Raw genomic sequence first — 56,984 nt, 5'->3', positions numbered from 1 at the left:
GTGGCCATGGGCTTCAATCAGCAGGCCCAGGGCTTCGCTGGCAGGGGACGTCGCCGCGAGCACCAGTGGCGCCTCGCTCTCAAGGGCTTCATTCACCATCAGAGATGCCAGTCCCTGGCGCCGCTGCTCCTCGGCTGGATCCGGGCCCAGCAGGCCGGGATCCGCCAGTCCGTGCCAGCGCTCCACCAGCACGGCGCTCAGGCCAGCGGCCGCCATCAGCGGCAGAACGATGCGGATGTCGTGGGTGAGCTCGAACAGCAGCAGCAGTGCCGTGAGCGGCGCCCTGGCGCTGCCTGCGAGCACTGCTGCCATCCCCACCATGGCGTAGGCCGGTGGTTCGGCCACAGGCAGGCCCAAGCCGCTGTCCCCCAGCAGCTGTCCATAGCCGTTCCCCAGCACCGCCCCCAGAAACAGGGCCGGTGCGAAGCCACCCCCCACAAAGCCGGTGGCGTTGCTGACCGCCGTGGCCAGCAGCTTCACCGCCAGCAGGGCCGCCAGGGTGGTGAGTGCCACCCCGCCTTCGCTGCCCAGCAGCGCCTCGATCGTGTCGTAGCCCACGCCCAGCACCTGGGGGAACCCCAGCGCCAGGACCCCCACAGCCAGGCCACCGAGTCCGTTCAGCAGCCAGAGGGGTAGACGGGCGCACTGCCGCTGCACGGGCCCACTGCGGCCGGCGGCCAGCAGGCTCACCAACGCCCACGACATCAGGCTGGCCACCAGGCCCAGACCCAGGTAAAGGGGAAGCTCAAGGGGTGAGCGCACCTCATAGGCCGGCAGGCGAAAGATTGGCTCATCCCCCAGGCTGAGCTGCGTGACCAGGGAGGACGCCACCGCCGCCACCAGCACCGCCCGCAGGCTGGGCCTCCCCGGAATGGCGCTGTAGGCCCCTTCAAAGGCGAAGAACACACCGGCGATCGGAGCTTTGAAACCAGCCGCCAGACCAGCCGCCACACCTGCGGCCACCAGCGCTTTCTGGGATTCGGGCGGCAGTCCTCCGCGCAGCCCCACCCAGAGACCCAGGTTGCCGCCGCTCTCCACGCTCGGGCCTTCAGGTCCCAGCGAAGCGCCACTGCCCAGGCTCAGGGATGCCGCCACCAGCCGCAGCACGGGCAGGCGTGGCAACGCTTTCACGGCCCCGTCTGCCATCGCCATCAGGCTGGGCAGCCCGGGCCCCAGGTCGCGGCCCAGCTGTCTCAGCAGCCCCACGGCCACCCCCCCCAGCAAGGGGGCCATCACCACAGGCCAGGAGGCCAGCCAGCCGGTGGGCCCGATCGGGGGCAGGGATGTGGGCTCAGGCAGGGGCGCCGGCGGTGGAGGCAGAAAGACGATGCCCCCCAGGCCGATCTGCACAAGGGCCTTCAGGGGTGTGCCGGAATCTGGATCCGGGGCGCTGAACACCTCCACCGTGGTCGGATCCAGCTCGTGAGGACTCACCAGGTCGAGCACCCACTCCACCAGGGTGCCGAACATGAAGTTGTTGATGAAGCCCAGCAGGTAATGGAAGCCCACCACCGCCATGCCTGTGAGGATCCCCACCAGCGCAGCCCAGGCCAGCAGGCTCCACTGGAACGGCAGCCCGCGGGTGTCGCCCTCCAGAGGTGCGCCGAAGCCTGCTTCAGGCTTCGGGCCTGACCGCTGCAAAGATCTCCTCCAGAATCTCCCCGGCCCCCTGGCTGCGCAACAACAGGGCAAGGCTGTTGCCGATCGCTTCGGGATCCTGTTGCGGTCCGCGGGCTTCGTCCCGGATCAGGCGCAGGCCATCGAGGCTGGCCACCATGCCCGTGAGCACCAGATCATCCCCCTCGAAGCGGCTGTTCACGCCAATGGGCACCTGGCAGCCTCCTTCGAGCTGGCGCAGGAAGGCCCGCTCCGCCAGACAGCGGCGGGCGGTGGGGGTGTGCTCCAGCGTCTTGATCTGCTCCAGCACCGCGCTGTCGCCCTGCCGGCATTCGATGCCGAGGGCACCCTGGCCCACCGCATGCAGCGAAATCGAGGGATCGATCAGAGCATCGATGCGATGGCCCAGGCCCAGACGTCCCAGGCCGGCCGCCGCCAGGATCAGGCAGTCATAGTCGCCGGAATCGAGCTTCTCGAGGCGGGTGATCACATTGCCGCGCACATCCTTGAATTGAAAGTGGGGGAAGTGGTGGCGCAGCTGGGCCAGGCGCCGCAGCGAGCTGGTGCCCACCACACTGCCCTCGGGAAGGGTTTCAAGGCTGCATCCCCGGTGGCGCTCATGGAGCACGAGGGCATCAGCGGGGTCTTCACGCTCGGTGACACAACCCAGCATCAGACCCTCGGGAAGGTTGGTGGGCAGATCCTTGAGGCTGTGGACAGCGATGTCAGCCCGGTCCACCAGCATCTGAGCTTCCAGTTCCTTGGTGAAAAGGCCCTTGTCTCCGATCTTGGCGAGCGCCACATCCAGGATCTTGTCGCCCTGGGTGGCCATCGCCTCGATGCTGATCTCCAGGTTCGGGTGGGCCTGGGCCAATTCATCGCGCACCCAGTGGGTCTGGACCATGGCCAGCTGGCTGCGGCGGGAGGCGATGCGCAGAGTGGTGCCAGCCATCAATCGATTCCTCAGCCCGGCCGCGTGGCCGTTGAACAGCGGTCAAGCCTAAGGACCGGCCGGCCCTGCCCAGCCTCCGTGTCCTGCTCCGTGATCAGCCGAAAAAGTCGAGAGGCAAGGGACCCCAGGTGCCGGTGGCCTCCGGATGGCCATCGCTCTGGCCACCGATCAGCAGCCCTTCGCCAAGTCCTGACTCGGCGCGCAGCAGAAAGCGCCCTGTGCGCTGGTTTCCTTTCAGGAACACAGGGCCTTCCACCTCCCCTTCACTCTCGGGTTGCAGGGGGTCCCACCCCTGGGCCGCTTCGCAGGCACGAAGGGCCGCCAGGGCGGTCTGCGCCGAAGGAGCCATCACTCCGACCGTGAACCAGTCGCAGGCCGCCAGACGAGCGTCCAGCTCCCCGCGCAGGGCCTGGCGCTGAACGGTGTCGAGCGAAGGAGCTGTGCGCAGGCCCCTCAGGCTGGCCAGATCCAGGGCCGCCCCCTGATCTGACTGGAGTTGCGGATCGCCGGGGGTGGCGGGGCTGGACGCTGGGGTGCTGCTGGCGTTCATGACGACCTGCTCGGGCTCAGCCACTCTGACGGCTTGAGCAGAAGCGCATGCTCGTGAGGCAGATGCTCAGCCAGATGAAGCCCACGGCTGCTCCGGCGACGATGTCGGTGAGCCAGTGCACCCGGCAGTAGAGCGTGCTCACCCAGATCAGACCCACCCAGAGGGCGGAGCCCAGCACCAGGGGGCGGCGCAGATGCGGGTAGCGCTCCGCCAGGATCGTGCACATCAGGAAGTAGAACACCACGGCTCCGGCGGCATGCCCGCTGGGAAAACTGCGGCCGATCACCTCCACCAGTCGACCCAGGGGCCTGGGGCGATCAAATTGCGGTTTCAACCAGCGATCCACGATCAACAGGATTCCGCTGGTGGCGATGGCCAGCCAGATGAGCTGGTTCCATGACCGCTTGATCAGCAGAAAGATCAGGGCCGCCAACACCAGGACCGCGGTGAATCGGGTGCCGCTCAGTTGATAGACCATCACCAGAACACGGCCCAGTCCCTCGGGGATCCGCTCCCCAATCCAGATCAGTACGGCCTCATCGAAGCCGGGATGCTGCTGGCTGAGCACAACCTGCTCGATCAGGATCACCAACGCTGCAGCAAGGCCGCAGGCCAGCAGGCGGGCCGGTCCGAACAAGCGAAGCCAGCGGCGGGTGGCTGCAACGGTCGGCGCGGAGAGGATCGGGGATTGGGAGGGGATCAAGTGATCAGGCGATCAGATCGTGGGTGTTCCGGGTCACTCATCGTGCCCGATCGTTGGGCGTTGTGCTCCTCGGAACACGCCAGAGTTGATGACCGCTGCGGCCTTCCAGCAGCGTGGCCCCCGGCAGCAGCCGGGACAGATCCCTGAGCCGGTGCTCCTCCCCGAAGATCAGCACGCTGCTGGCGGCCGACTCCGGACCCATGGGCTCGTTCAGAGCGTCCCGCGCCCCTTCCGGGCTGTCCAGGAAGCGGGCCTGTCGGCGGCTGTAGAAGACGACGCTGTAGCGCTTGTAGCCCACCACCCAGAGTGGTTCGCCGGCGCCGGCCAGCTGTCCCGCTCTCTCCGCCAGCTCCCTGACCGGTCGCTGACGCTGGGTTTCCATCAGAGGCGCCAGAGTTGGCACCACCAGGGTGAGCAGCAGAAGCATGGCGGCCAGATCCGGCAGCCAGAGGGCCCTCGGACGGCCCGCTCGCAGCAGCAGGGCGACCAGGGCGATCGCACTGCCCGCCAGGATCAAGGCCAGCACAAGCGGCAGCCCGGAACGGGAAAGGGCCTCGGCGAAGCGGGGATAGGCCGGATCCGTGGCGGCCCAGCGCGGCGCCAGAGCGGCAGCAGGTGCCAGGGCCGCGAAGACCAGGGCATTGATCCAGGCGCTCCAGCGCTGGGGCCGGTCCGGCCAGTCCCCGGTGGTGATCTCGCTGTCTGAGCCTGGCGCAGGGGCGACGTTGGCCAGAGGGAACCAGTAGAGGGCCAGCAGCAGGGCTGCGGCAGGGACCAACGGCAGGATGTAGCCCGCCAACTTGGTGGCGGCGGCCGAGAAGAACAGCAGGACAGCCAGAAACCAGACCAGGCAGAACTGGGCCAGCTGGGCCTGGGGGGGCTGCAGGCTCCAGGCCTTCAGCTTCCAGAAACGCAGTCGTACCAGCGCCAGCGGCAGATGGAACGACCAGGGCAACAGCAGCAGCAACACCCAGGGGAGATAGAAGTGCCAGGGACCGGCGTGGCGGTAGAGCACCGATGTGAAGCGCTGGATGTTGCTGAAGCCGAAGAAGCCTCCGAGGAATGCCATGCCATGGGCGTGGGCGGCCAGGGCGTACCAGGGCAGCACCACCACCAGGAAGATCAGCGCAACCGGCAGCAGAGGCAAGCGCCGGAGGTAGGCGAGCAGCTGGCCCTGGATGATCAGAAACACCAGCACCACCAGTCCAGGCAACACCAGGCCCACCGGCCCCTTGGCCAGCACGGCGATGGCGCTGAACAGGGGCATGGCCACGAAGCCCAGACGGCGGGCTCCGCTGCCGGGCGGCTGGCTGTAGCTGAGAAAGAAACCGAACAGGCTCAGGGCGATGGCACTGGCCAGAAACATGTCGGTGACAGAACTGCGGCCCCAGCCGATCCATCCCGGATTCAGCGCCAGCAGGGCCGCGCCGAAGGCTGCCCTCCGCCAGCGCGAGCGCAGCTCTTCCTCGCCCGAGGCGCTGAACCAGAGCAACCCGAAGCCCGCCAGCACCACGGCACTGGCCGCCAGGGCCACCGGCAGGCGCGCGGCCCACTCGCTCACGCCGAACAGGCGAAAGCTGAGGGCCACCATCCAGTACCCCCAGACGGGGTAATCAAAGAAAAGCTCGCCATTCCACATGGGGGTGATCCAGTCACCCCGCTCGACCATCTGGTGCCCCACCTCCACGAACAGGGCCTCGGTCTTGTCCATCAGGCTGAGGGTGCCGAGGTTCTGAAAGAACGCCAGCCAGCAGAGCAGCAGATAGGCGAAGCCGCTCACCATCCACAGCCGGCGCTGATCTCGCTCCAGCCAGGTCATCCAACCCTGAGTGATCAACACGAAGTCTGGCAAGGGACAGGTGACCATCCTGGCTTCCGCCAGGGTGGATGGTCCCGCCAGTGCCCGTTTGGGCTGCCGAAGTTACTTGATGTACTCCTTGAGCACACCATTGCGGTTGGGGTGGCGCAGCTTGCGCAGGGCCTTGGCTTCGATCTGGCGAATTCGCTCGCGGGTCACGTCAAAGATCTGGCCAATCTCCTCGAGGGTTTTCATGCGACCGTCGTCGAGGCCATAGCGAAGGCGCAGGACATCCCGCTCCCTAGGGCTGAGGGTCGCCAGCACCCCTTCAAGATCTTCCCTTAGAAGATTCTTGGCCACATCCTGCTCAGGATTCTCGATGTCGGCCTCGATGAAGTCGCCCAGGCGTGAATCTTCTTCCTTGCCGATCGGTGTCTCCAGGGAAATGGGGAGTTGGGCAGACTTGGCGATGAAGCGGAGCTTCTCGATCGTCATCTCCATGCTTTCAGCAATCTCCTCCTCAGTGGGTTTGCGGCCAAACTCCTGCGACAGCACCTTGGTGGTCTTCTTGATGCGTGAGATGGTTTCGTAGAGGTGAACGGGCAAGCGAATGGTGCGGCTCTGGTCGGCGATGGCACGGGTGATCGCCTGACGGATCCACCAGGTGGCATAGGTCGAGAACTTGTAACCCTTCTCGTGGTCGAACTTCTCGGCGGCGCGGATCAGGCCGAGGCTGCCTTCCTGGATCAGATCCTGGAAGGAGAGGCCGCGGTTCATGTACTTCTTGGCAATCGAAACCACAAGGCGCAGGTTCGACTGAACCATTTTTTCCTTGGCCCGGCGCCCCAGCATCAGACGCCGACGGAATTTGACCGGTGGCATGTCCACCAGTACCGCCCATTCCTTGTTGTCGGGATGATGACCGTTGTCCTGCTCGAACTGGGCGGCCAGCTCCTCAAGCAGCAGCAGATCAGCGATCTTGCGCGCCAGCTCGATTTCCTCATCGGGACGGAGCAGACGGATTCGGCCGATTTCCTGCAGGTAGACCCGGATCGAATCTTCGGTGTAAACGCCCTTGGGTCCAACCTTGATGCTGGCCAGCGCCTTTTCCTTGGCGGTTATTTTCTTGTCCTTGGCGCCATCGGCGGCACCCAGCAACTGGTCGGCTGCGGCGCTCAGATCCTGGCTGCTCGCGGCCACGACAGCCGCCTTGCCCGCCTCAGCCTTGGGCTTGGCCTTGGCTCTGGACTTGGGGGCCGCTTTGCTGGCCGTTGTCTTGGCTGCGGCCTTGGTGCCGCTGGTTTTGCCGGCTGGGCTTTTGCTGGTGGCCTTGGTGGCCGCCTTGCGGGTGCGCGTGACCTTGTTGGCCGCCGTCACGGCCGCTGCATCGGGACTGACAGAAGGGGAGTCCGGCGTCTGCCCGTCGTTCGCGCTGGCCTTGGACTTCTTGGCGGCGGCTTTCGGTTTGCCCTTGACCGCCACCTCGGCTCCCGTCTGAGCGGCGACGGTCAGGATTTCTGGAGCGCCTGGCTTGGGGCTGGCGGCGGACACTGGGGTCATAGCGGGGCTGCGGCGGAAAACGGAATGATCGACTGGTGAAAAAGTTGGGTCGAAAGGATCAGTTCTGGCCACGCGGCCAGACCAGACGTGCGCGATGACACCATCACGACACAAAATGTTGCTTCAGAGCACCGGTTCTCCCTGGGGAGAACCTGACTCGAGATCAGGCACCATCAGGTGCCTCTTCGAAGCAGCAGGGGCAACAATGACCTAACGACATGGAACGGCCCGGAGGCCAGGCAGTGCTGTCAGGGGTGTTCGCAGACCGGGAGGCTCGGTGGAGGGATGCTCCGATCGGCCTGCTCTTCAGGTCTTCCCACTGGACGGAACTCTGCCTGGTTCCGACAGCAGCCAGTTGAGCTGCTCAACAGTCCTATCTTAAGAAGCCCCTATGGGGTTTGCAAGGCGAATCCTGACGCCGCTGGACACGTCCTCCACCCCCCTCTGGGTCCAGGTCTGGGTGGAGGCCGGTCGTGAGGGTCGGATCTTCACCTACGCCGCTCCGCCGGAACCCAGGCTTGCGGCTGGGGATCTGGTCCGGCTTCGCCTGAGGGGACGTCGCCAGATCGGCCTGGTGGTGGAGGTCCTGGCAGCGCCCCCGGACGATCTCGATCCCGCCGTGATCCAGCCGGTGGAGGGGCTTCACCAGGCCGCCGCCGTGGACCCCCAGTGGCAGGCCCTGCTCCAGGACGTGGCCCATCAGTGCCACACCAGTCTGTTCAGAACGCTGAAGACGGCCTTGCCCCCCGGTTGGCTGGGTCAGCAGACGGGCCGGGCACCGGCGCCGGGTCGCACCCAGCTCTGGCTGGAACTGGTGGAGGTCCCCATGCCGCTCACCTGCCGGCAGAGGGAACTCACCGAGCGGCTGCGGGGACGACCAGGCGCGGCGGCCCCAATGACCACGATCACGCAGTGGGGCTTCAGCCGCTCCCTGGTGCAGAACCTTCAGGGCAAAGGTTGGTTGTCCAGCAGCCAGAGGCCACTGCCTGACGGCACGGCGGCGCCCGGACCCTGGCCCCACCAAGGGAATCCAGAGGCGCCACGCCAGCTGAACCCTGAGCAGCAACAGGCCCTTGAGCAGATCCTCGCGGGCTCCAGCGGCCAGGAGTTCCTCCTCTGGGGAGTGACCGGGGCCGGCAAGACAGAGGTGTACCTGCAGGCAGCGGCCGCCTGCCTGGCCTCGGGCCGCAGTGCCCTGCTGCTCACCCCCGAGATCGGACTGATCCCCCAGTTGCTCGACCGCTGCCGGGCCCGTTTTGCCGGGAGCATCCTGGAGTTCCACAGCGGTCTGTCTCAAGGGGAGCGGATCGCTGCCTGGCGCCGCTGTCTGCAGGCCGGTGGCCGGGAGCCCCTGATGGCCGTGGGCACCCGCTCAGCGGTGTTTCTGCCCCTGGCGCCCCTGGGCCTGGTCATCCTCGACGAGGAGCACGACACCTCCTACAAGCAGGAGAGTCCAATGCCCTGCTACCACGCCAGGGAGGTGGCCCGCCTGCGCTGCCGCCAGAGTGGCGCGCGGTTGGTGCTGGGGAGCGCCACACCTGCACTGGAATCCTGGCTGGCCTGTCGGCGCCCTGGCCAGACCACCACCCTGCTGCGTCTGAGCCAGCGCATCAGCGGTCAGGCCGCAGCGCCTGTGCGCGTGGTGGACCTGCGCCAGGAACTGGCCGAGGGCCATCGACGGCTGATCAGCAGAGCCCTGATGGCGCGCATGGAGCACCTGCAGGAGCGGGGGGAGCAGGCGGTGGTGCTCGTGCCCAGACGCGGCTACAGCAGCTTTCTCAGTTGCCGTAGCTGCGGCGAGGTGGTCGAGTGCCCCCACTGCGACGTGGCCCTCACGGTCCATCGCCTGCGGGATGGCAGCCAGACACTTCGCTGCCATTGGTGCGGTCACCGCCAGCCCCTGGAAGCCCGATGCGGCGGCTGCGGTTCGGCGGCCTTCAAGCCCTTCGGCGCCGGTACCCAGCGGGTGATGGAGCAGCTGGAGCAGGAGCTGGCCGGTCTGCGTCTGTTGCGCTTCGACCGGGACAGCACCCGAGGCAGGGATGGACACCGACGCCTGCTGGCGCGGTTCGCGGCCGGTGAGGCGGATGTGCTGGTGGGGACCCAGATGCTGGCCAAAGGCATGGACCTGCCCCGGGTGACCCTGGCGGTGGTGCTGGCGGCGGATGGCCTCCTGCACCGGCCGGATCTTCGCGCCTCGGAGCACTGCCTGCAGCTTTTGCTGCAACTGGCCGGGCGAGCCGGGCGAGGAGAGCGTCCCGGGGAGGTGATCGTTCAGACCTACCTGCCGGATCACCCAGTGATCCGGCACCTGATTGATGGCCGCTATGACGCCTTTCTCGAGGAGGAACTGGAGGTCCGCCGCCAGGCGGGACTGGTGCCCTTCAGCCGAGCCTGCCTGTTGCGGCTGGGGGGGGCCTCCGCTGCGGCCACTGCCACCGCAGCCGCCTCGCTGGCCGAGAGGCTGAGGCCACGGGTGGACCGGGCCCGCTGGCAGCTGATCGGACCGGCACCGGCACCGGTGGCACGGGTGGCTGGCCGGTACCGCTGGCACCTGCTTCTTCACGGTCCACCAGCCAGCGCCCTGCCACTGCCGCCTGAGGCCGACCTGCGCAACGGCCTGGACCGCAGCGTCAGTCTCGCGATCGATCCCGATCCGATCGAGCTCTAGGTCACACCCTATGGAGAGGGCAGCTCGGGCCAGCCGAATCCCGCCTGCCGGCGCAGGCGCTGCAGCAGCAGGCTGAGACCGAGCAGGCTCGCAATCAGCAGACTGCCCACTCCAAGGGAGCTCCAGCGCCAGCTCCGCAGCTCCAGCCGGTTGAGGGCCCCCAGCTCGAGGGGCCAACAAAGCCCATCACGCTCCGGCACCACCGACCGGGGTTTGGCCCTGCGCACCGCCTGTTCCCCAACGGAGCTGAGCCTCAAGGTCATGCTCAGGCCCGGCAAGGGCTGCACACCGCGAAGATCCAGCTCGAAGCCGATCTGCTGACGAACCCCCAGCAACCAGTTGTGCTCCTTCAGTGACAACTCCGGAGCTGGAAGCCTGGTGCCCGTGAGATCTCCCGCGTCTTTGGCGAGACGCTGCATCAGGGCAGCCGCCTGGGCCGAGGACACCACCCCGCTGCTGAGGCTGAGGCGTCCCTGATCCGGATCCTGGGACAGCCTGATCCGGGCCAGGTCGGGATCGGCGGCGAGGGTGCCTGCGAACTGTCGCTGCCAGGGCAGCCAGCGCCCACTGGCGCTGGTGAGGGTCTGGGTCAGCTCGAGCCGGCCCGGCCCGGCGAAGCCCAGGTCGGTCTCGATCCTCAGGCAACCCCCCAGCAGGCCGGTGAGCAGCAGCAGTGTGGCCAGCACAACCACGGCGAAACCGAACGGTGCCCGGGTGGGACCGACCGGTGGTGGCGGTGGTGGCTCAGGCCGGCGTCTGTCCGGGCGGGACGGGGCCCTGGGCAGGGCCCGTTGCTGCAGGGATTCCACCCCTCCGATCGCCGGCAGGGTGAGCGACCAGTTGTCCGGTCGCTTCAGGCTGGGGGCTTCAAGAATCAGGCTCAGGTCGCGGGCCTGACGGCGCAGGTCGGGATCGGCGCAGGCCTTGAGACCACGCATGCAGCTGGCGGCCCGCTCGGTCTCTCCCTGGCCGATCAGGGCTGTGGCCATCAGCATCCGCGCTCGCCCGCCCATGGGGGCCGTGATGGCATGGGCGGCCACGATCGGCTCCAGCAAACGAAGGCAACGGCCATACTCCCCGCGTTCCAGGGCAGCCTGTGCCGGCGCCAGGAGGTCCTCAGCCACGCCTGGGCGGACCCTTACGCGCAGCTGCACGGCTGCTGCCCACCACCATCGTGCCGACACCGGCATCGCTGAACACCTCCAGCAGCAGGGCATGGGGCACCCGGCCATCAAGGATGTGGGCCGCGCCGACCCCCTGGGCCAGAGCCCTGATGCAGCACTCGGTCTTGGGCGTCATGCCGGCATTGACAATGCCTGTGCGAATCAGCTCCCGGGCTTCAGGCAGGGTGATCTGGCGCAACAGGCTGGAGGGATCCTCCCGGTTCTGCAGGATCCCAGGGGTGTCGGTGAGCAGGATCAGCTTCTCGGCCTGCAGGGCTGCCGCCAGTTCCCCGGCCACCGTGTCGGCATTGATGTTGTGGGCCTGGCCACTGGGGTTGGCTGCCACGCTGGAGATCACCGGGATGTAACCGCTCTGCAACAGGGGGGCGAGCACATCGGGGTTGACCGCAGCCACCTCCCCCACCAGGCCATGGGAGCCCTCTCCCCAGGTGCGCGCTTCCACGAGTGAGCCATCACAGCCGGAAAGCCCGACGGCCCGGCCGCCGACCCGGTTCAGGCCGTTGACGATCTGTTTGTTCACCCGGCCCACCAGCACCATCTCCACCACATCCATGGTGTCGGGATCGGTCACCCGCAACCCATCACGGAATTCGGCAGGGATCTTCAGCTTCTGGAGCCACTGGTTGATCTCCGGCCCTCCGCCGTGGACCACCACGGGCTGAACTCCCACACAGGCCAGCAGGGCCAGATCGCGAAAGACCGCATCCCGCAGATCTTCCCGCACCATTGCCGCACCGCCGTACTTGACGACCACCCGGCGGCCGGCGAAGCGCTGGATGTAAGGAAGTGCCTCGCTGAGAACCGAGACCCGCAGAGTGTCCTCTGCGCTGATGACGGGGTCCTGGCTCAAGAGACGGTGGGGGTTGGGGTGGGCTCGGCCACATCGGTGGCGGGAAGCAGGCTCAGCTCCAGGTCCGATTCGGAGATCGCGCGCAGCTCGGCGCGCAAGCCCGGGCCGAAGAAGCGACCCAGCCGTTCCTGCTTCGCCTGCCAGCGCTCCGGTGGGACCCCATGGCAGCGGAAGTGGAGCACCAGGCCGTAGCCGCCGTCGCAATCCTGCTCAGCCACACTCACCAGTTCGGGGGGCTGGTCGTCGTTCCAGAGCTTGAGCGCTTCGAGGGAGCTTTCCAGATGCGCTTTCTGGCCATATCGCCAACGGGTGACGTCCTTGAGCAGCTTGCGCAGCGGTTCGCTCTCGGGGCGCTCCCGCAGCTCGCGCAGCTCCGATGCAGGTGTGAGCCGGGTCGCCGGAGGCAGCTCCGACGACTTCAGGGCCAGGCCCCCCAGCAAGACCGGAACGCCATAGAACACGCCGGCGAGGCTGATGTTGGGGCTGTCGGTGGCATAGGCGATCGAACCGATCACCGTCAGTGCCGCGCCAAGGATGGTCAGCAGACTGCCGGGTGATGTGAGTGCTTCCATGTGGCCATCTTCCTGCAACGCGGTCCAGGATGGCCACTGTTGCCAAGCCGTTGCCTGAGGCCATGGATCACCCCAGCCCTGATTCTGATCCCAGTGCGAATCAATCAGCCCAGGACCCTTCCCTGTCTGATCCGAGCACCCTCACCCTTCTGGATCAGCTCACCCAGGACCGACTCTGGTTGCTGCAGCAGATCGATGCCGGGCGCTGGCCCGAGCTGAGGCTGGATCTCGCTGCGCTGGAGCGGGAGATCGGCCAGCTGATCGACCAGGCACGCCAGCGGCTCGAGCCAGGCTGAAGGTGGCCTGCCTCAGAAGGGGATCTCATCGTCGTCCTCGGCCAGGTCCGGAACCAGCGGGGCGGTGTTCCAGGTGGGGGGCGGCCCTGCAGCAGGCCTGGGGGCCGGCGCGGCGGGGCGAGACACCTCTCTCGCTGAGGCGCCAGCGGGCTTGGGCGTGGGTGATGGAGCCGACGGGGCCATCGACGGGGCCGTGCTGGAGCCCTGGGCCATCAGAGGGTGCAGACGGGAGAGGGTGAACTCGGCCCGTTTTTCCTTGAGGCCATCGGCGCGGGTCATGGTGCTCATGCGCAGCCGCCCTTCGATCATCAGCCGCTGCCCCTCCTGAACCCGGTTCTGCAGATCCTGGGCGAGATTGCCCCAGCCGACCACCTTCAATTGCCCTGGGGGATCGTCAGGGCGCAGACCGTCAAGCTGGACGGCCATTTCCGCCACCGGGGTCTGGTTGTCCTGGGTGTAGCGCACCTGGGGTGCCTCCAGCACCACCACCTCAAGCAAACAGTGATTCACGACCCCCTCGGCGACAGCGGGCCCCATCCTGATGCACCGACCCAACCCATGGCCGCCAGCAGGGCGGGACGACGGCCGTCGATCTGGCTGCTGAGCGGCACTGGTGAGGGCCCCCTGCTGGCCAGCAGGCTGCTGGCCTCCGGTTGGAGCGTGCAAATTTCGCTGGTGAACGAGGACGCCCTGCGGGCCTATGCACCCCACCCCCATCTGCTGGGGCGTGTGGGAGCTCTGGCCGGCCCCGAGGCGATCGAGTCCGAACTCCTGGGCGGCACCCTGGCCCCCTTCCGCTGGGTGATCGATGCCAGTCACCCCTTCGCCACTGCCATCAGCGCCGATCTGGCGGCGGTCTGTGCCCGCATCGGGCAGCCCCTGCTGCGTCTCTGGCGCCCGCCGGTGCCGCAGCCGCCTGGATCGAGGCTGACGCTGCTTGACCAGCTGCAGGACCTGGCCGACCTGGATCTGGGCGCTGAACGCCTGCTGCTGGCGATCGGGGCCCGCCATCTGGCCAAGGCCGTGGCCCTGGCCGGCGCTCGGGCCAGTTTCGCCCGCATCCTGCCTACCCCCTCCAGCCTGCGACTGGCCCTGGGCGCTGGCCTGCCGGCAGAGGCCCTGGCCTGTCATCGGCCGGGCTCGGGGCCTCCAGGGGCAGAGGGCTGCTCGATCGAGCGTGCCCTGCTGGAGCAGTGGCGCATCACTGCGGTGCTCTGCCGCCAGTCGGGGGGAGCGACCGAGCGGCTCTGGCAGGAGCTCTGCGCTGAGCTTGGTCTCTCCCTGCTGGTGCTGAAGCGCCCTGAGGAGCCACTCTCCGGGGCGCGGCTGTGGTCGCTGGAGGAGTTGCTGGATCAGGTCGGCGGGATCAGCCCAGGTGCTTGGTCACCAGATCCGGCAGCGAGACCCGCGGGCGGGGCCCCAGCTGGGTGATCACCTGACCGGCGCAGAGAGATCCCAGCTGGCCGCAGCGCTCCAGTGGTTCTCCGCGGCACAGCCCCCAGAGAAAGCCGGCGGCATAGAGATCACCAGCTCCGGTGGTGTCAACCAGAGGGCCAAGCACGTAAGGAGGGATGTGGTGCACACGCCCTTCCCCGATCACCACCGACCCGAGGGCTCCACGGGTGAGCACGGCGATCGAGCAGCGGCCCTTCACCTGCTCGATCGCGGCCTCGAAATCATTGCAGCGGTAAAGCGCGGTGATCTCGGCTTCATTGGCGAAGAGCACATCCACATGGCCATCCACCAGCTCCAGGAAGCTGTCCCGGTGGCGCTCGACGCAGAAAGCGTCCGAGAGGGAGAGGGCGACCTGGCCACCGGCGGAGCGCATCACCTCGGCGGCGGCGAGGAAGGCCCGTTTGGCTGCCTCGCCATCCCAGAGGTAGCCCTCCAGATAGAGCAGGCCGGCCTGGCGCACCAGATACAGGTCCAGATCGTCGGGGTCGAGGTCCACCGAAGCGCCCAGATAGGTGCACATCGTGCGCTGGGCATCCGGGGTGACCAGGATCAGGCAACGGGCCGTGGCGGGCCCATCAAGGGCGGCCGGGGTCTCGAAGCGAGCCCCCACGGAACGGATGTCGTGGCTGAAGATCGCCCCCAGCTGGTCGTCGCGCACCCGGCCGATGAATCCGGCCCGGCCGCCCAGCTGGGCCAGGCCGGCCAGGGTGTTGGCGGCGGAGCCGCCGGAGGTTTCCAGCCCCGGGCCGGCAGCGGCGTAGAGCTGCTGGGCCTGCTCCGCATTCACCAGGGACATGCCTCCCTTGCTCAGGCCATGGGCCTCGAGGAAGGCGTCGTCGGAGGTGACCAGCACATCGACGATGGCGTTACCGATGCCGACGACATCAAGCGTGCGTGTGTCGCTGCCCATCATCAAACGTTCAGCAGGGCCCGCTTCGGGCCGTGGATGGGGTCTTCCACCACGATCGTCTGGTCCCGCTGGGCCCCGAGGGACACGATCGCGATCGGCACCTCCATCAGTTCCGCCAGAAAGCGCAGGTAGGCCATGGCGGTGGCAGGCAGATCCTCGAGGGAGCGACAGTCCGCCGTGGAGCATTGCCAACCCGGCAGGGACTGAAAGATCGGGCGGCAACGGGCGAAGGTCTCGGCGCTGCTGGGGAAGTGGTCGATCCGCTCGCCGTCGAGCTCATAGGCCACGCAGACCTGGATTTCATCGAGCTCGTCGAGCACGTCCAGCTTGGTGATCGCCAGACAATCGAGCCCGTTCACCTCCACGGCGTAGCGCCCGATGACGCCATCGAACCAACCGCAGCGCCGGCGGCGGCCGGTGGTGGTGCCGAACTCGCCGCCCCGGTCGCAGAGGTGGTCGTTGAGGCTGCCCTGAAGCTCCGTGGGGAAGGGCCCTTCGCCCACACGGGTGGTGTAGGCCTTGGCCACTCCGATGACCCGGTCGATCAGCGTGGGACCCACCCCGGCCCCGATGCAGGCTCCCCCGGAGACGGGATTCGAGGAGGTGACGTAGGGATAGGTGCCGTGGTCGAGATCGAGCAGGGTGCCCTGGGCACCCTCGAAGAGAATGTTCTTGCGGGAGCGGGCCGCCTGGTGGATGGTGCGGGTGCAATCGACCACGTGGGGGGCCAGGCGCTCCCCGTAGGCGAGATATTCCTTGAGCACCTCCTCGGGATCGAGTGGCTCAAGGCCGTAGATCCTCTCGAGGATCAGATTCTTTTCGGCCAGGGGACCCATCAGCCGCTCGCGCAGGCGACCGGCATCAAGCAGATCGATCACGCGGATGCCGTTGCGATCCGACTTGTCGGCATAGGTGGGGCCGATTCCCCGGCCGGTGGTGCCGATGCGGCGCTCACCCCGGCGTTGCTCCATCGCCTGGTCGAGCAGGCGGTGGTAGGGCATCGTGACGTGAGCTGTGGAAGCCAGTTTCAGCCCGGAAATGTCGATGCCGAAGTCCTCGAGCATGTCGAGCTCATCGAGCATGATGCGCGGATCGACCACCGTGCCTGAGCCGATCAGGCAGATGGTGTCGGGGTAGAGAATTCCAGAGGGAATCAGGTGCAGCTTCAGCACCTTGTCGTCGACCACGATCGTGTGGCCTGCATTCACACCGCCTTGATAACGAACCACCACATCGGCGGATCGGCTCAGCAGATCGGTGATCTTGCCTTTTCCCTCGTCGCCCCACTGTGCACCGATGACGACAACATTGGCCAAGGACACAGCGGCCCGCAGCCGCTTCTAAGCACAAGGGACAAGAGTCTCAGATGACGAGCCCCTTCGTCAAAGGGCCGGGGTCTGCGATCAAACTGGATCCCCGCACTCCAGAGGGTCCGGCATGCCCTGATCGGTGATCAGGTCCCACGCACCACCGTTGTTTCAGCTTTCTTCAGTTCCTTCTCGAGGCGGGTCTTGAGCGCCTCAGGCAAGGGACGGTTGGCGTAGTTGGTGTAGTGCCCAGCCAGGGAGTTCATGGCGGTCTGCATGGTGGTGAACGACGGCAGTCCGTTCACCCGGGACTTGGGCCTGTACAGAGCCACGTAATCGTTGATCAAGACGCGGGCCTCGGCTTCGGCTTCCGCACGGCCCGGATCATCCTGGCTGAGCGCAATGGTTCCCAGCAGCGATTCAGCGACGGTCATGGTGTCGTCGACGTAGGAGCCACTCAAGCTGTTGCTGGCGCTGCCGCAGGCGGTGAGTGAGAGGCTGAGGCATAGCCCGATCGCCAGCAGAGGCGTGAGAGTCCGGCTCCACCAGCTGCCGGAGAGCAGATCCCCCAGGGATGATCTCAGGGCAGTGCGAATGGCTTGGGAGAAGGACCTCCAGACAACAGTCATCAGCATCTCCACACGTGGTTGGGGGATCTTAGGAGTTCCCCGTCGCTGCCAAACCCAGGCGATCGGCCTCGATGTGCTGCTGCATCACGGCCACCACCTCGGTGACGGGACACTCGCGCTTGCTGCCACTCGAGCGCTCCACCAGCTCCACCAGTCCGGAACTGGCGCCGCGACCCACCACGACCCTCCAGGGGATCCCGATCAGATCGGCATCCTTGAACTTCACACCGGCCCGTTCGTTGCGATCATCCAGCAGCACCTCGAGGCCCACCTGCTCAAGCGCGTCGTGGAGCTGTTCTCCCAGAGCCACCTGGACGGAGTCCTGGGCACTGGCCACCACCACGATCACCTCAAAGGGGGCTATCGCCACCGGCCAGCAGATGCCCAGCCCATCGTGGTGCTGCTCAACGGCGGCCTGGGCCAGGCGTGACACACCGATGCCGTAACAGCCCATCCACAGCGGCTCATCCTGGCCCTGCTCATTGGTGAACGTGGCCTCCAGGGCCTGGGAGTACTTGCGCCCGAGCTGAAAGATGTGGCCCACCTCGATGCCGCGGCTGGCCTCGAGGCGCTGACTGGGATCCTGGAAGCAGCGATCACCCGGCTGGGCCGCGCGCAGATCGGCCACGGGCGGGAGTCCCTCGCCCAGGTCCGACCAGCGGGCCCCCACCAGGTGCGTGTCGGGCCGGTTGGCGCCGCAGACGAAGAGCTCAAGCTCCGCCGCCGTGGGATCCGCCAGGCGCAGGAAGCTCATTTGCCAGCTGCGGGCTCCCGCCAGCAGGGCATCGCCCAGATGGGGACCCAGGCTGCCCAGGGGCCAGGGGGGCAGTCCCTCGCTGCGGATCTGCTCGGGGGTGATCGGCTCGATCTCCAGCAGGGCCCCGGCGGCTTCCCCCAGTGCAGTCGTGACGGCGTTGGCGAGCTTGGTGGGGTTGAGCTGCTGATCGCCGCGCAGGCTCACCAGCACCGGCCTCGGTTGGCCTTCGGCGCTGCGGGCCAGCAGGATCAGTACCTTCACGGTCTGGCTGGGCTCGAAGCCATGGGCGGCGCAGAGGTCCTCGATGCTGTGCTGACCGGGTGTCTGGAGCTCGACCACCTCGCCGGTGCTCTTGAGCGGCACGGCGGGTTCCGGCAGTGACCTGGCCCGCTCCTGGTTGGCGGCGTAGCGCCCATCCGGACTGCTGAGGATCAGATCCTCGCCGGTTTCGGCGGTGACCATGAACTCCTGGCTGGCGGAGCCGCCGATGGCACCGCTGTCTGCCTCCACAGCCACGGTGCGAAGTCCACAGCGGCTGAAGATGCGGCGGTAGGCCTGATCCATGCGCTGGTAGGCGAGCCTGAGGTCAGCCTCATCGGCATGGAAGGAATAGGCATCCTTCATGATGAATTCGCGCCCACGCATCAGTCCGAAACGGGGCCGGATTTCATCCCTGAATTTGGTCTGGATCTGGTAGAGGCTCACCGGCAGCTGCCTGTAGGAGCGCAGCAGATCGGCGGCGAGAGCCGTGATCACCTCTTCATGGGTGGGGCCAAGGCCCAGGGAGCGCTCCTGGCGATCCACCAGATGAAACATGATTCCCTCCCCGGCGGTGTAGCCCTGCCAACGTCCGCTGCGTTCCCAGAGGCTGGCGGGCTGCAGGGCAGGCAGCAGGGTTTCCAGGGCGCCGGTGGCGTTCATCTCCTGGCGCACGATCGCCGAGATCTTGCTCAGAACCCTCCAGAGCAGAGGGAGGTAGGCGTACACCCCCGAGGCCACCCGGCGCATGTAGCCACCACGCAGGAGGAGCTTGTGGGAGGGAATCTCCGCTTCCGCGGGATCGTCGCGCAGCGTCACCAGCATCAGGCGGGAGACGCGCATGGAATGCAGTCGCTTCAGAGGGCTGGGACCCTATCACTGAGCCTCGCCGGGGGCCTGGGTCTTGCCGATCAGGGCCGTGGCCGGTTTAATCACCGAACCGAGCGGCATTCGCTCCTGTGGCCTGGCCAGCCAGACTTTCTCTGCTAGCGTCGGCATGCAGTCCCAGCCGTCCAAAATAAGTCTTATGGTTGCACCCTCGGCCGGCTCCAGCGGTGAGCTCCCTCCGACCGTGGGATCCTGGCCGAGCGAGCTTCCCGGTCCAGAGCCCGAGTCGGCTGAAGGTCTGATCGGTATCGACGAGGTCCAGAAAGCGCTGAATCGTTCGCGTGCTTCGGTGTATCGCTACACCAACACCGATCCACGCAACCTCAACCCTCCCTTCAATCCCCGCAAGCTCAACCCCGAATACCGCACCGACCAGAAAGAGGCTTTGCTGTTTCACCCCAACGAGGTGGCTCGTTTCGCCCGGGATGTGCTGCGTATCAAGGAAGTGACCGTGGAGGTGCTCAACTCTCCCTCCACGGCCACGCAGCAGCTGCTCAGCTCGATTCTTCAGGAGCTGCAGGCCATCCGCCACAGCCTTCAGGGCATCGATCACCCCCCCGCGGTGCTCAGCGACAAGAGGGATCAGCTGGGCCAGTCCCGTCCTGCTGCCTGAATCCAGACAGCCCGGGCTGCAGCAGGAGCCCATCAATGGCATATTGATTGAGGCACTGGCATGGGCCGGGGAATCTCGTTCTCTGAATCCCTGGCCAATGCTGCTTCCCGGTTCAGCTGCAGCTACGGCCTGTCCGCCAAGCCTGATCTGTTCCCCGAAGCTGCTCCCTCATCCCTCTCCATGGATTCCGAACCTCCGCGAACCGGCACCAGCACCGCTTACGCCACATCCTCGGCTGTTCACCCTTCGTCGGCCTCTGCTCCCATCGCCATGGCCGCCGGCCTGGTCTCGATCGCCTCAACCCTGGAACCAGGCTCAGCGTCACCCGGAGCCGTGGCCACACCAACGGCCGAAACCGGTGAGGACCCTGACAGTCCGGAGAGCTTTCTGGATCCAGGCTCGCCGCTGCTGGGAGCCACCATTGCCCTGCTGGCTCTGATCGTTCCGGTGGCGGCCGTCCTGCTGGAGCGCAACGCCTTCAGAGCTGATCCCCACTTCGTCATTCCCATCAGCCGTGGACATCAGCAGCCTGGCCGCCTCCCCATCCCAGGGTTTGGTGAATCTGGTGGTGGAAATTCCCGCCGGTAGCCGCAATAAATACGAATACAACAGCGCTGCCGGCCTGATGAAGCTTGATCGGGTGCTTCATTCCTCGGTCCGCTACCCCTTCGATTACGGCTTTGTGCCCAACACCCTTGCCGAGGATGGAGCGCCCCTCGACGCCATGGTGATCATGGAGGAGCCCACCTTCGCCGGCTGCCTGATCACCGCCAGGCCGATCGGCTATCTGGACATGATCGACAGCGGTGCCCATGACGGGAAACTGCTCTGTGTGCCGGAGGCCGATGGCCGCCAGAGCAGTCTGCGCAGCATTCGCCAGATCGCGCCCAATCAGCTCGAGGACGTCGCCGAGTTCTTCCGCACCTACAAGAATCTGGCCGGTCGACCGGTGCAGATCATCGGCTGGGAAGACGCCGGTGCCGTGCCTGCCCTGCTGGAGCGCTGCATCCAGGCAGCCCGTTCCGATCAGGGAGAGCGCTGAAGCAGGAATCCCTCGTAGTCGAGGGCCTGGAACACGCGGGCCGGATCGCCGAACCCGGCGGCATTCACCAGAGCCGTGAGCCGGGCCAGACCCACGGGGTGCGCCCCATGGGTGAGCGGCTCGAGCAAGGCAAGGGGAGCCCGCAGCTGCGAAGCCCTCTGGAAGCCGAGCCAGGCCTCCGCCATCTGGTCTTCCAGCAAAGGAAGGGCCGGACGCATCAGATCCACAAGCACCAGCTGCCCCCCGGGCCGAAGGCAGCGAGCCAGAGCGGAGAGAAAGGCCAGTTTGCTGCCGTCATCGGGGAGAGACTGCAGCACCAGCACCGAGAGAGCCCCATCGAAACAGGCCTCACCCTGGAGATCCTCGACCGTGCTCTCAAGCCAGTTGAGTCCCTCCGCCAGGGGGCCGAGACGTTGCTGGGCAGCACTGAGCATGGCCTTGGAAGGGTCGATCGCGCTCAGGCGCCAGTCGGGCCGTTGAGCCACGGCCTCCACCAGCTCGGCGCCGGTACCGCAGCCGGCCACCAGCACCTCCGCTCCGTTCGGTCCAGCCAGGGGCGAGGCCGCCAGCAGGGCCACCGAGAGACGGGCGAGGCTGGCGTACCCGGGGATCAGCCCCTGCACCACCAGGTCATACCCGGAAAGTTCGCCGCCGGTCGGTGCAGCCATGGCCTTGTCCGTGCTCTGCAGGATCGTAGGCAGCGGCAGTGCTTCCGCTGGACCAACAACCATTGCAAGGCGGATCCCCAAGGCCCGCTGGGCAGGTAGGTTGGTTCGCGCCTGTAGCCTCTGCGACCCGTGCCCACCATCAGCTTCGACAATGAGGGCCAGAAGGTTGGTTGCATCGAGGGGGCCAACCTGCGCCAGGCGGCTCTTGATGCCGGCATCAACCCTTACAAGGGTCTGAACAATCTCAACAACTGCGGCGGTCTGGGTCAGTGCGGCACCTGCGTGGTTGAAGTGCTCGAAGGCGCTCAGAACCTCTCCCCCCGCAGCGATGTCGAGCAGGTCTATCTGGCCGACCGCCCTGCCAGTTACCGCCTCAGCTGTCGCACCAGCGTCAATGGCGACGTGACTGTGCGCACCCGTCCGGATGCCGCCGTCGGCAAAGGCTCCAACAGCCTGGTGGGCGCCTTGAAATCCCTGGTCGGGCGGAAGTGAGTCCGGCTGGCGACTCCAGAGGAGATCGTCCACGGCTGTACAGCTATTCGAAATGCTCCACCTGCCGCCGGGCCCTGAGCTGGCTTGCCGCCGAGGGCATCGAGGTTGACCTGGTGGACATCACCCTGGCGCCGCCGTCCAAGCAGCAACTCCAGCAGATCTGGGCCGGCCTTCCTGATCCCCGCCGGCTGTTCAACACCAGCGGAGCCAGCTACAGGGCCCTGGGAGCCAGCAGGGTCAAGGCGATGTCTCCAGAGGAGGCCATCGCTGCCCTGGCCGCTGACGGAAAGTTGATCCGCCGACCGCTTCTGGTGGCCGACGATGGCAGGGTGCTCATCGGCTTTGATCCTCAGATCTGGCAACAGTCTCTGAGTCCCCGTCCCCTGGGGTCGCAGGTGGAACCGTGAGCTGATCCAGCTCACGAATCAGGGCATCGATCCCCGTGCGGTTGATCTGGCCCAGGTAAGTCAACTTGAGCTCCTCGAGCAGGGCACAGACCAGCTGCTGACTCCGCTCCAGCACCGGCCCATGTTCAAGGGCCTCGGCCAGCTCGTCCCAGAAGCGATCAACGCAGTCACGCAACAGATCGATCTGGCGGTTGTCCTGCTGCTGCAGCCGGGACCCTGCTCCACGCGAGAGCTCCATCAGGCTGTCCACCAGCCCGGCGGCCAGCTGCTGGGTGAGTTCCTTTTCCACCTGCATCAACAGTTGGAGCTGGCGCAGCCCGGGTGGTACCACCATCGACTGCAGGGACTGCTGGAGCGCATGGGCCAGAACCGCCTGCAGCTGGGGTGCCATCCGGGGGCCCACCTGGCTGAGCAGCAGTGGACCCCAGATGCGTGTCAGTTCCACCAGCTCACGCTCGTCGTTGATCGACACGGTCTGATGGCTGCGAAGGCGACGGATCCGCTCAGGCCACTGGGGAGAGCGGATCACCCCCTGGGCGCCGTCCATCAGCTGCAGGGCCAGCACCTCGAACAGCTCCACCGCCAGCAGGGCGACCACCGCGCGGCTGACCACCGCCCGCAGTGGTTCCATGTTCACCAGGCCACTGGTCTGGAGACGCTCCACCACCGGAATCAGGCGCAGCCAGCGCCAGAACGGCATCAACAGGGGAAGATCGGTCCATCGACGCAGAAGGGCATCACCCCAGCTCAGGCCAGGAAGCCGGCGACGCAGGCGTGCGGCCCGCAACAGGATGTCCGCCAGGAAGACGCTCTGGAACAGCAACAGATCGATGCGCCAGAAGTCGTCGGTGGGACGGCCGTTCTCGTCGATCGATCGCCAGTAGTTGGTGGCCACCAGTGGCAACACCTGTTGCTGCCAGAAGCGCCGCTCCTCGTTCCAGGACTGGCGCTTCAGCCACTCGTCACCGAGAAGCTTTTCAGCCGATTGCTTGGCTGAATCCAGGTCGGCCCTCTCCCGCAGGCGGTTCTTGATTTTCTCCAGGGTTCCGGAGTTCCCCGAGGCCAGAAAAGGGTTGTCATCGATCATCGCCCTTGTCATCGCAACCTGCCGCTCCCGCAGGTCGCCAGCCGGGGAGCCCGCCAGCAGGGCACGATCCATCCGATCGAAGGCATCCAGGTAGGCCTGGGTCTCTCGGTGGGGCTCGATTCCCTTGACCGGGTCGTAGAGCGGGGTGATATCGGGGAGAAAGCCGAGCCGCAGCACCAGTGGGGCCGAGGGCAGCGGATAGAGATTTCGCTGCAGCCAGAAGGTGCGCAGGGGCACGTAGCTGATGTCGAAGCAGACCCAGAGCAGGTTGAACGTGGCCCAGAGCGCCACGAACTGATCCCAGCGGTGTCCAAGGCGGTTGCTGGCCACCGATGACCTCAGATGCCAGCGCGGCCGAACCATGGAGAACAGCGTCGATCGAACCAGGGTAGGCAGCAGAACTCCCCCGCTCCGGAGCCCTAAGGTGGCCGGCTCCAGCCGGCACACGACAGGCTGGAGACCGCTTCCCCAGCAGGAGACCATTGAGCGCCGAGGACTCCCCTTCACCCACGACACCAGCGGGGACACCTGATTCCGACCAGGGCCACGCCGGGCAGCGCACCGAAAGTTCCTGGGCGTTCTGGCGCAGCGTGCTGCTCACCCTGGCGGTGGCCCTGGGGATTCGCCAGTTTCTGTTGGAGGCCCGCTTCATCCCGTCCGGATCGATGCTGCCCGGCCTGCAGATCCAGGACCGCCTGCTGGTGGAGAAGATCAGCTTCCGCAGCCGAGCACCCAGGCGGGGAGAAATCGTTGTCTTCCACTCCCCCTTTCACTTCGATCCCGCCCTGCAGGCGAATCAGAGCTCCGGTCCGCTGAGCTGTCTGCTGGTGAACCTTCCCCTGATCGGCTCGATCCCCGGCCTGCAGCAGCCCGCCTGCGATGCCTACATCAAGCGGGTGGTGGCGATCCCCGGCGACCGGGTGGTGGTCAACCCGCGCGGTCAGGTGAGCATCAACGGCCAGGCAGTCAGCGAGCCCTACGTCAGCAACCTCTGCCCGATCGACAGCCAGGGAATCGGTCCCTGCCGCACCCTCGACACCGTGGTGCCCCCGGGGGCCGTGCTGGTCCTCGGAGACAACCGCGCCAACAGCTGGGACGGACGGTTCTGGCCCGGTGGTGCGTTCCTGCCCCAGAAGGAGATCATCGGTCGGGCCTTCTACCGGTTCTGGCCTCTCGACCGCACGGGCCCCCTGGGGGACCCGGATCCCCTCAGCGAGGCCCCAGCCAAAGTCGGGGCAGCAACCCCGTCGCCAGCACCCGCCCCCTGAGCCGCAGGCCCCCACAGGGCTGATTGGCCCCTTTGGAGGCATAGCCATCCGCGCTGGGAGTCCACTCCTGGTCGGGGTCGAACAGGATCCATCGCCTGGAGCCCACATCAAGCCTGGGCGCCTCCAGGTCGAGCACCCGCGCAGGTCCCCAGCACAGGGCCCGCCAGAGCTGCGCCGGGCTCCAGCCCTGATCGCGAACCAACTGCTGCCACAGCAGCGGTAAGACGTAGCGATGGCCAGCCAGACCAGGACGACGCTGGTCGAGAGGCAGAAGCTGTTCCTCTGGATCCAGCGGTTGATGGTTCACCGCTACTGCGCTGATCACTCCATCGGAGAGGGCCGCCACCAGGGCGCGGCGATCATCCGGTGTGCCGAGGGACGGCACCAGTCGCCATCCCTCGGCCACGGGATCGAGGCTGCCGCTGTCGGTCACCAGGTGCCACCAGCAGACCGTGGCCAACGGGGCGGGATCAGCAGCCCGCAGCAGCTTCACCCCGGCGGCGGTCGAGACGTTCGCCAGTCTCAGCCGCACCTGCGGCAGGGAGGCCGCCAGCGTCAGAAGGCTCTGCAATGGAATGATTTCACTCAGCGCCGGATCAAGGGGCCAGCCGGCCCGCAGAGCCTCGACCCCCTCGCGCACGAAGCCGCCCCGATCAAGACTGGCGTCACGCGGTGCCAGCAGAACCGGTCGGTCACCGCTTTCGCCGATACTCAACCCTCGCTCCACCAGGGCCAGGGGGGGTAGATCTCCCTCCTCCGCCAGCCCGATCGCGCCGGCCGCCAGCAGATCGGCATGGGCGGAGAGATCCACTCCTCGGCCGGAGAGGCTGAACCCACCCCAGAGCGGCAGCTCGAAGGGGGGCGGCGCAGCCAGGCGGAGGCACTCGGGGCGATCGCGCCAGTTGCGGGCTCTAGGCAGCAGTGCAACCGTGCCATAGCCAGCCGCTGCGGCTGAACGGATCAGGCTCTCGAGGGTTTCGGCGCGTCCGTCTTCAGGCTCCTCCAGAACGCTGTGGGGATCCACCAAGGCAGGGGCCAGCAGCCAGGAGCCGCCGGGCCGTGCCGTCAGGCCCAGCGCCCTGGCCCCCTCCAGGGCGCTGGAGCCGATCGCCGAAATCACCCCGTCCTCGAGCAGCACATCGCTGCGTTCAAGCGGTTGATCAGACCCCTGCAGCAGCTGGATGTCCTGCAGCAGGAGTGTCGTCATCAGAGAGCGCCTGCGGCGGTGCGGTCGATCACCCCCCCCAGATGGGTGGTGAGGTTCAAGCAGGTGACCACCGGCAGCCTCCCGCTGCTGGCCTGAGGCGGCCAGTCGATCACGCTGACCCCGCCATTGCCCTGTTTGACCATCCAGATGTCGGCAGGGGAGAGGCCCAGCAGAGCGCAGAGGATCGTCTTGTTGACGGCATCGTGGGCCACCACAAGGGCGGTCTCCTCAGCCTCCAGGCCCTCGGCGATGGCTCTCCAGCAGGCCAGCGCGCGATCCCAGACCTGCTGAAGGTTCTCGCCATCGGGCATCTGCACGGTGTGGGGCGCCTGCTTCCACTGCAGCAGCAGCTCCCCCCACTGCTCGGTGATCTCCTGCTCCAGGCGACCCTCCCACTGGCCGTGGCCGATCTCCACCAGGCCCTCCCGGCTGCTGAGGGGCACCTCGGGGTGGGCGGTGAGGATCGCTTCGGCGGTCTGCCTTGGTCTTGCCATCGAGCTGGTGAAGGCCCGCTGGATCGGCACGTCCCTGAGGAACTCGGCCGCTGAGCTGGCCTGGGCCTGGCCATGGGCATTGAGGGGGATATCGATCTGCCCCTGGAAGCGGCCCTGGCGGTTCCAGTCGGTTTCGCCGTGGCGCACCAGCAGCAGGCGCGCGCCTGCTCCTTTCGGCGGCAGACCATGGCCGAGGTGCGCCGTGACATTGAGCGATTCGATCTGCACCTGAAGGCCAGCATCGGGCAGGGGCAGCAGGTTGAACACCGAGAGCGACGCATTGTCGAGCCGGAGGCCCTGAAAGCGGCTGGCGGGCAGCCCCAGCAATTGCAGCACCAGGCAGCGCAGGATGGCGCTGTGGGCCACCACCAGCACGGTGGCTGAGGTCTGCTGGTCGGAGGCCTGAAGATGCTTGCGTTCCAGGCGATCCAGCCAGCGGCGGGCCTGGTCCATCAGCTCCGGGATCGGCCTGAACCGGGTGCCGTCGGGACGCTCCAGCTCCAGGCATTCGGGAGCCTCCCTCCAGAGGCGGTAGGCGTCGGGAAAGCGCTCCTCCACCTCCACCCCCCGAAGGCCACACCAGGGGGAGAGATCCACCTCCAGCAGGTCGTCATCGAGCGTGGCGGTGAGTCCGCCCCCCTGGGCCTCCAGCAGATGGGCGGCGGTGGCGGTGGCGCGGCTGAGCGGTGAGCTGTAGGCCGCATCGATCTGGAGGTCCGCCAGTGCCGCGCCGGTGAGGCGTGCCTGTCGCGTCCCCTCCTCGGTGAGGGAGGAGAGATCGTCCCGGCCCTGAATGCGGCGTTCACTGTTGAAGCTGCTGAGTCCATGACGGACGAGCAGAAGCCGAAGGGGCACGGGGTCTGGAGCCGGAAGCGCCGCCATCGTATTGGGAGGGAACCCTGGTCGTCCCGTGGCGAGACTCCGGCTCGGGGGAGAATCGGGCGATCGGGAGGAGTCGGGGTGGCAGCAGCAGGGCGTGGGCGGGCTGGGTCCCTGAAGGTGGGCCTGGCGATGGTCAGCCTTGTGCTGAGCCTGCTGCTCTGGCTCAATGGGCTGCTGGAGAGTCTGGATCGTCCCTCCGTGGGCAACGACCTGACCCGGCGGCAACTGGAGCTGAGTGCGTTGGCGGCCCCTGCGGTGCCTCCGTCGCTCAGGCCGATCCTGGTGGGCGAGGATCCGGAAGCTCTCCTGCTGGCCGAACTGATTCGCCAGGCCGAAAGCGGCGACGACAGCACGGCCGCGTCCGAGGCCTCCAAGGCCGCCGGGGAGCAGGAAGCCCGGCTGACCCAGCTGGAGCGAGCGCTTCTGCACCTGCGTCAGGGCCAGGTGGCGGCCGCCCGTCCACTGCTGCTGAAACTGCAACAACAGGCCCCAGCTCAGGATCAGGCCTTGATCGAGCAGCTGTTGCGGCTGCCCCAGCCCGAACGTGCGCCCAGTGGTTCCGCGCAGTCTGTGGCTGAGGACCCTCTGCTGAGCCGGCTCGGCTGTCAGGTGCTGGGGGGCGGCAGCAACTGCTCCGAGCCGGACGCCGAGCGGCGGGCCCTTCTTCAGCTGATTGGAATCTCTCTGCTGCCCGCCCTTGCGCTGCTGGCGGGGGTGGCGCTGCTGTTGCGGGAGGTCTGGTTGCGCTGGCGCGGCAAGCAGGCGCCCCTGCCCCAGTTGCTCGGTCCCGACCTGGGTGTGATCGATGTGGTGCTGCTGATCGCCGGAGGGTTCGTCCTGCTCGGGGAAGTGCTCACCCCGGTGCTGCTGGCGCCCCTTCTGGGCTCCGCCCTGACGGCCCTGGCGATCAAACCTCCCCTGGCCGATGGAATCACGGTGCTGACGATGTACCTCGGCCTGATGACCGCACCGTTGTTGATCCTCGCTCTGCTGCTGCGGGGCCTGGGGGAGGCTCCAGCCGAGGGCTGGCTGCAGTTCCGCTGGCGGCCGGTGGCGTCGGGCCTGCGCAAAGCCTTGAAGTACCTGCTGATCGTGCTCCCCCTGGTGAGCCTGGTGGGCTGGCTGCAGCAGCTCCTGTGGAGTGATGCCGGTGGCAGCAATCCTCTGCTGGAGCTTGTGCTGCGCAGCGACAGCGGCCTCACTCTGGCCTGCTTCGGATTCACGGCGATCGTGCTGGCACCTCTGTTCGAGGAAACCATCTTCCGTGGGGTGCTGCTGCCGGTGGTGGGGCGGGAGTTGGGGCCCCTGCAGGCGGTGTTGATCAGCAGCACGGTTTTCGGCATCGCCCACCTCAGCCTCGGGGAATTCCCCGCCCTGTTCACCCTGGGGCTTGGACTGGGCTGGCTGCGCCTGAGCAGTGGTCGCCTGAGCGCGTGTGTGGGTCTGCATGCCCTCTGGAACGCACTCACCTTCACCAACCTGCTCCTGCTGGCCCGCTGATCGATGGCTTGCTGCCCCTTGCGCCCCATGGTTCACTTGCGAAGATTCGTCAGGTTCCGGTGGTCGCCGTTCCGTCGCCCCAGCCCTTCTTCAGGACCCGCCGTTCGCTCGAGCTGATCCAGGGCTCCTTCTCTGCCCGTCGCATGGTGCGTCAGGCCCCCTGGCTGGCGGGGCTGCACAGGGTTTCCGATGGTCTGCTGGTGGCGCTCGGAGTGTCGATGGTCGGGCTCACCGCGCTCACGCTTCACTGGCAGGGGCAATGGACCCGCAGCTTCGAGCGGCTGGAGTCCACTCAGGTCCTGGAGCACCGCCTGCTGGAATCCACAGCCGTGCTGGAGCAGCACCATCTGGCCATGGCCCGCCGTCCTGGCCTGCTGGTGCCCACCAGCCTTCAGCGCCTGATCCACCTGCCCTCACCCAGCGCCAGTGCCTCGGGACCCGAGCCCACGGCCACCCCTGCTCGGCCGGCCGCGACTCCCTTCAGCATTCAGTCGCTCGATCCCCGGGGAATCGGCCTTGACCTGCGCAGTGTCAGTCTTGATCCCAAGACCGTCCAGGCCGGGTATTGAGGGTGGTGCGTCGCTCCGCCAAGGCCTCCTCTCCCATTCCGCTCCATGGAGACGGACGGATCCCTCCGCAGCTGGACTCTCAGCGCTCCGGCCGTCGCAGGGTGATCCAGCTTCAGCCGGTTCCTGCTGGGCGGCTTCTCACCGTCTATCTCACCCTCTGCCTGGCCTTGGTGGGTCTGGCCGGCCGAATGGCCTGGTTGCAGGTCAAGGAAGGCGATCGCCTTCAGCAGCGCGCCAGGGCGATCCAGACCCAGAAGACCAAGCCGATCGGCAAGCGCCGCCCGATCGTCGATCGTCGCGGGCGACTGGTCGCCCTTGATGAGGAACGGTTCACCCTCTGGGCCCATCCCCGCTACTTCAATTTCCCCGGGGATGATCCAAACCTGATCCGCACCAGCTCCGAGACCGCCGAGAAGCTGGCCGAGGTGCTGCAGGTGCCTGCGCCCGATCTGATGCGAACCATCGGCGGCCGCAAATCCGGGGTGAAGCTGGTCACCGATCTCGATCCAGAAACCGCCCGCCGCCTTCGGGAGCTTGGAATCAGCGGGCTCGACCTTGAGCCCTATCCCCAGCGGATCTACCCCCAGGCTCAGCTGTTCGCCAATGTGGTCGGCTTCCTCAACCTGGAGCGGGTCGCTCAGGCTGGCCTGGAGCAGAGCCGTGACAAGGACCTGCGTCGCCAGGAAAGTGTTCGTCAGATGCGCCGAGGGGCGGATGGCACGCCCCTCCCCGATGGGTTGCAGGCCGGAGTTCTCTACACCGACGATCTGCGCCTGCAGCTCACCCTCGACTCCCGCCTGCAGCAGGTGGCCCAGCAGGCCTTGGCCAAACAGCTGAAGCAGTGGAAGGCCAAGCGGGGATCCGCCATGGTGATGGATGTGCGCAATGGCGAGATGCTGGCGCTCACCTCGAGCCCCAGTTACGACCCGAACAACTTCTGGAAATTCTCCCCAGGACTGTTCCGGGAATGGTCGGTGCAGGATCTCTACGAGCCAGGCTCCACCTTCAAGCCGATCAACCTGGCGATCGCCCTGCAGGAGAAGGCCATCAAGCCCAACGGCACCGTCAATGACGTGGGACAGCTCACGATCGGAGGCTGGCCGATCTTCAACCACGATCGACGGGCCAACGGCATCCTCGATTTCGCCACCGTCCTTCAGGTCTCGAGCAACGTGGCCATGGTGCAGGCCATGCGGCTGCTCAAGCCCTCCACCTACTGGGAGTGGATGCGCCGCATCGGCATCGACACCATCCCCGACACCGACCTGCCCGGAGCCGTGGCCGGCGAGCTCAAGACCCGTGAGCAGTTCACCACCCAGCCGATCGAGCCCGCCACCGCCGCCTTCGGCCAGGGCTTCTCTCTCACGCCCCTGAAGCTTCTGCAACTGCACGCCATGCTGGCCAACGGCGGGAAGCTGGTGAGCCCCCACATCACCCGTGGCCTGCGCTCCGGCGACAGCCTGGCCCCAGCCCCTGCCGCCCGAGGTCTGCCGTTGATGGAACCTGCCGTCACCAAGCAGGTGATGGCCTGGCTGGAAACCGTGGTGGAGAAGGGCAGCGGCAAGGGCGTTCAGGTCGACGGATACCGCATCGGCGGCAAGACAGGCACCGCCCAGAAGGCCCGCAATGGGGTCTACATTCCGGGTGCACGAATCACCAGTTTCGTGGCCCATCTGCCGATCGACGATCCCCGCTACGTGGTGCTGGTGGTGGTGGACGAACCCCAGGGGGGCAACGCCTATGGCTCCACGGTGGCTGTTCCGGCGGCCAAGGAGATCATCGAAGCCCTGCTCGTGCTCGAGAAAGTGCCACCCAGCAGCGGCAAGCCAAAAGCTGCTCAGCCAACGGTGCGGGGTTGAGGACTCACGGGCTGGGCCCGGCTGTGCCTGGCTAGCCTCCAGCCCAGATGCTGATGCATGGAGACATGCCCAACCTGCTCGATCAACTCTCTGCCATGACGGTGGTCGTTGCCGACACCGGTGAACTGGAAGCGATCAAGCAGTTCACCCCCCGCGACGCCACCACCAATCCTTCCCTGATCCTGGCGGCCGCCCAGATTCCGCTGTATCAGAGGTTGATCGATGAGTCCCTCAAGGCGTCCAGGCAGGTGATCGGTGCAGCGGCACCCGCTGAGGAGGTGGTGCTCGAAGCCCTCGATGAAATCTGTGTGACCTTCGGCAAGGAGATTCTCCAGATCGTGCCCGGGCGGGTCTCCACCGAGGTGGACGCCAGGCTCAGCTTCGACACCGAGGCCACCATCGAGAAGGCCCGCAAACTCATCGGTCTCTATGAGCAGGTCGGCATCGGCAAGGAGCGCGTGCTGATCAAGATCGCTTCCACCTGGGAGGGAATCAAGGCTGCTGAAGCGCTGGAGAAAGAGGGGATCCACTGCAATCTCACCCTGCTGTTCAGCTTCACCCAGGCCGTGGCCTGCGCCGAGGCCGGTGTCACCCTGATCTCCCCATTCGTTGGTCGTATCCTTGATTGGTACAAGCATGACACCGGCCGCGAGCACTACCCAGGCCCTGAAGATCCCGGCGTGATCTCCGTCACCAAGATCTTCAACTACTACAAAACATACGGATATCGCACCGAAGTGATGGGGGCGAGCTTCCGAAACATCGAAGAGATCATCGAGCTGGCTGGTTGTGATCTGCTCACGATTTCACCCAAGCTTCTGGATCAGTTGCGCCGCACCGAAGCCCCTTTGCCGCGCAAGCTCGATCCAGGCAACCCGGCGGCCACCGAGGCGCAATTCAGCCTGGAGTTCAGCGACTTCAATGCCGCCATGGCCGCCGATCGCATGGCTACCGAAAAGCTCGATGAGGGCATCCGCGGCTTCAGCAAGGCCATCGAGACCCTCGAGGCCCAGCTGGCCCATCGGCTGGCCGAGCTGGAAGGCGAGGCCGCCTTTGCCCATGCCGCCCAGGAAATCTTCCTGCTCAACGACATGGATGGCGATGGCTGCATCACCCGCGAGGAATGGCTGGGCAGCGATGCGGTCTTCGACGCCCTCGACACCGATCACGACGGCAGGCTGGTCCCCGAAGACGTCCGCGGCGGCCTTGGTGCGCCCCTGGCCCTCTCCGCCGTCGGCGCCTGAGCTGCAGACTGGCTGCACAACCGAGGCCAGAATCCGTGAATGCCCTCGACACCCTGCGTTCCCTCGCCAGCCAGGGAGAGGTGCGCGAATATGAGGTCGGCGATCTGATCTTCAGGGCCGGCGAATCAGGCGATTGCATGTTCGGCCTGCTGCAGGGCAGCGTCCAGCTGAGCTGGAACGGTGACGCCGGCCACGAGGAGATCAGGGAGGGTGATGTCTTCGGTGCCGGTGCCCTGGTCACCCCAGATCACCGCCGTTACGGCAATGCCAGGGCCATCACACCCTGCAGGATCCTGGTGATGAACCGGGAGAAATTCCTTTTTGCCGTTCAGGAATCACCGATGTTCGCCATTGAACTGCTCAGCTCGATCGATCAACGTCTGCGGCAGCTCAAGGACTGCCTGCGTTAGCCCTGACCCCGGCTGAACATCAGGCGGCGGATCACCCGCTGGGCGATGTCGCCATAGCCCATTTCTCCGGAAAGGATCTGGGCGATGCGGCGGGGTGCCGTAGGGCGTTTCACCCCCAGTTGATACCCCACCCTGGGCAGCCTGTAGAACACCTGGGCAATGCGTCGGCCCCAGGCCATCGACTGCCCCCATTCCGTACGCAGACTGTCGCTGTAGCCCGCCAAAGCCTTGGTCTCACCACCCAGCCAGCGGTCGAGGGCCTCAGCGGCCCTGGTGCCGCTGAGCAGAGCGGGGCGCAGTCCCTCCGCCAGGAAAGGATCCACCAGCGAGGCCGCATCCCCCACCACCACGGCCCCGGCCTCATGGTGGAGCCGGTGATGGCCATCCCAGACCCGCAAGGGGCAGACCCGTCGCTCACCACTGCCCGGAGGGAGCCCGAAACTGGGCAGCAGGCGCGCCAGCACGGCTTCGGCCTCCAGAGGCTCGCGGCCGATGAAGCTGCCCACACCGATGCTGAGGCCCCCCTGGCGAGGGAAGGCCCAGCTGAAGCCATGGCGGACCAGACCGAATTCGAAATGAGCCGTATCGGGCTCGAGCACCTCACCCTCCACCTCCACCGACACGGCCGAGGCGAAGCGGGGCTGGGGTGATCCCAGGCCCAGGGGATGGGTGAATGCCGAGCTGGCCCCATCGGCAATCACCACGGCTCTGGCGCTGAGCTGGGCTCCACCGACGGTGTGAACGCGCCAGTGATTGCCTTCCCGCTTGATCGCCTCCACGGCGGTGGCCTCGAGCAGATCGGTCCCGCAGGCCACAGCCTGCTCCGCCAGGAACTGATCCAGGCGTGAGCGGCGCACGATCCAGAAGGGCGCTTCCCCCGGCAGTTCCGCCATCACCGGATCGTCCAGGCACCAGGTGAAGCGCACCTTGGTGATCACCCGATCGACCGCCGGGGTGAGATCAAAAGGAAACAGTCGCTGCACGGACGCCGCCATGCCGCCTCCACAGGGCTTGGGCCGGGGCAGGCGGCCAGCCTCCAGCAACCGAACCCTCCGGCCTCTGGCCGCCAGGTGATAGGCCGCAGCCGCCCCGGCCGCCCCGGCGCCCACCACGATCACATCGGTGTCGGTGGACGACTCTGCAGCGGCCACGCTCACACCTTGAGGATGTCGGCTTCCTTCTCCGCGAGACTCTTCTCCAGTTCGGCGACGAAGCGGTCGGTCAGTTTCTGGACCTTGTCCTGCTCGTCGCGGCTCTGATCCTCGGAGAGCTCACCCTCCTTCTCCAGCTTCTTGACCTTGTCGATCGCGTCGCGGCGGATGTTGCGCAAGCCCACTTTGCCGTCTTCGGCATAGCGGGCGGCCAGTTTGCAGAACTCCTTGCGACGGTCGGCGGTGAGCGGGGGAATGTTGATACGGATCAGGCGTCCGTCGTTGTTGGGTGTCAGGCCGAGATCACTCATGGCGATGGCCTTCTCGATCGCCGGCATGGCGGCGGTGTCGAAGGGCTGGATCTGGATCGTCTGGGAATCGGGGGTGGAGAGGCTGGCCACCGACCGCAGCGGGGTCTCGGAGCCGTAGTACTCGATGGTGATCTTGTCGAGCAGGGAAGGGTTGGCACGACCGGTGCGGATGGTGTTGAAGGTGCGCTGGGTGGCTTCCAGCGACTTGCGCATGCTGGCTTCGAGGTCCATGGGTGCTATCGGGAGACTCCGGCTTCAGCCGGCGGGAAGAATGCGGGTGCCGATCGGCTCGCCGTCGATGGCGCGGCCGATGTTGCCGGGCCCGAACAGGTCGAAGACCACGATCGGGATGGCGTTGTCCTTGCAGAGGGCGATGGAGGTGCTGTCCATGACGGCCAGCTCACCGCTGAGCACATCCTGGAAGGTGAGCTGGTCGTAACGAACGGCGTCGGCGTGGTGGGCCGGGTCCTTGTCGTAGACACCATCCACCTTGGTGGCCTTGAGCACCACGTCGGCGCTGATCTCGGCGGCCCGCAGGGCTGCCGTGGTGTCGGTGGTGAAAAAGGGATTGCCGCAGCCGGCCCCGAACACCACCACCCGTCCCTTCTCCAGATGGCGAATGGCGCGGCGACGGATGTAGGGCTCAGCGATTTCCTGCATGGCGATGGCGGTCTGCACGCGGGTGGGGACTCCCTCCCGCTCCAGGGCGTCCTGCAGGGTGATGGCGTTCATCACCGTGGCCAGCATGCCCACGTAGTCGGCGGTGGCACGGTCCATGCCTGCCGAGGAACCCTTCAGACCCCGGAAGATGTTGCCTCCGCCCACCACGATGGCCAGCTGCTTGCCTGCGGTGACCACTGCTGACACATCGGCGGCGATGGCCTGGACGATGGCGGGATCGATGCCGTAGCCCTGCTCGCCCATCAGCGCTTCACCGCTGAGTTTGAGCAGAACGCGCTGGTAAGCCATCGGAATTCAGCGCACGCGGACCACAGTCGCCGGAACAGTAGCAAGCTCGGCCGCGAGCACTGAATCCCAGTTGCCAGGCTCAGAACTCGATGCCCGCCTGGGCTTTGACCCCCTGCTCGCGAAAGGGATGGCGCACCAGCCGCATCTCGGTGACCAGATCGGCGCGGTCCACCAGCCCCTGGGGTGCCCCCCGGCCCGTCAGGGCCACATGGGTGAAGGGAGGGCGACGGTCGAGGCCCTCGAGCACCTGATCCAGCTCCAGGTAGCCCAGCTTCAGGGCCACATTCACCTCATCGAGCACCACCAACCTGCGCTCGGGCTCCGCGAGATACCCCATCGACCGCTGCCAGGCCTGCTGAACCAGCTCCCGATCCCGCTCCCGGTCCTGGGTCTCCCAGGTGAAGCCCTCGCCGAGGGCATGCCAGGCCAGGTCGTCGCCGAACCGCTGCAGGGCCCGGGCTTCTCCCGGCTGCCATCCACCCTTGATGAACTGCACCACCGCCACGCTCTCGCCGTGCCCAAGCGTGCGCAGCACCAGGCCCAGGGCCGCGGTGGTCTTGCCCTTGCCGTCACCGGTGAACACCAGCACCAGGCCCTTCTCGAGGCTGCGCTCCCCCACCCGTTGCTGCTGCACCTCCCGGCGGCGCTTCATCCGTCGGCGGTAGGCCTCAGCGTCGCGCTCGGGAGCAAGGTCCCCGCCGGGGCCGAGCTCCGCAGCCACCTGATCGAGTTGATCGGACATGGGCGCTGAGCTCGAGAACCGGTCGTCACTCTGGCGTGCTGGCCCGCTCAGGGGGTCGGCCGAAGCCTGGCGAGGGCGGCATCCACGGCTTGCTGCTGGTCACGCCGGGTGATCCAGTGGTGGTAGGTGCGGGTGTGAATCGCCACCGAGTGGCCCATCATCCGCGCCGCCACCGTGTCGGGCAGGCCGATGTGGATCGTGCGCACGGCCCAGGCATGACGCAGGTCGTAGGGGGTGCAGGGCAGGTCGTAGCGACGGAACTGTTCCGCCACCCGTCGCCCCACCTGCTGAAGGGTGGTGCGCCTGAGATCGGTGCAGACGGCGGGAAGCAGTTCGCTGCGCTCCCCGAGCGGGGCCAGCTCGAAGCGATCCACCCACTCCGGCTGAAAGGGCCAGACCTGGTGCTCCCCCGTCTTCGTGGTGGGAAGCACCCGGATCACGCGATCCTCCCCCGGGGCCAGGGCTGATAGATCAGCGAAGAACACCTCGTGATTGCGCAGTCCGTAGGTGGCCATCAGGCCGTAAACCATGCGCCAGCGTGGGTTGGGAATGCGCTCCACCCACTCCAGCAGCTGGGCATCGCTGGGCAGGCGCCGGTACTGGGCCTGGTGCAGGCCGTAGCCGGAGGCTCGCTCGCGCCAATCTTCCGGCAGGGGAAGCTCCAGCTGCCGGGCCAGGGCGGCCAGAGCCGTGCCGCACTGCTGACGGCTGCGACTGGCGGGGGGATAGGCCTCCAGCACCTGCACCAGCAGAGCGCTGGTCAGGGGTTCCCCCTGCTCCAGCAGGACACGGAGCCTGCGCACATAGGGCTGATAGGCCGCGGTCCAGGTGGTGCGACTGCCGGCCGGATTGCGGCGGCGGCGGGGGTCGGCGAAGAAAGCCCCTTCAAAGGCCTTGAGCCGCTCCAGCCCCGAGGTCGATCCTTGGGCGCGACCCCAGTCGCTCCAGTCAAAACGCTTCTGGCGCAGGGCCTGGCTCACCCGTTTCAACTCACGGCGGGCCTGGATCAGCCCGCTGGAGGTGGCCTCAAGGCCAAGGCTCAGGCGCTGCACCCGCTGGGGACCGCCCCGTGGGCAGGGAAGGGGTCCGCGCAGGGCCAGACGCCCACCCCGCCGCTCCAGCCGCAGGGCGAGGCCACTGGCCGCCAAGCGGTCGTTCTCCTGGCGCAGCTCGGTGTCGATCGCGGCGAGGGTTGGAGTCAGAGCGGTTCCGGCCTGGGGTGGGGTGGCAGCGTTGGCTTGGCCTCCGCCGCAGCGAAGAGTCGGCCGACCTTATCGATCGCCGCCTGCTGCCGCCAGGGGGCAGCAGCAGGGTTACGCTCTGAGCCAATCGGCGGAACACTTCGGGTATGGCCAGGGTCGGCGTTTTGTTGCTGAACCTCGGCGGGCCTGAGCGCATCGAAGATGTTGGGCCTTTTCTCTACAACCTGTTCGCTGATCCGGAGATCATCCGGCTGCCGACCCCGTTGCTGCAGAAGCCTCTGGCCTGGTTGATCAGCACCCTGCGCAGCAGCAAGTCCAAGGAGGCGTACCGCGCCATCGGCGGCGGCTCACCCCTGCGCCGCATCACCGAGCAGCAGGCTCGCGAGCTGCAGAGTGAACTGCGCCAGCGGGGGGTCCAAGCCACCACCTATGTGGCGATGCGCTACTGGCATCCCTTCACGGAATCAGCCGTGGGTGACATCAAAGCGGATGGCGTCGATGAGGTGGTGGTGCTGCCGCTTTATCCCCATTTCTCGATCAGCACCAGCGGTTCGAGCTTCCGGGAGCTGCAACGCCTGCGCCAGGCCGATCCTTCCTTCAGCAGGTTGCCCATCCGCTGCATCCGCAGCTGGTATGACCATCCGGGTTATGTGCTGGCCATGGCGGAGCTGATCGCCGCTGGCGTGCGCAGCTGCGAGGATCCCGGCTCCGCCCATGTCTTCTTCAGCGCCCATGGGGTGCCGAAGAGCTATGTGGAGGAAGCCGGTGATCCCTATCAACAGGAGATCGAAGCGTGCTCCAGGCTGGTGATGGGCAAGTTGGAAGAGCTGCTCGGCCATGACAACCCCTACACCCTGGCGTACCAGAGCCGGGTAGGCCCGGTGGAATGGCTCAAGCCCTACACCGACGAAGCCCTGGTGCGGCTCGGGGAGGAGGGCGTGAAGGAGTTGGTCGTGGTGCCGATCAGTTTCGTGAGCGAGCACATCGAAACCCTCGAGGAAATCGACATCGAGTACCGGGAGATCGCCACGGAAGCCGGAATCAGCAACTTCGTGCGCGTCCCCGCGCTTGACACCTACCCAACCTTCATCAAGGGACTGGCCGACCTGGTGCAGCAGGCCCAGGCCGGACCCGAGGTGAATCTCGACCAGGCCGCCGCCCTGCCCACCCAGGTCAAGCTCTATCCCCAGGACAAATGGGCCTGGGGCTGGAACAACAGTTCCGAAGTCTGGAACGGTCGGTTGGCCATGCTCGGCTTCTCGGCCTTCCTCCTGGAGCTGCTGAGTGGACGCGGACCGCTCCATGCCCTCGGCCTGCTCTAGACGATGCGGCGTCGCCGCTGGACTTCTGGGGCTGCAGCTGAGCCTGGCGCTGTTCCCGCCTGCCCGCTCGGAGCTTCGCTGGGCCCGAGGTGTGTTCCCGATCGTGCACTTTGCCGGCTTCACCAGCCATTTCGGCCGCCGCACGGGCCCGGGCGGTGGTGCGGAACTGCACTCCGGCCTCGACATCGCCGCACCCCTGGGTTCCCCGATCCGCAACTGGTGGACCGGTGTGGTGTCCGATGTCTTCCGCGACGGCGGTTGCGGGGTGGGGGTGGAGATCCGCTCAGGCCCCTACGAGCATGTGTATTGCCACCTGGCGGGAGAGGTGCGAGCTGGCGCCTACGCCAGTGGACCGGTGCTGCTGCGCCCTGGTCAGGCGGTGAGAGCAGGCCAGCTGATCGGCCACGTGGGCCTGAGCGGACGTACCACGGGCCCCCACCTTCACTGGGGGATCCGCTACCGGGGGACCTGGCTCGATCCAGGGCTGATCCTGAGGGCCATGGTGCGTGGCCGACGGCTGCAGCCACGGTCCTCGCAACAGTTCTCCCATCGCCGGAAGTGAGCTCCTACGCTGACGGTCTCCCGTTGCGTGTGTTGCCCGCCACCGTGACCCCCGTGACATCCACCGCAGCCAGTCCAGCAGCCAGCCCGGCCACCGGCGCGGCCAGCTCCCTGATCCAGGCCGAGGCATCAGCCCAGCAGGTTCCCGGACGCCTGTCTGGGGCCGATGCCCTGATGGACGCCCTCCATCGCCATGGGGTCACCGATGTGTTCGGATACCCGGGAGGAGCGATCCTGCCGATCTACGACGCCCTGCACAAGGCTGAGAGCCGGGGCTGGCTGAAGCACGTGCTTGTGCGTCATGAGCAGGGTGGCAGCCACGCTGCCGACGCCTACGCCCGCGCCACCGGCCGGGTGGGGGTGTGCTTCGGCACCTCCGGTCCCGGTGCCACGAATCTGGTCACCGGCATCGCCACGGCCCAGATGGATTCGGTGCCGATGGTGGTGATCACTGGGCAGGTGCCCCGGGCCGCCATCGGCACCGACGCCTTCCAGGAAACCGACATCTTCGGCATCACCCTGCCGATCGTGAAACATTCCTGGGTGGTGCGCGACCCCGCCGACATCGGCCGGATCGTGGCCGAGGCCTTTCTGATCGCCTCCACGGGGCGTCCCGGTCCGGTGCTGATCGATGTCCCCAAAGACGTGGGGCTCGAAGAATTTGACTACACCCCCGTGGAGCCGGGCACGGCCATCCCTGCCGGATATCGGCTGCCGGAGGGTCCCGCCCCTGAATCGATCGCCCGGGCGATCGAACTGATCCGTCAGTCACGACGTCCGCTTCTCTATGTGGGTGGAGGCGCCATCAGTTCCGGCGCCCACGCCTCCCTGATCGCCCTGGCCGAGCGCTTCCAGCTGCCGGTCACCACCACCTTGATGGGCAAGGGGGCCTTCGATGAACGCCATCCCCTGGCGGTGGGAATGCTGGGGATGCATGGCACGGCCTACGCCAACTTCGCCGTCACCGAGTGTGATCTGCTGATCGCGGCCGGAGCCCGCTTCGACGATCGGGTCACCGGACGCCTCGACAGCTTCGCCCCCCGCGCCCAGGTGATCCACATCGATATCGATGCGGCTGAGGTGGGCAAGAACCGCTTGCCGGAGGTGCCGATCGTCTCGGATGTCCGCCTGGCCCTCGAGGCCCTGCTGAGCGCCTCGGAGGGCGAGAGCGGCAATGGACGCACCGGTCCCTGGCTCGAACGCATCGCCCGCTGGAAGCGCCACTACCCCTTGGTGATTCCCTCCCCGGAGGGCGCCATCGCCCCCCAGGAGGTGGTGCTCGCCCTGCGCGATCTGGCTCCCGATGCCTTCATCACCACCGACGTGGGTCAGCATCAGATGTGGGCCGCCCAGTATCTGAACAACCCACCGCGGCACTGGATCAGCAGCAGCGGCCTCGGCACCATGGGTTTCGGCATGCCGGCGGCCATGGGTGTGCAGGTGGCCTTCCCCGACGACCAGGTGATCTGCGTGGCTGGCGATGCCAGCATCCTGATGAACATTCAGGAACTGGGCACCCTCTCCCAATACGACCTGCCCGTGAAGGTGGTGATCCTCAACAACGGTTGGCAGGGGATGGTGAGGCAGTGGCAGGAAAGTTTCTACGGCGAGCGCTATTCCGCCTCGGAGATGACCCGCGGCATGCCCGATTTCCCGCGGCTGGCCGAAGCCTTCGGCGTCAGGGGGGTGGGGATCAGCGAGCGAGCCGGTTTCCGCGACCAGCTGAGCGAGGCCCTGGCCCATCCGGGTCCCGTCCTGATCGATGTGCGGGTGCGCCGCGATGAGAACTGTTATCCGATGGTGCCCCCCGGTGCCAGTAACGCCCAGATGGTGGGTCTCCCCACCCATCCGGAGCTGGCGATCGACACCACCCGTCAGTGTGGGTCCTGCGGCTTCAGTACCGAAAGCGCCCATCTGTTCTGTCCCAGCTGCGGCGCGAAGCTCTGAGCCCTCTCTCCCTCCTGCTCAGCTTCACCCTGGCCATGGGCCTGCTGCTCAACCCTTGGGCCTGCCCACCGGCGGCTGCAGCCGAAGTGTTGCAGGTGCGCAGTGGTGTGCTGTTGCAGGTGGGCGATCAGAACCGCAGCTACCCGGTGCAGCTCGGCTGCATCAGCGTGACCCCGGAGCACGCAGACGCCGCCGAAGACTGGCTCCGCCAGGAGCTGCCCCGCCGCACCCGTGTGAATCTGCGCCCACTGGACTCCGCCGATGGGGTGCTGCTTGCCCGCGTTCAGGTGCTGCGAGAGGGTCTTGATCTGGGCTCAGGACTGATCGCTGCCGGCTTGGCCGAGCCCCTGCCCGCGTTGATTCTTCCCAGCGGCTGCCCATCCGTTGACCTGAAGCCCCAGCCCCAGCCCCAGCCCCAGTCGCCATGAGCCTGAATCGCACCGCCAAGGGGATCGTGCTGGTGCCCAGCCTCCTGCTGGGGGGGGCGTTTCTCAGCGCTGCCATCTGGCAGGGGGAGTCCCCTGGGTCCAATCGTCCCCTTGCCCTCGGCATCGGTGCGGTGCTGCTGGCCGGAGGGTTGCTCACTCAGCTGCTGCCGGATTCCGAGCCTGAGCGACCGCCTTCTGAAACACCAGGGCAGGACACCAGAGAGTCAACGTCGAGCTCTCACTGAGAGCCCGCAGCCGGTGATGCGCCCTCTCCGCGGGATTGCTGTTGCACCAAACGGAAATACTCCGGCGTCGGGTAGAAGGCGTAGATGTCGTTCTTCTGCTTGACGATCTGATCCATCACTGCAGTGAGATCAGCGGCCTGAACCGTGAGTTTGCTGCGATCGGGAATGCCCGCCATCGCTTTCTGCAGCGAGGCGTAATCAAAGAAAAAGAGTCCCCGCTCCCCCTGCTCCATCTTGACGGTGATCAGAGGCTTGGTGAAGAACACCGGCACCGAGAGCCCCTCCTGGATCGACTTCTGATCGAGGCCCTGCTTGCCCAGCAGGCTGCGGGCCTGGCTGAGGTTGGTTGAAGTGGGGATCACCGGAGAGAGCAGCTTGCGATCCTTCGACGACTTGTTGAGCTTCTGGACGAGTTCCAGTGCCACATTCATCGGCATCGGCAACACACCGGCCTTGACCGTTGGGTTGGCCTTCACAAACGCCGCCAGTTCCTGATTCGCCTTGGTTCGATCCAGATACAGGGGCAGCACCAAGGCCTTGTCCCGCTCCAGGGGCAGCGGGATTCCCTTGGCATCGGTGAGCAGGAAGACAGGGATCACCGCCAGCTTCTTCATGGCCTCCTGCTGGGGAATGGCCAGAGCCGGCAGTGGCAGCAGCAGACCTGGAAGGGTGATCCACCCGAAAGCGCAGCTTGCCAGCAGGCCGATCAGGCGGCCCCGGCGCGAAGGCCTCGGCTGTGGAGTGCGCCCTGGAGCGGTGAGGCTCTTCATGCGTCCCTCATTTTGGAACTCAAACCTAGGAACGAAGCTGCACGTAACCTCGCTGGGCTGGACGGTACAGGCCATGACCACTGGCGGGCTGGAAAGCGGGCCCCAACCTTCCCCACCGCGCGGGGCCCGAACGCCCCTCTGGAGTGTCGGCGTCGGTCTTGCCGCTGTGCTGGTGGGGGTGCAGAGCCTGGCGGCCACCACCCCCTTTCCGCAGCAGGTGCTGATGCTGCTCCCCAGCGAAGGGCTGCTGGCGGGCGTTGGAGATGGTTTGCGACGGGGGTACGGGCTGGCGATGGAGGAGACCCTCGCCTGCGGGGTGCAGCCGCCCAGTCTTGGCCTGGGCTGGCTTCCACCGGAACAGGATCCCGAAGCTCTGCTGGCGGGCATTCCGATGCCTGAGTTGTTGATCGCGCCGCCAGCCGTCAACCTGTTGCCCTTCGGTCGCCTGGCCCAGAGCCGGGGGGTGAACGTGCTGCTGCCGCTGCAACGGGGCTACTCACTGCAACGACTGCCCAGCCAGGTGGGCGCTGACAGGCTCTGGCCTGTGCTCCCCACCCGCAGCCTTGAGGCCGACCGGCTGGCCAGGGGCCTGCTGGAAGACGGCAATGGAAAGGTGATGGTGATCCATGACGGTGGTGCTGAGCAGGCCGCCCTGGCTGATCGGTTCGTGGAGACGATCGAAGGAGGGGGCGGCTGGACTGTGGGTCCCACCAACGAACCCGAGGCGATCATCAATCCCGAGCCCGAGCTGATGGACCAGCTGCGCGATGACGTGGGCTGGTACAACCCCGCCTCCCTGGTGGTGATGACGACACCCGACAGTCCCCTGGCCCAGGCCGTGGCCGACCTTGACCTGCCGGAGAACCTGACCCTGGTCTGGCCGTTTCCAGTTCGCCAGCCGCTGCCGTTGGCCCAGCTGGGTGTGGACTCCCTCAGCCGCGGTCCGGGCTGGGATCGCTTCGAGCTGGTGTTCGAGCAACGGTATGGCTACCCCCCCGGTCTGGTGGAAGCCGCCGGGTTTGATACCGGTCAACTGGTGGCGGTCTCCTCCCTTGCGGGGGAGAAGACCCGCTCCTGGTCACTTGACTGGCTGGATCCAAAGGCCAAGCCGCTCGATCTCTGCGACGCCCTCCAGGCCCGTCGTGCGGGTAAGCCGGTTGTCCTGAGGGGAGCAGCCAGCCGCCTTGACCTCACGCCGGGAACCCCCCCCGCCGGGGAATTGCGACTGACACCGCTGAAGGCGGACCCAGGCGCCAGCCGTACCTAGCCTGGGTTACTGCGCAACTCGATCGCCATGGGCCCCGATCCATTCCCGGCGGTGTCCACCGTGTCGAGACCACCGCTGCTGCGCCCCTTCGAGCAGGTGGGCATCGGTGCGATCGCTGAGGTGGGCGGCAAGAACGCCTCCCTGGGGGAAATGATTCGCGAGCTCACCAGCCAGGGGGTGAGGGTGCCCGGCGGTTTTGCCACCACCGCGGCCGCCTACCGCCTGTTTCTCCAGTCCAACGGCCTGGAGGGTCCCCTGCGCTCCATCCTCGCCGAACTCGACAGCGGCGACATAACGGCTCTCCAGAAGGCCGGCCAGGGTGCCCGGGATCTGATCCTGGGGGCCACCCTGCCGTCGGAGCTCGCCGATGCCGTGGCGGAGGCCTATGTCGAGCTGGGAGCAGGACCTGTGGCGGTTCGCTCCAGTGCCACCGCGGAGGATCTGCCTGATGCCAGTTTCGCTGGCCAGCAGGAGACCTACCTGAACGTGCGCGGAGAGGAGGATCTGCTGGCCGCCTGCCGGCGCTGCTACGCCTCCCTGTTCACCGATCGGGCCATTTCCTACCGCCAGATCAACGGCTTCGATCACCTGGAAGTGGCCCTCTCGATCGGGGTGCAGCGGATGGTGCGCTCCGACCTGGGCTCCGCTGGCGTGATGTTCACGCTCGACACCGAAACCGGCTTCCGCAACGCCGTGCTGCTCAACGCGGCCTACGGCCTGGGCGAGAACGTGGTTCAGGGCTCCGTCAACCCCGACGAGATCCTCCTGTTCAAGCCCACCCTCCGTCAGGGCTATGCGGCGATCGTCAGCAAACGCCTGGGCAGCAAGGCCATACGCATGGTGTACGACAAGGGGGGAACGGTGCGCAACGAGCCTGTGCCGGAGCCGGAGCGTGGTCGTTACGCCATCAGCGATGAGGAGGCCCTCACCCTGGCCCGCTGGGCCTGTCTGATCGAGGACCACTACAGCGCCCGCCAGGGGACGTCCACACCGATGGACATCGAGTGGGCCCGGGATGGGGAGAGCGGAGAGCTGTTCATCCTGCAGGCCCGTCCTGAAACAGTCGAATCCAGGCGGTCCGGCTCCGTGCTCTGCCGCTGGCATCTCAAGCCGCATCAGGCGGAGCTGATCACCCACGGACGCGCCATCGGAGCCTCGATCAGCACGGGCCGCGCCCGGGTGATCCTCAACCCCAGTGGCATCGACCGCTTCGAAGTGGGCGATCTGCTGGTGACCGAGCGCACCGATCCCGACTGGGAACCGATCCTGAAGAAGGCCAGGGGGGTGATCACCAACCAGGGCGGACGCACCTGCCACGCCGCGATCATCGCCAGGGAAATGGGCATCACCGCGGTGGTGGGATGTGGCAATGCCACCGAGCTCATCCACGACGGCGAGCCGATCACGATCAGCTGCGCGGAGGGGGAGGACGGCATGGTCTATCGGGGTCTGCTCCGCTACGAGATGGAGGAGCAGAAGCTGGAGCACCTGCCCAGCACCCGCACCCGAATCCTGATCAACGTGGGCAATCCGGAGAAGGCCTTCCGCTTCGCGGCCATCCCTTGCGACGGCGTCGGTCTGGCCCGGCTGGAATTCATCATCGCCAACCACATCCGGGTGCATCCCATGGCCCTGCTTCAGCCGGAGCGGGTGAGCGACCCCGCCGAGCGCGAGGCCATCGCCAGCCTCACCGCCGGCTACGACGACCCCGCCGAGTACTACGTGGACCGGCTCGCCCAGGGCATGGCGCGGATCGCAGCGGCGTTCCATCCCAAACCCGTGGTGTTGCGCTTCTCCGATTTCAAGAGCAACGAGTACGCCCGCCTGCTCGGTGGCCAGGCCTTCGAGCCCGAGGAGGCCAATCCGATGATCGGCTGGAGGGGAGCGGCCCGCTACACCTCCCCGGGGTTCCGTGCGGCCTTCGGGCTGGAATGTCGTGCCCTGCTCAGGGTTCGCTGCCAGATGGGCCTGCGCAACACAATCCCGATGGTGCCCTTCTGTCGCACCCCTGAGGAAGGGGCAAGGGTGCTCGAGGAGATGGCCCGCCACGGACTGGTGCGTGGTGAAGATGATCTCAAGGTGTATGTGATGTGCGAGCTGCCCAGCAACGTGATCGGCGCTGAAGCCTTTTCGCGGCATTTCGATGGATTTTCGATCGGCTCCAACGACCTCACCCAGCTCACCCTCGGCATCGACCGCGACTCCTCCCTGGTGGCGGACCTGTTCGATGAACGTCATCCGATCGTCAAAGAGATGATTCACCTCGCCATCGGCACCGCCCACCGCTGCGGCCGGCCGATCGGCCTCTGCGGCCAGGCCCCCAGCGACTACCCCGAATTCGCCCGCTTTCTCGTGAAGGAAGGCATCGATTCGATCAGCCTCAATCCCGATGCGCTGATCGCCACCCGGCTGGCGATCGCCGCGATCGAGACCGAACTGGCAGCCGCCGGCTGAAAAACCAGCAGGTTGGAGTCGGCCGGGTGGCGGGGTCGATAGCGTCACCTTCCGTCGCGCTGCTCCATGTCAGGCCCGACGTCCCGACCGTGGGACGAGAACCCCCAGGACCCGCCGTTTCACGCCCTCGAAAGCGCTGCGCTGCTGACCCGGCTTGGCAGCGACCCCGAGCGTGGTCTGAGCGACGAGGAAGCGGCCCGTCGCCTCTCCCGCCTGGGTCCCAACCAGCTCACGGAGCTGCCGGGGCGGCCGGGCTGGCTCCGCTTCCTCGATCAGTTCCACAATCCCCTGCTCTACACGCTCCTGATCACGGGCCTGATCAAGCTCTGGATCGATTCCCTCGGTGAAGCGCTGGTGATCTGGAGCGTGACGCTGATCAATGCGGTGATCGGCTTCGTGCAGGAGGATCGGGCCGAGTCCTCGATCGCGGCACTGGCCCAGTCGGTGCGTACGGAGGTGGATGTGGTGCGAGGCGGAAGGGAGCTGCGCCTGCCCTCCGAGCAGCTGGTGATCGGCGATCTGGTAAGGCTGAGCCCTGGCGCCAGGGTGCCCGCAGACCTGCGCCTGCTCCAGGTGCGTGAACTGCGGCTCGACGAATCGGCGCTCACGGGCGAATCACTGCCGGTGACGAAATCGTGCCAGGCGGTTCCGGTGGATGCCGCCCTGGGGGATCGCCGAGGCATGGCCCATGCAGGCAGCTTCGTCACCGCGGGCCAGGCCACGGGGCTGGTGGTGGCCTGCGCCGGCGCCACCGAAGTGGGACAGATCTCCACGGTGCTGCGCCAGCGCCAGAGCCTGAGCACTCCGCTCACCCGCAAATTTCAGCGTTTCAGCCAGACCCTGCTGAAGGTGATCCTGGTGCTGGCGGCCCTCACCTTCGCCGTCGGTCTGATCCGGCAACGGGGTTCCGCCGAGATGTTCGACGGCGCGGTGGCCCTGGCTGTGGGGGCGATCCCCGAGGAGCTGCCGGCGATCGTGACCGTCACCCTGGCGATCGGGGTCAAGCGCATGGCCCTGCGCAACGCGATCATCCGCAAGCTGCCGGCGGTGGAAGCCCTTGGCAGCACCACCGTGATCTGCTCCGACAAGACCGGCACCCTCACCCAGAACAGGATGCTGGTGCAGGAGATCTACGCCGGAGGAGACCTTCGCAGTCTTGAGAGCCTCTGGGGGGAGGATCCCCTGGGGAAGAACCGAGCCATGGGTGAAACCCTGCTGGCGGGGTTGCTCTGCAATGACGCCCGCCACAGCGAGGAGGACGGGCTGGTGGGGGACCCCACGGAAACGGCCCTGCTGGTGGCGGCCCGCTCCGCGGGCCTGGATCATGAGCGCAGCCTGCTTGAGCACCCCCGGCGTGATGCGATTCCGTTCGAGTCCGAACGGCAGTACATGGCCACCCTGCACGGCAGTGCCCGCATCCTGGTGAAGGGCTCCCTGGAAGCCGTGCTGCCCCGTTGCCTCAGCCAGCTTGGCGCCAGCGGCGCGGAGGAGCCCCTCGATCGCGACGCCATCCAGCAAGCCGTGGCCGCCATGGCCAGCCGCGGGCAGCGGGTGCTGGCCTTTGCGGTGGGCTGGGCCCTGCCGCAGCAACCCAGCCTCGAGGAACACCATGTGGCCCGTGGTCTGCAGTTCGTGGGTCTGCAGGGCATGCTCGATCCGCCCCGGCCTGAGGCGGTGGCCGCGGTGGCGGCCTGCCGTGCGGCTGGGATCAGGGTGAAAATGATCACCGGCGACCACCTCGAAACGGCCCTGGCGATCGCCAGCCAGATCGGCCTTGGCCGCGGTGTCGGCCTCCTGGAAGGGCTCGATGGGCCGGCCCTTTCCAGCCTTGCCCCCGATCAGCTGGCCAGCAGCGTGGAGCGGCTGGATGTGTTCGCCCGCGTGGCCCCGGCCCAGAAACTCGAGCTGGTACGAGCGCTGCAGGCCAACGGCGAAATCGTGGCCATGACCGGCGATGGGGTCAATGACGCACCGGCCCTGAAGCAGGCTGACATCGGCATCGCCATGGGTCGAGGCGGCACTGAAGTGGCCCGTGAGGCCGCCGACATGCTGCTCACCGACGACAACTTCGCCACGATCGAGGCCGCCGTGGAGGAGGGACGTGCCGTTTACCTGAACCTGCGCAAATCGCTGGCCTTCGTGCTGCCGGTGAACGGGGCCGCCTCGATGACGATCCTGCTGGCGGCGCTGCTCGGTCTTGAATTGCCGGTCACGGCACTGCAGGTGCTCTGGCTGAACATGGTGAGCTCGCTCACGATGTCGGTGCCGCTGGCCTTCGAGCCCAGGTGCGAAGGCCTGATGCTCCAGCCGCCACGGCCTCCGCAGCAACCGCTGCTCACGGGCGGCCTGATCCGCCGGATTCTGCTGGTGTCGGCCTTCAACTGGGCCCTGATCTTCAGCCTCTTCGCCTGGGGCCGCCACAACGGCCTGGATCTGGCCGGCGCCCGCACCATGGCGGTGCAGGGGCTGGTGCTGGCCCAGATGGTGTATTTGCTCAGCATCAGCCAGGTGAGCAAGGGGCTTCAACGCGCCGCTGAGCGGGGCTGGGGCCAGCTGACCCAGGCTCCGGTGCTGCTGCTGGGTCTGGCCCTGGCCCTGATGCTGCAGTGGGCCTTCAGCCAGCTGGGCTGGATGAACCAGCTGTTCGGAACCCAGACCCTGAGCCTGAAGCAGTGGCTGATCTGTGCTCTGCCGATGCTGCCGATGATCCCTGTGGCCCTGGCGGGACAGCGGCTGGATCCCACCACCAAGCCGCCCGGCCGTGAGCTGGTGCCGGTGGAGCCTGGCGCTTGAGTCCCCAGGCCTGGATCGCCCTGGCCACGGTCGCGGCCGTGCTGCTGGCCACCGCCTGCGGATGGACCCAGCTCACGGCAGCGGCCCTGCTGGGGGCCTCGGGGCTGATCTTCAGCGGTGTGATCAGCCTGCCGGAGGCGGCAGCCAGCGTGGCCCAGGCCCAGGGAACGCTCACGCTTCTGTTTGGAATCATGGTGGTGGTACAGGCCATGGAGAGCACCGGTGCCTTTCCCGTGCTGGCCCATCGGCTGATGGAGGTGGCCCGCGGCGAAGGCCGCAGGCTGCTGCTGGGCCTGGTGCTGCTCACCGCGGCCCTCGGCGCGGTGCTGCCGAATGCCGCCACAGTGTTGCTGATCGGCCCGCTGCTGCCCCCCCTGGCCAGGGAGATGGAGCTGGACCCGCGGCCGTTGCTGATCCTGCTGGTGCTCACGGCCAACAGCTCCGGGCTGCTGACCGTGATCGGTGATCCCGCCACCTACCTGGTGGCCAGCCAGATCGGCCTGGGCTTCCTGGCTTACGGGCGCCAGGTGGCGAGCGCAGGCGTTCTGAGCCTGTTGATGGTGCTGCTCACCCTGCCCTGGCTCTACCGCAGCACCTGGCGACTGAGGCGGCCTGCCCTGCGGCAGGAGGCACCTCAACTGCTCCATCCCAGGGTTTTCAGCGTGATGCTGGCGCTGGTTTTGGCGATGCTGCCCCTGTTTCTCTGGGGTGAGGAGCTGCCCGTGCCCCTGAGGCCCGGGGCAACGGCGCTGGCGGCAGCGGCCGTGAGCCTGGCGGTGGTGCACCGCAGCGGAGTGGTCAGTGTCGAGCGACTGCTCTCCAGGCTCGATTGGTCGACCCTGCTCTATTTCATTGGCCTGTTCGTGCTGATCGGCGGCCTTGAGCGGCAGGGGGTGTTGGCCTCGGCTGCCGTGAGCTTCAGCGGACTGATCAGCAGCGACAGCGGAGCCGGCCCCCAGTGGTTGCTGCTCAGCAGCGCAGCGGCCTCGTCGCTGGTGCCCAACATCCCGCTGCTGGCCACGCTCACGCCTGTTCTGCTTGAGAGCAGCCGCCAGGCGGGGCTTCTCTCAGCGGCTGGGGCGGTGCCCCAGGCTCTGCTGCCGAGCTTCTTCGCCCTGATTCTGGGCGTAACCCTGGGCGGTAACGCCACGATGATTGGCGCTTCGGCCAATCTGGTGGTCGCCGGCATCGGTCGTATGGAGGGATGCCCGATCTCCTTTCGCCAGTGGCTTGGCTTCGGCATACCCACGGTGTTGCTGCAGCTGGCCGCCTCGGCCCTGTGGTTGCAGCAGTTGCCATCGCCCCCCGGCTGACTTGCGCTCCTTGGCGGGACTGGAGCTGATCAACCACGCTTAACGGAGTCATAGGCAACGCAACTTCATTGGGCCACCACTTGAGCAGGAGAAACCCCTAAGGTTTTCGACTCTCCCTCAAACCGCACAACGCGATGACCGTCCCCTTCTTCGAGACGGCCTGGTTGATTCCGCTGTACCCCTTAATCGGCGGTTTGTTCTCCTTCCTCTGGTCCCCTGGTCTGATCAGCCAGAGTGGACCGCGGCCAGCCGGGTATCTCAACCTGGTGATGAACTTTCTTGCGTTCAGCCATGGCCTGCTGGCCTGGATCGGTTGCTCCGGCCGCAGCCTCAGCTTCACCTGGACCTGGCTCTCCACCGCCGGGCTCACCATCAATTTCGACGCCACGATTGATCGCAGCGTGTTGATCGCCATCACGATGATCTGCGGTGTCCATCTCCTGGCCCAGGTCTATGCGATCGGCTATCTGGAGATGGATTGGGGCTGGCCCCGCTTCTTCGGATCCTTGAATCTCTTCGAAGCCGGTCTCTGCGCCCTGGTGGTCACCGATTCGCTCTTCTTCTCCTATGTGGTGCTGGAGCTGCTCACCCTGGGTACCTACTTGATCGTCGGCACCTGGTACAACCAGTCGCTGGTGGTGAAGGGGGCCCGGGATGCCTTTCTCACCAAACGGGTGGGTGACCTGGTGCTGCTGGCCGGGGTGATCGCCCTGCTGCCGATGGCGGGCAGCTGGAACTTCAACGACCTGGCCCTCTGGGCCGCTCAGGCCAAACCGTCGCCGGCCCTCACCTTGATCCTGCTGGCCCTGGTGGCTGGCCCGATGGGCAAGTGCGCCCAGATCCCTCTTCACCTCTGGCTGGATGAAGCGATGGAAGGTCCCCTGCCCTCCACGATCCTGCGCAGTTCGGTGGTGGTGGCGGGTGGTGCCTGGGTGCTGCTGCGTCTGCATCCTCTGCTGGCCATCAGCCCCACCGCCCAGGCCTTCCTGGTGGTGGTGGGCGGCACCACGGCCCTGGTGGGGGCGTTGATCGCCCTGGCCCAGGTGGATATCAAGCGGGCCCTGTCGTTTCTGGTGAGCAGCTGGTTCGGCCTGCTGTTCATGGCCGTGGGTTGCGGATCTGTGGACGCGGCCTGGCACATGCTGTTGATCTATCCTCTGCCGATGGCTCTGCTGCTGATGTCCGTGGGCACGGTGATCAGCAGCAATGTCACCCAGGACCTCACCCAGCTGGGGGGACTGTGGTCGAGGCGGCCACTCACGGGGATGGCCTTTCTGGTGGGTGCCGCCGGCCTGGTGGCTCTGCCTCCTCTGGCCGGTTTCGGCGCCCTGAGCGAACTGGCCGGCTCTTTGCTCGATGGCCCCGCTCCATCGGCTCTGCTGGCGGTGCTGCTGCTCACCAATGCCTTGATCAGCGCTGGATTGGTGCGCATCTTCCGGCGGATCTGGGGCGGAACCCCATCGGTCTTCACGGCCCGCTCGGCTGAGGTGCTCTGGCTGATGGTGCTGCCCACGATGGTGGGAGCGGGCCTGGTGCTGCACCTGCCGGTGCTGCTGGCCCCCACGCCGTTCGGTGCCATCAGCTGGGGCCCCCTCGCCCTGCCCCTGGTGGCCTCCACCCTGCTGGGGGGAGCGCTCACCTGGCAGCAGCTCCCTCATCCCCTGGATGGCCTGCAGCATTGGCTGGCGGCCGACCTGCACACCGAAACCTTCTACCGCCGTACGGTCGTGGGTCTGGTGGTGGTGCTGGCAGCGGCCAGCCACTGGGTGGATCGTCGCCTGGTGGATGGCTTCAGCGAACGCAGTGGCGGTCTGACCATGGAGGGGGCCCGTCGGCTCAGCTACAGCACCTCAGGCCGGGTGCAGGGCTATGCGCTCACGGTGCTGATCGGCGTGCTGCTGATGGGGGCCTGGATCCTTGTGCGCCAGCCGTCCCTGGCGCCGTCCCTGCTTCGTTTCTGACGCCCGTCGTCTCCCCAGCCGTCAACTTCCATGCTGCTTCTCCTCCTGTTGCTTCCCCTGGCGGCCGTGCTGGCGATGATCGTCGCTCCAGCCGGCCCCTGGCCCCGCCGCCTGGCCCTTGTGATCCCCGGCCTGCAGTTGCTGCTGATGGGCCGGATGGCTGTTCAGCCTGCCGCCGATCTGCGGTTGGAGTGGCTGCCCCAGCTCGGACTCGATTTTCACCTCGGCCAGGACGGCCTCTCGCTGCCGCTGGTGGGCCTCACGGCCCTGCTCACATTGATGACCATCGCGGCCACCAGCAGGGAGATGCCCAGGCAGAGGCTGTTCTTTGGCCTGGTGCTGGCCACCAACCTGGGCCTTCAGTGGGCCTTTCTGGCCCGCAATGGCCTGCTGTTCGTGATCGCGTTTGAGCTGATCCTGATCCCCACCACCATGCTCATCGCCATCTATGGGCACGAGCGCAGCCGTCAGGCCGCCATTCGCTATCTGCTGTATGGCGCCGTGTCGGGGGTGGCCCTGCTGTCGGCGGTGCTGGCCCTCGGCCTGCTCAATGCCAATGGCTTCAGCCTCGCCTACGACGACATGGCCACAGCGGCGCTACCTCAGGGCTCCAGGGTCTGGATCCTGGGGTTGCTCGTGCTGGCTTTCGGTCTGAAATTACCGGCGGTTCCCCTGCATGGCTGGCAGCCCCTCGCCTACAGCGAGTCGTCGTCACCGGTGGCGATGCTGCTGGCCGGTGCCATCTCCAAGCTCGGGGCCTATGGCCTTTTGCGTTTCGGTGTGGGCTTCATGGGTGAGACCTGGGAAGCCTGGGCGCCCCTGATCGCCTTGGCGGGCACCGCCGGTGCGGTCTATGGAGCGCTCAACGCCATCGCCCAGACCGACATGCGCCGGCTGGTGGCCTACAGCTCCCTCGGGCACATGGGTCTGCTGGTGCTGGCTCTGGCGGCCGCCACCCCCTTGAGCCTTCAGGGGGCCGTCGCCCAGGTGCTCGCCCACGGGGTGATCTCCTCGCTGCTGTTCTGTGTGGTGGGCCTGATCGAAGCCAAGACGGGCACCACCGAGATCGCCGAACTCTCCGGCCTGCTCAATCCCCTGCGCGGTCTGCCCTTCACCCTGGGCATGTTCCTGCTGGCCCTGATGGCCGCCGCTGGTCTGCCCGGCATGGTGGGCTTCGTGGCAGAGCTGGTGGTGTTCCAGGGCAGCTGGAGCGTGTTCCCCTTGCCCACCCTCGGTTGCCTGTTCGCTTCCGGTCTGACGGCGGTGTACGCGATTCGGTTGTTCAACCGGGTGGGCTTCGGCAAGCTCGACAACGCCAAGGCCTTCTATCCCGCCACCACGTGGCCCGAGCGATTGCCGGCCCTGGTGCTCTCGGCCTTTGTGCTGGTGGGTGGCCTCTGGCCACCGCTCACCCTGGGCTGGAGTGAATCCGTCACCACACCCCTGGCTCGTCACCAACCCCTGATCGCGTCTCTTTCCGCCGCCCCTTCAATCCTTCAGGAGCTCCCCTCATGACGGTGCTGACCCCGAAGCCCACGGCCCTGCCCCCCTCCACCCACCCCTTCGCTGAGGTGGTGCAGCGGCTGGAGGCGGGTGGCTCCATGCTTCCAGACACGCCGGAGAACCTCAAGCAGATCATCGGCATCTACAAGGCCTACGCCGTGCCGATGGACTTCTACTGGCGTGATCTACTCTACATCGCCGAACGGGTGTTCCTCAATCCCCTACCGGCCTTCAAGTATTTCCCCAGCCAGGAGTACCTCGATCTTCCCAATTCCTATGCCGGAGAGAGCGCCGACCTGCGCATCTGGCGTGGGGAGGCCGGGGCTCACCCCGAACTGCTGGAGTTCATGCACAAAGGGGAGACGGGGCGGATGCCCAAGCTGCTCCACCACCTCTGGCACGACCGCATCAACATGGAGTTTGCCGAGGCCTGCATGGATGCCATGTTCTGGCACCAAGGCATGAGCGGACGCTTCTACGACTATCTGGAGGGCGACACCTACAAGGCCAATGCTGATCGGGCCATCAAGGCCTATTTCAAGGGCAACCCCCTGATGCTTGGACTGCACAAGCTGTTTCCGGAGATGTTCCTGGAGCAGGTGCGGAAGCTCAGTTACTACGCCAACCTCGGTCTGTTCTGGGAGGTGATGGCACCGGTCTTTTTCGAGATGAGTGACATCTACGACGAAGGGGGCTTCGCCGGAGTGCCAGATGCCATGAATTTTCTGGTGAATGGCATCTTTGCTGTGGCCGGCCGGCCGATCTATCACCACGTTTACATCAATGGAGAGTGCCTGGAGATCATTCCCAAGTCTGAAGGATTCACCTGGCTGTATGAAGCGGCTCTGCCGTATGTGGAAGCTGTGTTTTACCGCACTGCCCCATTCCGAGGCACCAAGTCGTACAACGCTCAGGCGGGGCAGGTGCCGGCTGACCAAGCGGATTTCCACTACGGCATTCTTTATGCTGATGTCTTCCCTGTGGGATCCGCCGGTATTCCTCCCACCCTGCTGATGCAGGACATGGTCCATTTTCTGCCCCCTTATCTCCAGGAGATCTACCTGAACCATCGCCGCGGTGAAGAAGACCAGCTGATCCAGTTGGGCATCACTTTCCAGAGATCGATGTACAACGTGACATCAGCTGTGATTCAGGCCCTTCGGGCCGCGTTGTTCTATCCACTGGATGACCCTGACCCCGAGCACCTGCTCGCCAACCGTCGCTTCTTCGAAAGCCAGATGGATCGTTTCCTCAGACCCGAGGCACGCCTGCGCGACGTGCAGTCCCAGGAGTACCGCTGAGCTGCTCCACCGTTCCCTCCTCCCCCATTACCGTGGCCGACATTCTTGATACCGCCCGTGCGGCAGGTTGCTTTCAGACTTTGCTGGCTGCTGTCGAAGCCGGAGGGCTGCTCGAAGCCCTCGCCAGCCCGGGTCCATTCACTGTGTTCGCACCGGTGGACGATGCCTTTGCAGCTCTTCCGCCGGGCACCGTTCAGACCCTGGTGCAGAATCCACCGCAGCTGGCGCGCATCCTCAAGTACCACGTGCTCTCAGGGCAGTACACGCAAGAGGATCTGCTCGCGCGGGACGAGTGGACCACCCTGGAAGGAGCGCCTTTGCCGATTCGCCGGGCCGATCCTTTTGAAGTCAAAAATGCCAGTGTGAATGCGGCCGATGTGGTCTGCGACAACGGCATCGTGCATGTGATCAACCGGGTGATGCTACCCGGTTGAAGGCCTGAAGATCTTTCAATTGAATGTTTTCGCTTCGAGACTGTCTTAAGAGCTTGGCGATCCGCTTTCTTCTGCCTGGCGGTTCTGTGGCTCGGAGTGGTGGAGCGAGGAAAGTTGGGGGCGAGGGTATGGGAGGCCGCGATGGGCGAAAGCTCGTTTCGCTCGCATCAGCAGATCGGTGCGATAAACGAACTCATCACGGGCATCAATGGGATAGGAGCGCAACTTGAACTGGGTTCCCCATAGATGCTCTTGCATCACGACAACGATTGGCAGTCTCAACTGGGTGTACTGACTGCTATAGGCTGCCTGATAGAGGATGTTCATCACCAGATCCACATCAACATCATGATCGAAATAAACATCTGTGGTCACCTGGGCCTCCAGATGGCCGCTGTTGGCATTGGAGACCGGGTCGGTCCATAGAACATTATGGGGAATGGTCACTGTATTGTCGTCTGGGGTGAGAAGTTGAAAACTGCGCAATCCATAACCGACGACTTCCCCATACTGCTCACCAACTCTGACACGATCGCCCACGCGATAAGAGGCTTCAAACAGCGAAACTACACCCGCGATGATTGAGCTGACATAGTCTTTGAATGCGAAGCCCAGCGCCACAGCCAGCGTGCCGGACAGAGCCAGAAGATTGTTCTGATTGAGATTGAGAAACTGCTCGAGAAGGTAGGAGACCGTCACGATCAGGATCAGTCCCTTGAGGAACGGTACAGACTGCTTGATCAGCAGCCGATGACGCCTTGCCACCTTCTCAGACAACCAAGAGGTGAGCCGTTCGATCAGGAAGATACCCGCGATGGCCAGGAGAGTGGCAACGACTGCGCTAATCGTCTTCAACAGCGTGACTTCGGTCAAAATGCGCTGCTTGGTGGTCTCGGCCCTGCCTACGGCCGGCAGGATTACAACAGCAGCCGTAAATAATGCTGGGCGAAGCACTCGGTGGACATTGAGAAGTTCCATTCCCATGGCGTCAAGACTCCCCGGTGAAGTGATTGCTGTTTGCCAGCTCCTTGACGAGGCAAGGGTAGTGGGCAGGCATCACCGACAGCTCCCCGCCAGAGTCCTGGAGTACGCCCTCTGCGAGCAACCTGTGGATGCGCGGCTCAAGGCGGTGGCTGGGTAACCCGAGTCCGAAGGCGAGATGGCTCCTGCGCATGGTTCCGTGGATCAACAGGCTGTGCAGGAGGTAGCGGTCCTCATCCGTCAGGCTGGGGAGATCGGGAAGCGCGGGTCTGCTCTGACGGACTTTGCCGCTCTCGTCATCCGGGTCCACCCGTAACCCTCCCAACCAGAGCTCAGATGCGATCCGGTAACTGCCACAGGATAATTCGGACAGCTGGATCCATTGGTCCGGTTCTGTGTCGTTGGCTCCTTCGCCACTGGATTCGTGGTGATCGGGAGAGGACGCGTCGGTCTGATTCAAGCCCAGTTCGTTGGCCACTGGTGCCAGCCAGTATCCATTCAGGGGTCGGGATGGCTCGCCAGGAACTCCGCTCCTGCTGATCTCTTGACGGCACGGTAATTCCCGCTTGTATCTCAGGCAGAGACTCCATGAGATGCCCACCCCTCCGGCCGGAATATCAGAAACGGATT

The 56,984-nt window shown here is 66.2% G+C and carries 53 protein-coding genes (1 of these 53 running past the window's edge); 27 read left to right on the top strand and 26 right to left on the bottom strand.

Annotated features, from left to right (window positions below; genetic code table 11):
- The 6 genes from KQ297_RS02570 to rpoD all read right to left on the bottom strand — a co-directional run.
- Positions 1-1,641 carry the 5' portion of a chloride channel protein gene (locus KQ297_RS02570; protein ID WP_259738050.1) on the bottom strand. 438 nt of this gene lie to the left of the window's left edge, so 1,641 of the gene's 2,079 nt are visible here — the first part of the coding sequence; its start codon is at positions 1,639-1,641; its stop codon lies off the left edge, out of view.
- Positions 1,616-2,569: a hydroxymethylbilane synthase gene (hemC, locus tag KQ297_RS02565; protein ID WP_259738049.1), complete on the bottom strand. Its 954-nt coding sequence runs from the start codon at positions 2,567-2,569 to the stop codon at positions 1,616-1,618. Before hemC ends, KQ297_RS02570 begins: the two co-directional genes overlap by 26 nt.
- A 94-nt stretch (positions 2,570-2,663) precedes the next feature.
- A complete protein-coding gene (locus KQ297_RS02560) occupies positions 2,664-3,119 on the bottom strand; it encodes a DUF1824 family protein (RefSeq protein WP_259738048.1) in 456 nt (151 codons plus the stop codon).
- Positions 3,120-3,135: 16 nt separating this feature from the next.
- Positions 3,136-3,822, bottom strand: a complete 687-nt coding sequence (locus KQ297_RS02555; protein WP_259738047.1) for a phosphatase PAP2 family protein — start codon at positions 3,820-3,822, stop codon at positions 3,136-3,138.
- A 37-nt stretch (positions 3,823-3,859) separates the two neighbouring features.
- Positions 3,860-5,662, bottom strand: a complete 1,803-nt coding sequence (locus KQ297_RS02550; RefSeq protein WP_259738046.1) for a glycosyltransferase family 39 protein — start codon at positions 5,660-5,662, stop codon at positions 3,860-3,862.
- A gap of 81 nt (positions 5,663-5,743) precedes the next feature.
- Positions 5,744-7,180, bottom strand: a complete 1,437-nt coding sequence (gene rpoD / locus KQ297_RS02545; RefSeq protein WP_259738045.1) for an RNA polymerase sigma factor RpoD — start codon at positions 7,178-7,180, stop codon at positions 5,744-5,746.
- Positions 7,181-7,571: 391 nt separating this feature from the next.
- On the opposite strand from rpoD, the gene priA reads away from it, so the two are divergent.
- Complete coding sequence (gene priA / locus KQ297_RS02540; protein ID WP_259738044.1) at positions 7,572-9,851, top strand: primosomal protein N'; 2,280 nt, start codon at positions 7,572-7,574, stop codon at positions 9,849-9,851.
- An 8-nt stretch (positions 9,852-9,859) separates the two neighbouring features.
- Here the strand turns inward: priA and KQ297_RS02535 are convergent, their stop codons facing one another.
- From KQ297_RS02535 to KQ297_RS02525, 3 genes are read right to left on the bottom strand one after another with little or no spacing between them, the layout of a single operon-like run.
- Positions 9,860-10,975, bottom strand: a complete 1,116-nt coding sequence (locus KQ297_RS02535) for a DUF3153 domain-containing protein (RefSeq protein ID WP_259738043.1) — start codon at positions 10,973-10,975, stop codon at positions 9,860-9,862.
- Positions 10,968-11,885, bottom strand: a complete 918-nt coding sequence (gene argB, locus KQ297_RS02530; protein ID WP_259738042.1) for an acetylglutamate kinase — start codon at positions 11,883-11,885, stop codon at positions 10,968-10,970. The genes KQ297_RS02535 and argB overlap by 8 nt, the downstream gene beginning before the upstream one ends.
- Positions 11,882-12,457 carry a DUF2854 domain-containing protein gene (locus tag KQ297_RS02525; RefSeq protein ID WP_185465222.1) on the bottom strand — a complete coding sequence of 192 codons (576 nt, stop codon included), beginning with the start codon at positions 12,455-12,457 and terminating at the stop codon, positions 11,882-11,884. Before KQ297_RS02525 ends, argB begins: the two co-directional genes overlap by 4 nt.
- A 29-nt stretch (positions 12,458-12,486) precedes the next feature.
- On the opposite strand from KQ297_RS02525, the gene KQ297_RS02520 reads away from it, so the two are divergent.
- On the top strand, positions 12,487-12,753 hold the full coding sequence (locus KQ297_RS02520; protein ID WP_311133973.1) for a hypothetical protein: 267 nt from the start codon (positions 12,487-12,489) through the stop codon (positions 12,751-12,753).
- Between the two features lie 12 nt (positions 12,754-12,765).
- Here KQ297_RS02520 and KQ297_RS02515 read toward each other — a convergent pair whose 3' ends face one another.
- Complete coding sequence (locus KQ297_RS02515) at positions 12,766-13,263, bottom strand: single-stranded DNA-binding protein (RefSeq protein WP_259738041.1); 498 nt, start codon at positions 13,261-13,263, stop codon at positions 12,766-12,768.
- Between the two features lie 48 nt (positions 13,264-13,311).
- On the opposite strand from KQ297_RS02515, the gene KQ297_RS02510 reads away from it, so the two are divergent.
- Entirely contained in the window at positions 13,312-14,184 is an 873-nt protein-coding gene (locus KQ297_RS02510; RefSeq protein WP_259738040.1) for a precorrin-6A/cobalt-precorrin-6A reductase, read from the top strand.
- Here KQ297_RS02510 and KQ297_RS02505 read toward each other — a convergent pair.
- The 4 genes from KQ297_RS02505 to KQ297_RS02490 form a co-directional block, all read right to left on the bottom strand.
- Positions 14,120-15,118, bottom strand: a complete 999-nt coding sequence (locus KQ297_RS02505; protein WP_259738039.1) for an adenosine kinase — start codon at positions 15,116-15,118, stop codon at positions 14,120-14,122. The two genes, KQ297_RS02510 and KQ297_RS02505, sit on opposite strands and share 65 nt — an antisense overlap.
- Before the next feature lie 2 nt (positions 15,119-15,120).
- Positions 15,121-16,440, bottom strand: coding sequence for an adenylosuccinate synthase (locus KQ297_RS02500; protein WP_259738038.1), 1,320 nt, complete (start codon positions 16,438-16,440; stop codon positions 15,121-15,123).
- Positions 16,441-16,571: 131 nt separating this feature from the next.
- Positions 16,572-17,054: a photosystem II protein Psb27 gene (psb27, locus tag KQ297_RS02495; protein ID WP_259738037.1), complete on the bottom strand. Its 483-nt coding sequence runs from the start codon at positions 17,052-17,054 to the stop codon at positions 16,572-16,574.
- Positions 17,055-17,082: 28 nt separating this feature from the next.
- Positions 17,083-18,912 (bottom strand): proline--tRNA ligase, encoded by a 1,830-nt coding sequence (locus tag KQ297_RS02490; RefSeq protein ID WP_259738036.1) that lies wholly within the window; start codon positions 18,910-18,912, stop codon positions 17,083-17,085.
- Positions 18,913-19,096: 184 nt separating this feature from the next.
- Between KQ297_RS02490 and KQ297_RS02485 the strand changes: the two genes are divergently transcribed.
- The 3 genes from KQ297_RS02485 to KQ297_RS02475 all read left to right on the top strand — a co-directional run bounded on the left by KQ297_RS02485 (position 19,097) and on the right by KQ297_RS02475 (position 20,612).
- A complete protein-coding gene (locus KQ297_RS02485; RefSeq protein WP_259738035.1) occupies positions 19,097-19,570 on the top strand; it encodes a hypothetical protein in 474 nt (157 codons plus the stop codon).
- A gap of 180 nt (positions 19,571-19,750) precedes the next feature.
- Entirely contained in the window at positions 19,751-20,158 is a 408-nt protein-coding gene (locus KQ297_RS02480) for a hypothetical protein (RefSeq protein WP_259738034.1), read from the top strand.
- The gene (locus KQ297_RS02475) at positions 20,085-20,612 is read left to right on the top strand and encodes an inorganic diphosphatase (protein WP_259738033.1); all 528 of its coding nucleotides are present in this window, start codon (positions 20,085-20,087) and stop codon (positions 20,610-20,612) included. Before KQ297_RS02480 ends, KQ297_RS02475 begins: the two co-directional genes overlap by 74 nt.
- On the opposite strand, the gene KQ297_RS02470 is transcribed toward KQ297_RS02475, so the two are convergent.
- A complete protein-coding gene (locus tag KQ297_RS02470; RefSeq protein ID WP_259738032.1) occupies positions 20,597-21,280 on the bottom strand; it encodes a class I SAM-dependent methyltransferase in 684 nt (227 codons plus the stop codon). The two genes, KQ297_RS02475 and KQ297_RS02470, sit on opposite strands and share 16 nt — an antisense overlap.
- A gap of 129 nt (positions 21,281-21,409) precedes the next feature.
- Here KQ297_RS02470 and KQ297_RS02465 point away from each other — a divergent pair, with 129 nt between their 5' ends.
- Both KQ297_RS02465 and KQ297_RS02460 read left to right on the top strand, forming a co-directional pair.
- Positions 21,410-21,772, top strand: a complete 363-nt coding sequence (locus tag KQ297_RS02465) for a (2Fe-2S)-binding protein (protein WP_259738031.1) — start codon at positions 21,410-21,412, stop codon at positions 21,770-21,772.
- Positions 21,769-22,179, top strand: a complete 411-nt coding sequence (locus KQ297_RS02460) for a Spx/MgsR family RNA polymerase-binding regulatory protein (RefSeq protein WP_259738030.1) — start codon at positions 21,769-21,771, stop codon at positions 22,177-22,179. The genes KQ297_RS02465 and KQ297_RS02460 overlap by 4 nt, the downstream gene beginning before the upstream one ends.
- On the opposite strand, the gene KQ297_RS02455 is transcribed toward KQ297_RS02460, so the two are convergent.
- Positions 22,106-23,629, bottom strand: coding sequence for a hypothetical protein (locus tag KQ297_RS02455; protein WP_259738029.1), 1,524 nt, complete (start codon positions 23,627-23,629; stop codon positions 22,106-22,108). The two genes, KQ297_RS02460 and KQ297_RS02455, sit on opposite strands and share 74 nt — an antisense overlap.
- A 119-nt stretch (positions 23,630-23,748) precedes the next feature.
- Here KQ297_RS02455 and lepB point away from each other — a divergent pair, with 119 nt between their 5' ends.
- Positions 23,749-24,534 carry a signal peptidase I gene (lepB, locus tag KQ297_RS02450; RefSeq protein ID WP_399251042.1) on the top strand — a complete coding sequence of 262 codons (786 nt, stop codon included), beginning with the start codon at positions 23,749-23,751 and terminating at the stop codon, positions 24,532-24,534.
- Here the strand turns inward: lepB and KQ297_RS02445 are convergent.
- Positions 24,476-25,741, bottom strand: coding sequence for a dihydroorotase (locus KQ297_RS02445; RefSeq protein ID WP_259738028.1), 1,266 nt, complete (start codon positions 25,739-25,741; stop codon positions 24,476-24,478). The two genes, lepB and KQ297_RS02445, sit on opposite strands and share 59 nt — an antisense overlap.
- Positions 25,741-27,090, bottom strand: a complete 1,350-nt coding sequence (locus KQ297_RS02440; protein WP_259738027.1) for a histidine phosphatase family protein — start codon at positions 27,088-27,090, stop codon at positions 25,741-25,743. The genes KQ297_RS02445 and KQ297_RS02440 overlap by 1 nt, the downstream gene beginning before the upstream one ends.
- 105 nt (positions 27,091-27,195) lie before the next feature.
- On the opposite strand from KQ297_RS02440, the gene KQ297_RS02435 reads away from it, so the two are divergent.
- From KQ297_RS02435 to KQ297_RS02415, 5 genes are all read left to right on the top strand, one after another.
- Positions 27,196-28,617, top strand: coding sequence for a CPBP family intramembrane glutamic endopeptidase (locus tag KQ297_RS02435; RefSeq protein ID WP_259738026.1), 1,422 nt, complete (start codon positions 27,196-27,198; stop codon positions 28,615-28,617).
- Between the two features lie 59 nt (positions 28,618-28,676).
- Complete coding sequence (locus KQ297_RS02430) at positions 28,677-29,186, top strand: hypothetical protein (RefSeq protein ID WP_259738025.1); 510 nt, start codon at positions 28,677-28,679, stop codon at positions 29,184-29,186.
- Positions 29,187-29,245: 59 nt separating this feature from the next.
- The gene (locus tag KQ297_RS02425; RefSeq protein WP_259738066.1) at positions 29,246-31,045 is read left to right on the top strand and encodes a penicillin-binding protein 2; all 1,800 of its coding nucleotides are present in this window, start codon (positions 29,246-29,248) and stop codon (positions 31,043-31,045) included.
- A gap of 65 nt (positions 31,046-31,110) precedes the next feature.
- On the top strand, positions 31,111-32,289 hold the full coding sequence (locus KQ297_RS02420; RefSeq protein ID WP_259738024.1) for a transaldolase: 1,179 nt from the start codon (positions 31,111-31,113) through the stop codon (positions 32,287-32,289).
- 35 nt (positions 32,290-32,324) lie between these two features.
- Entirely contained in the window at positions 32,325-32,699 is a 375-nt protein-coding gene (locus KQ297_RS02415) for a Crp/Fnr family transcriptional regulator (RefSeq protein WP_185465238.1), read from the top strand.
- Here the strand turns inward: KQ297_RS02415 and KQ297_RS02410 are convergent.
- The 5 genes from KQ297_RS02410 to KQ297_RS02390 form a co-directional block, all read right to left on the bottom strand.
- On the bottom strand, positions 32,696-33,856 hold the full coding sequence (locus KQ297_RS02410) for an NAD(P)/FAD-dependent oxidoreductase (RefSeq protein WP_259738023.1): 1,161 nt from the start codon (positions 33,854-33,856) through the stop codon (positions 32,696-32,698). The two genes, KQ297_RS02415 and KQ297_RS02410, sit on opposite strands and share 4 nt — an antisense overlap.
- A complete protein-coding gene (gene frr, locus KQ297_RS02405; RefSeq protein WP_259738022.1) occupies positions 33,853-34,392 on the bottom strand; it encodes a ribosome recycling factor in 540 nt (179 codons plus the stop codon). Before frr ends, KQ297_RS02410 begins: the two co-directional genes overlap by 4 nt.
- 24 nt (positions 34,393-34,416) lie before the next feature.
- Positions 34,417-35,130, bottom strand: coding sequence for a UMP kinase (gene pyrH, locus KQ297_RS02400; RefSeq protein ID WP_259738021.1), 714 nt, complete (start codon positions 35,128-35,130; stop codon positions 34,417-34,419).
- Positions 35,131-35,209: 79 nt separating this feature from the next.
- Entirely contained in the window at positions 35,210-35,872 is a 663-nt protein-coding gene (gene cobO / locus KQ297_RS02395; protein WP_259738020.1) for a cob(I)yrinic acid a,c-diamide adenosyltransferase, read from the bottom strand.
- Between the two features lie 47 nt (positions 35,873-35,919).
- Entirely contained in the window at positions 35,920-37,020 is a 1,101-nt protein-coding gene (locus tag KQ297_RS02390; RefSeq protein ID WP_259738019.1) for a site-specific integrase, read from the bottom strand.
- Between the two features lie 200 nt (positions 37,021-37,220).
- Here KQ297_RS02390 and hemH point away from each other — a divergent pair, with 200 nt between their 5' ends.
- The 5 genes from hemH (at position 37,221) to KQ297_RS02365 (ending at position 41,577) form a co-directional block, all read left to right on the top strand.
- A complete protein-coding gene (gene hemH, locus KQ297_RS02385; protein WP_259738018.1) occupies positions 37,221-38,396 on the top strand; it encodes a ferrochelatase in 1,176 nt (391 codons plus the stop codon).
- Positions 38,377-38,958, top strand: a complete 582-nt coding sequence (locus KQ297_RS02380) for a M23 family metallopeptidase (RefSeq protein WP_259738017.1) — start codon at positions 38,377-38,379, stop codon at positions 38,956-38,958. Before hemH ends, KQ297_RS02380 begins: the two co-directional genes overlap by 20 nt.
- Positions 38,959-39,131: 173 nt before the next feature.
- On the top strand, positions 39,132-40,904 hold the full coding sequence (gene ilvB / locus KQ297_RS02375) for a biosynthetic-type acetolactate synthase large subunit (RefSeq protein WP_399251054.1): 1,773 nt from the start codon (positions 39,132-39,134) through the stop codon (positions 40,902-40,904).
- 35 nt (positions 40,905-40,939) lie between these two features.
- A complete protein-coding gene (locus tag KQ297_RS02370) occupies positions 40,940-41,332 on the top strand; it encodes a hypothetical protein (RefSeq protein ID WP_259738016.1) in 393 nt (130 codons plus the stop codon).
- On the top strand, positions 41,329-41,577 hold the full coding sequence (locus tag KQ297_RS02365) for a GIVxVP protein (protein ID WP_259738015.1): 249 nt from the start codon (positions 41,329-41,331) through the stop codon (positions 41,575-41,577). Before KQ297_RS02370 ends, KQ297_RS02365 begins: the two co-directional genes overlap by 4 nt.
- Here KQ297_RS02365 and KQ297_RS02360 read toward each other — a convergent pair.
- Positions 41,571-42,347, bottom strand: coding sequence for a Tic22 family protein (locus KQ297_RS02360; protein WP_259738014.1), 777 nt, complete (start codon positions 42,345-42,347; stop codon positions 41,571-41,573). The two genes, KQ297_RS02365 and KQ297_RS02360, sit on opposite strands and share 7 nt — an antisense overlap.
- A 73-nt stretch (positions 42,348-42,420) precedes the next feature.
- Here KQ297_RS02360 and KQ297_RS02355 point away from each other — a divergent pair, with 73 nt between their 5' ends.
- From KQ297_RS02355 to KQ297_RS02320, 8 genes are all read left to right on the top strand, one after another.
- The gene (locus tag KQ297_RS02355; RefSeq protein WP_259738013.1) at positions 42,421-43,614 is read left to right on the top strand and encodes a histidine kinase; all 1,194 of its coding nucleotides are present in this window, start codon (positions 42,421-42,423) and stop codon (positions 43,612-43,614) included.
- Between the two features lie 27 nt (positions 43,615-43,641).
- Positions 43,642-46,068 (top strand): phosphoenolpyruvate synthase, encoded by a 2,427-nt coding sequence (gene ppsA / locus KQ297_RS02350; protein WP_259738012.1) that lies wholly within the window; start codon positions 43,642-43,644, stop codon positions 46,066-46,068.
- A 66-nt stretch (positions 46,069-46,134) separates the two neighbouring features.
- On the top strand, positions 46,135-48,861 hold the full coding sequence (locus KQ297_RS02345; protein WP_259738011.1) for an HAD-IC family P-type ATPase: 2,727 nt from the start codon (positions 46,135-46,137) through the stop codon (positions 48,859-48,861).
- The gene (locus tag KQ297_RS02340) at positions 48,858-50,174 is read left to right on the top strand and encodes an SLC13 family permease (protein WP_259738010.1); all 1,317 of its coding nucleotides are present in this window, start codon (positions 48,858-48,860) and stop codon (positions 50,172-50,174) included. Before KQ297_RS02345 ends, KQ297_RS02340 begins: the two co-directional genes overlap by 4 nt.
- A 134-nt stretch (positions 50,175-50,308) precedes the next feature.
- Entirely contained in the window at positions 50,309-52,135 is a 1,827-nt protein-coding gene (locus tag KQ297_RS02335; protein WP_259738009.1) for an NAD(P)H-quinone oxidoreductase subunit F, read from the top strand.
- 30 nt (positions 52,136-52,165) lie between these two features.
- Positions 52,166-53,650 (top strand): NADH-quinone oxidoreductase subunit M, encoded by a 1,485-nt coding sequence (locus KQ297_RS02330; RefSeq protein ID WP_259738008.1) that lies wholly within the window; start codon positions 52,166-52,168, stop codon positions 53,648-53,650.
- On the top strand, positions 53,647-54,939 hold the full coding sequence (locus KQ297_RS02325; protein ID WP_259738007.1) for a CO2 hydration protein: 1,293 nt from the start codon (positions 53,647-53,649) through the stop codon (positions 54,937-54,939). The genes KQ297_RS02330 and KQ297_RS02325 overlap by 4 nt, the downstream gene beginning before the upstream one ends.
- 32 nt (positions 54,940-54,971) lie before the next feature.
- Positions 54,972-55,373, top strand: coding sequence for a fasciclin domain-containing protein (locus KQ297_RS02320; protein ID WP_259738006.1), 402 nt, complete (start codon positions 54,972-54,974; stop codon positions 55,371-55,373).
- Between the two features lie 45 nt (positions 55,374-55,418).
- On the opposite strand, the gene KQ297_RS02315 is transcribed toward KQ297_RS02320, so the two are convergent.
- On the bottom strand, positions 55,419-56,351 hold the full coding sequence (locus KQ297_RS02315) for a mechanosensitive ion channel family protein (RefSeq protein ID WP_259738005.1): 933 nt from the start codon (positions 56,349-56,351) through the stop codon (positions 55,419-55,421).
- 10 nt (positions 56,352-56,361) lie between these two features.
- Positions 56,362-56,832, bottom strand: coding sequence for a hypothetical protein (locus tag KQ297_RS02310; protein WP_259738004.1), 471 nt, complete (start codon positions 56,830-56,832; stop codon positions 56,362-56,364).
- Positions 56,833-56,984 lie beyond the last annotated feature (152 nt).

Origin of the sequence: Synechococcus sp. CS-205, from assembly GCF_025128255.1 — a bacterium.
Lineage (GTDB): Bacteria > Cyanobacteriota > Cyanobacteriia > PCC-6307 > Cyanobiaceae > Regnicoccus_A.
This window is presented reverse-complemented; position numbering and strand designations above follow the sequence as displayed.

Excerpts from the sequence above, each read along its gene's own strand:
- KQ297_RS02490 (WP_259738036.1), bottom strand. The coding sequence starts at position 18,912 with ATGCGCGTCTCCCGCCTGATGCTGGTGACGCTGCGCGACGATCCCGCG.
- KQ297_RS02470 (WP_259738032.1), bottom strand. The coding sequence starts at position 21,280 with ATGGCTGCACCGACCGGCGGCGAACTTTCCGGGTATGACCTGGTGGTG.
- KQ297_RS02445 (WP_259738028.1), bottom strand. The coding sequence starts at position 25,741 with ATGACGACACTCCTGCTGCAGGACATCCAGCTGCTGCAGGGGTCTGAT.
- frr (WP_259738022.1), bottom strand. The coding sequence starts at position 34,392 with ATGGACCTCGAAGCCAGCATGCGCAAGTCGCTGGAAGCCACCCAGCGC.
- KQ297_RS02345 (WP_259738011.1), top strand. The coding sequence starts at position 46,135 with ATGTCAGGCCCGACGTCCCGACCGTGGGACGAGAACCCCCAGGACCCG.
- cobO (WP_259738020.1), bottom strand. The coding sequence starts at position 35,872 with ATGTCCGATCAACTCGATCAGGTGGCTGCGGAGCTCGGCCCCGGCGGG.
- KQ297_RS02315 (WP_259738005.1), bottom strand. The coding sequence starts at position 56,351 with ATGGAACTTCTCAATGTCCACCGAGTGCTTCGCCCAGCATTATTTACG.
- KQ297_RS02525 (WP_185465222.1), bottom strand. The coding sequence starts at position 12,457 with ATGGAAGCACTCACATCACCCGGCAGTCTGCTGACCATCCTTGGCGCG.
- KQ297_RS02365 (WP_259738015.1), top strand. The coding sequence starts at position 41,329 with ATGAGCCTGAATCGCACCGCCAAGGGGATCGTGCTGGTGCCCAGCCTC.
- KQ297_RS02370 (WP_259738016.1), top strand. The coding sequence starts at position 40,940 with ATGGGCCTGCTGCTCAACCCTTGGGCCTGCCCACCGGCGGCTGCAGCC.
- KQ297_RS02420 (WP_259738024.1), top strand. The coding sequence starts at position 31,111 with ATGCCCAACCTGCTCGATCAACTCTCTGCCATGACGGTGGTCGTTGCC.
- hemC (WP_259738049.1), bottom strand. The coding sequence starts at position 2,569 with ATGGCTGGCACCACTCTGCGCATCGCCTCCCGCCGCAGCCAGCTGGCC.
- KQ297_RS02480 (WP_259738034.1), top strand. The coding sequence starts at position 19,751 with ATGGATTCCGAACCTCCGCGAACCGGCACCAGCACCGCTTACGCCACA.
- KQ297_RS02325 (WP_259738007.1), top strand. The coding sequence starts at position 53,647 with ATGACGGTGCTGACCCCGAAGCCCACGGCCCTGCCCCCCTCCACCCAC.
- KQ297_RS02330 (WP_259738008.1), top strand. The coding sequence starts at position 52,166 with ATGCTGCTTCTCCTCCTGTTGCTTCCCCTGGCGGCCGTGCTGGCGATG.
- KQ297_RS02560 (WP_259738048.1), bottom strand. The coding sequence starts at position 3,119 with ATGAACGCCAGCAGCACCCCAGCGTCCAGCCCCGCCACCCCCGGCGAT.
- KQ297_RS02380 (WP_259738017.1), top strand. The coding sequence starts at position 38,377 with ATGCCCTCGGCCTGCTCTAGACGATGCGGCGTCGCCGCTGGACTTCTG.
- KQ297_RS02360 (WP_259738014.1), bottom strand. The coding sequence starts at position 42,347 with ATGAAGAGCCTCACCGCTCCAGGGCGCACTCCACAGCCGAGGCCTTCG.
- KQ297_RS02355 (WP_259738013.1), top strand. The coding sequence starts at position 42,421 with ATGACCACTGGCGGGCTGGAAAGCGGGCCCCAACCTTCCCCACCGCGC.
- pyrH (WP_259738021.1), bottom strand. The coding sequence starts at position 35,130 with ATGGCTTACCAGCGCGTTCTGCTCAAACTCAGCGGTGAAGCGCTGATG.
- hemH (WP_259738018.1), top strand. The coding sequence starts at position 37,221 with ATGGCCAGGGTCGGCGTTTTGTTGCTGAACCTCGGCGGGCCTGAGCGC.
- priA (WP_259738044.1), top strand. The coding sequence starts at position 7,572 with ATGGGGTTTGCAAGGCGAATCCTGACGCCGCTGGACACGTCCTCCACC.
- KQ297_RS02335 (WP_259738009.1), top strand. The coding sequence starts at position 50,309 with ATGACCGTCCCCTTCTTCGAGACGGCCTGGTTGATTCCGCTGTACCCC.
- rpoD (WP_259738045.1), bottom strand. The coding sequence starts at position 7,180 with ATGACCCCAGTGTCCGCCGCCAGCCCCAAGCCAGGCGCTCCAGAAATC.
- KQ297_RS02510 (WP_259738040.1), top strand. The coding sequence starts at position 13,312 with ATGGCCGCCAGCAGGGCGGGACGACGGCCGTCGATCTGGCTGCTGAGC.
- psb27 (WP_259738037.1), bottom strand. The coding sequence starts at position 17,054 with ATGACTGTTGTCTGGAGGTCCTTCTCCCAAGCCATTCGCACTGCCCTG.
- ilvB (WP_399251054.1), top strand. The coding sequence starts at position 39,132 with ATGGACGCCCTCCATCGCCATGGGGTCACCGATGTGTTCGGATACCCG.
- ppsA (WP_259738012.1), top strand. The coding sequence starts at position 43,642 with ATGGGCCCCGATCCATTCCCGGCGGTGTCCACCGTGTCGAGACCACCG.
- KQ297_RS02505 (WP_259738039.1), bottom strand. The coding sequence starts at position 15,118 with ATGGGCAGCGACACACGCACGCTTGATGTCGTCGGCATCGGTAACGCC.
- KQ297_RS02455 (WP_259738029.1), bottom strand. The coding sequence starts at position 23,629 with ATGGTTCGGCCGCGCTGGCATCTGAGGTCATCGGTGGCCAGCAACCGC.
- KQ297_RS02485 (WP_259738035.1), top strand. The coding sequence starts at position 19,097 with ATGGTTGCACCCTCGGCCGGCTCCAGCGGTGAGCTCCCTCCGACCGTG.
- KQ297_RS02520 (WP_311133973.1), top strand. The coding sequence starts at position 12,487 with ATGGCCACTGTTGCCAAGCCGTTGCCTGAGGCCATGGATCACCCCAGC.